Origin of the sequence: Nitrosomonas sp. (assembly GCF_024282095.1) — a bacterium.
In the GTDB taxonomy this organism is placed as follows: Bacteria; Pseudomonadota; Gammaproteobacteria; order Burkholderiales; family Nitrosomonadaceae; genus Nitrosomonas.
On the sequence record NZ_JAMWZS010000006.1, the window covers coordinates 1 to 57,671 of the forward strand.

A 57,671-nucleotide genomic window follows, 5' to 3' on the forward strand; every position below is an offset into this window, starting at 1 on the left:
ATAATGCAACCCCTTATGAAATACTCAACGCTTATTTTAATCAACCTCTCTGTAAACAACCCTGAGATTTCTTACAAATCAAAGCGTAAATTAGTGCCAAATAGCGCGCTTTTTGTTACAGGGACAGTGAGAAAGACTAATAGAAATTTTATGTGCTTAAAAACTGCATCATAAAAATTAGTGGAATCAGTCAAAAGATTAAGTGTGTTATTTAACTATTAAATAAATTTATTTAGATATTAAATTATATTTTACAATATATTAGTACCTAAGCTGCAGGAGATTGAATCATGCTATCAGAAGATGCGATCAGAGATCATCAAACGGTGACTTCGGAAGGTCAACCGACAGAAGCTTTGATGGTTGGTGTAAAGAAAAAAGAAGTGCCCAATATTATTACAGGAAACGGTATCACTACCGAATTGTGGCGACCGGACTGGGATGTGGGACCCGATCAAATACGGCATATGATTCACGTTATATTGCGAGGTAAATCTATCAGCGCTTGGCATATGCATGATTTTCAAGTTGACACTTTCTTTGTGACCAATGGATCAATTAAATTGGCTCTATTTGATGATCGCGCTGATTCAGCGACAAGAGGTCAAATCAATGTCTTTCATCTCAGCCGTATGCGTCCCACATTAATCACTATTCCTCCCGGTATCTGGCATGGTTTGCAAAACTTAGATCATACCGAAAGTAGTTTTATTAATTATTTTAACAATCCTTATATTCACGCTGAACCGGATGAATGGCGATTACCCTTTGACACCGACAAAATCCCCTATCAGTTTAAGTAAATTATTAAAAACCGCATAATCCTTCAAATAGACTGTTCAACCATCACTACGTGAGTCGTCATGCGACTGTTCGCTCCACCGCGATTCTCCCAACGGCAAGAGGTTGAATTTCGTGCCAAAAATATCTATTCTTTCCACCGCCGTTTGAATCACCAAGTCATGTCATAGCTGGAGATGATCATGCAGATCTTCATGGGCAGGTGTCAGCGCATAAATCTGTCGGCGCAAAATACTTGGCCCATCATATCTATCAAAGCGGCCGCATCGATCAAGGTAATCAAGCCGCATAGTCTGGATATGGTCATCGTGGACAGAGCACACCGTGCAGGAGAAAGTTATTGCCTATCCGACTGACAGCAAACTGCTGAATAGAGGGCGGCAACAACTGGTGCAACTGGTAGCAGAAACTGGTTGCAAGGCACAGCACAGGCGATGCCTTTCATGCCATGCTCTGTGGCTGCGGACACAACCTGCGGATGATGCTGAGGAAGCCGCGACTTCTTCTCGCCCTAATTCTCAGTGCGACTGCATCGGCTACCAGTGAATGAATATGGAACCACTCAGTGACTTAGGCTTGCCTTTCCATGAAAATCGAATTGTTCAGGGTAGACTAAGTAGATCGTCTTTTTGTATCTGGAAAATTAAATGATATGTGGGTACACTTTGTCACCGGCGGTACCTTTTTATGTGACCTAGATAACTGAATTATGGAAGATTACAAGGGAATTGCCTCTTTCTTGCATGCATACTAGAGCTGAGGCACTCATTTCATGAGCTATGGCAGCGACTTTGTTCTCACGTTATTTACCAATAATCCAGAGCTGGCTCGGGCCGGCAATGCGGCTGGCATTAATCGCATTGGCCTTGATCTGGAACGAATGGGTAAAGAATATCGTCAGGAGGCCAAGAAAGCATGGATTTCAGATCACCAGATATTCGAACTTGAAGCTGTTCGCGATCAATTGACGCAATCAGCACTATTTGCCCGTACTAATCCCATTTATGCCGGTTCACGCGATGAAATCAATTATTTGATTGACCAAGGGGTAACCGTGTTGATGTTGCCGATGTTTCGCACGGTTAAAGAAGCAGCCACTTTCATTGAATTTGTTGATGGTCGTGCATTTGTTTCTTTATTGGTTGAAACGGCGGCAGCTGCCATACGCCTGCATGAGATTATCAAACTGCCAGGCATTGGTGAAATCCATTTCGGCTTGAACGATATGTATCTGGATATGAAGCTAGCCAATCATTTCGAGGTATTAACCTCGGGTTTTCTGGATAGACTGACCGATATCGCATCGACGGCTGGCGTGCCTTATGGTTTTGCCGGCATTGGCCGACCTAACGACAGCCGTTTGCCGATACCCAGCGATTTAATCTATGCCCAATATCCACGGCTTGGCGCAACACGCGCACTGGTTGCGCGCGTATTCTACACTCCTGATTTTCACGCACTGAATCTCGCACATGAAGTGAATGCCGCACGTGATATGCTGGATCATTGGCATCAAGCCGGAACGGATCAGCAAGCTGCCGCTTTGGAGCTATTACGTACTAAAGTAGCTGAATGGGTTGCTTGAGTCCCCTATATTGTATCTAGCAAACCATCCGTAATGACCGGTGCGCAACTTACTTTCTACGACACCTCGCGTGCCTATTATGCAGGATATTATCTGCAGGGCTTCGATGAGTTAGCAAAAAACGGGAAACTGCAAATCAGAGTTGCCCACGCGCTTCCGGCACGTCTGAAATCAGCCATTCAGGACGCTGATTGGCAGCATTTATTGTTTGCAATGGCGCTTTTTAGATTTCAGCAAGGCGGTTACGAATGGTATTTTTGCATAGATACGCATGATTCCAACTCGGTCGATGTTACCCATCATACCGGTGGGTATCATTTGCCACTGCTGCATAGCGTTGATGTCTACTTTAAGGTTAACTATAACCCGGATCAAATCGAATCCACACCAGTACTTAAAGATTCTAGTGAGAAAATTTTCAGCATCTCACAGTTTTTCCCAATACGACCGAGCGCGTTTCTGTCACTTAGCCGCAGAATGTTGTTGACTCCGAGACTGTTTGGATTTAAACCGGGCATCAATTATAACGCGCCTTATAAGAATCATTTTACAGATGCCAAATTTCGCTTGCGTGATCTGAAAAATTATCAGCCACTTGAGCAAATCCTGGCTTATCGAGCGACTCCAAAGGATATCGACATTTTCTTTGTAACCAGTTTTCGTCATAATTCTCGTCATGTAGAGGTTATGGAGCATCGTGACCAAGTTATCAAGAAGCTTTCTAGTATAGCTTCACTTAAAACAGCTACAGGTTTCTCAAGCGAAAAAGCGTTACCGGAGAAATATGCCAAGGTGATTTATCCACGCCTGAACCAAGTTGACTATCTTGAAACTCTGGCGCGTGCTAAGGTCGTTATTTATACACAAGGTATTGCCGGTTGCTTATCTTCCAAATTCGGCTTAGCTATGGCGCTCGGGGTCGCTGTTATCGGTGAACCCTTAGGAAATAACCCGGACCTGTTAATCGCAAATCCACATTTAAAAGAGCAGTTCTCCTACTCAGACCCGGATGAAATTGTTGGGCGCGCAGTCGATCTGGTAACAAACCCGGAACAAGCTCGCAGACTGGGTGCCCTGAATGCACACATGTTCGACAATCAATTGGCTCCCTGCCCCACTGCGGAATACATACTCCAAGTACTACAAAAATTCCAATTTTCCGATTCTCAATATTCATGTTAGTGAAAATTAGAATAGTTGAGATGAACTGGCGACAATGGCGCACTTGAAAGCTATTGTGTAATAACTAACCGCCCAAAATAGAAAATGACACTGAAAATCGACATTCTGACTTCCCATTATTTCCAAACGATTTTGATTGATTATTTGCTTGAGAAGCTCAGTTCCATGATGTGGCATAGGAATATTGTAGTACTATTTCCATTTGGATATTTATTGCCTATAACAAGGAACATGCCGTGAGAATTACTGCGCTACTTTTAATTATTTTTGGTTTACTGGGTTTACTGACTTCATGCGCTCATACGAATCCTCCTCCGATGGATATGCAGGAAGCTATTCAAAGAGCGACAACGCGTTGTGATCATGAAGCGCTGGCTAAACATTATGAAGAAACTGCCAGAGAATTGCAGTCAAAGGTAAAAAAACATAAGAAAATGCTTGAATCCTATGGATCAGTTACTTTTAACTATGGGAAAGAGGGACTAGCATTGCAGTCCCAGTCTAAAAACTTAATTAACTTATATGAACAAGCTGTAAAAGCTAATATGGATATGGCGAATTCTCATCAAACCATGGCCGCAGAGATTAAATAATCAGCTCAGTTCAGTTTTTCTGTAGATTCCTCTTGTTGCTTCTTCCACTTGTCATAGCATTCAAGACCGCAGTAATACATGATGTAATCAGTAGCCTTCACGCTCGAAGCTTCAGATATCGGTATTTCTTTAAGGCATACCTCACAAGTAACCTTTTCGGGTTCAATGAGCTTATTTTGTTCAATCATTTCAGCACCTCCTTGAGAGTTGAGATCAAGTGTGTTGAATGGGATTATAAGTGACACTCCAGTAAATACAAGTGCTTAAACTGCCAAACGACTGCCCCAGTCCGTGAAGTGAAATATCTGTCCCAATGAGTGTTCGTTGCTTCTAGTCAACGATCTTTGGTCGCTCATCAATGCTGATCCGGTTGCGAATGGCGTTGCGCTATTCTTGTCAATTTCCATAATTAAATCATAAATATCTCATCAATTCTTTTGTTGATGTACATCAAGCGACATCGCAGCAAATTATTTTAGAATTAAGAAAATAACAGATTAATTAAATCGATAATGACACTCAGAATTTTAATCATAAATTAAATGGGCATTCGACATGAAAAACAACGCTGATTTATCCAGTTCTGCAGCAATCCAAGGTGCAGCGCCTTCCGGTTTAGTCTTTTGGAATCGATTTGAAGCTGAAGGTGATGTCCTTCCGAGCGAGGTCGGTCCGGATGTGCAACTTGCAGATCGTTTTATTAATAGCTGGGACTATGCAGAAATCGTTCCCGGCAAGTTTGGCAATGGCCTGTGGGTTGATCGGGATGCCAATGATTATGACAGTATGGTTGGCGGCAATTTTTTTGGAACCAGTCTGCAAGACATGGCTTTAACGCCGCAGCGAGGCGCCATTGAGTTTTGGTTTACGTTTAAGTATGACGCCAGCACGGAGGATGCCGCTTTTTTCTTTATGAATGCCAATCAATTGGCTGGCGACTTTGGCGGCTCGGATATCAACACGAACGTTGTGATTAATGCAGGCTGGAGTGGATGGTCAAGTAATGGCAAATCATTTTACATCTATATGGATAATGTATCTGACAGCCAGCCACTAGCACTAATACAGACACCGGATTTCTCAGCGGCACCGGGAGGCAGTTTGGATTTTGTGGACGGCACAACCTATCACATGGCCTATGTGTGGGATAGCAATGGCATAGATTCCACTTCGGATACCATGAGAATGTATGTCGACGGCGTCAAGGTCGCTTCTGGCAATCCGGTTTTACCGACAGGGAGCTTCGATCCTTATTTATACGTGGGCACTGTTCCAAATCCATTTCCGGATCGAACGGGCTTTTATGATTCGGTGGTTGGCGTTACCGACAATCTCAAGATCTGGAATTATGGCAAATCCGATTTCTCCGATAGATTTGTGGAAGGCGTTGGTCCTCAGGAAGATATTGTTGGCACTGCTGGGGATGATGATCTTACCGGTACAAGCGGACCGGATATTATCAAAGGCTTGGCGGGCTCAGATACGGTTCAAGGACTCGCCGGGGCAGACACTATTTCCGCCGGACTTGGCAATGATCTTGTCAGTGCGGATGATGGTGATGACGAGGTCACAGGGGATAGTGGAGACGACAGCCTCCTGGGCGGCGCGGGCAATGACACGCTTAACGGTGGCATAGGCCAGGATCGCTTGCTTGGACAGGCAGGCAACGACAATCTGTTGGGCGGGAATGGCGCCGACCGGCTCAATGGTGGCGATGGTGATGATTCACTCAAAGGCGGAGTCGGCAATGATATATTGTTCGGCGAAGCGGGCGACGACACGATCAGCGGGGGAGGCGGCAACGATGTCGCTAATGGCGGTACGGGCAATGATAGCCTATCGGGCTATTTGGGGTCCGATACCCTAATTGGCAGCGTTGGCAATGACGTGCTTGCCGGTGGCGCAGGTAACGACACGTTGACCGGTGTTGAGCCATCGGCTGCCGGAAGTGGTGTTGGTTTTGGCGCAGGTGAAGTGGATACCTTGCGCGGTGGTTTGGGTAGCGACACATTTGTGCTTGGCAGCACCAGCCGAGTCTACTACAGCGATGGTGATCCTCTGACCAGCGGTGATTCAGATTATGCGCGGATTAAAGACTTCAACGCCAGCGAAGATGTGATCCGATTGCACGGCTCACAAGCGTTATACAGCCTGGATATCTACACTGTCAGTGCGGGCGCCTTCGAAGCTGCCTTGATTTATGATCCTGGTATTGCGGAGCGAGCCGAAATCATTGGTATCTTGCAGCATGTTCCTTCCGATCTCAGCCTGACCAGCGCTGCTTTCAGCTATGTTTAACAAAGTGTGGGTTGGAGGGCGGTTTATGCGAAGGAACGAATATGTTTCTTGCATTAATCCAAACAACGCCAGCATGCAAACCAGCATTGGCAGCACTTCCCCAATTCCAAAACTCGAGACCTACGCGATGCTGCTCGCAGGGCTTGGTTTGTTGGGTTTTGTAGCGCGTCGTAGAAAAGGCACCGCTGTCGCTGTGTAAATCAGATTTACATTTTTAGCGATAAATTTTTTTGGAGGAAATAAACATGATAGAAAATCTTTCTTTTGGTATGAAACTAAAATTGTTGGTACCTACTTGCATGAGGGCATGGGGTCTCGTTCATACAAGTCACATTGTGCGGCTGTCGATCTTTGGGCTCGCTATGTTGTTGCTGGGTTTTCCGGTGTATGCAACCAATGAGTATTTATTGGCCAGCGATCGCGAGGGTCGTAATATTTTGCGTTATGACGCAGAAACAGGTGCTTTTGTCGATGTTCTGGTAAGTGCCGGATCTGGAAATATGAATGTTCCCTTTGGTATGGCCATTGGTCCAGACGGGGATTTGTATGTTAGCTCTGGTTTCACTGAGATTTTCCCCACACATGATGCGCGTGTGTTGAAGTTTGACAGTGAGACAGGAAAATTTCTCGGGACATTTGGAACTGCCTCGGCAACCTCCTCACTAGGTTTTATGGCCTTCGGACCTGATGGGAACCTCTATGTGGGTGATGTTAGTAACGCCACGGTACTTCGCTTTGATGGAAAGACTGGAGAGTCGATGGGAGTTTTTGCCACCGGTCTTCCAGGAGAAGGTTACTTTGGGCTAGATTGGGGGCCTGACGGCAACCTATACGTGGGATCGTTTCAGGATCACATTGATCGTTTTGATGGTGTGACCGGTGCGTCGTTAGGCATTCTATCAACGCCAGAGGCAAGTTCAGCAGGCTCTGTTACCTTTGGGCCTGATGGTATGTTGTATGTCAGCGACTATTTCGGTAGTCAAGTACTTGTTTATGATATCGTTACTGGGGAATTGGTTAAATCACTTCATCAGGGATTGAGCGGTCCCAATAGTGTGGTATTTACCGAAGATGGCGATCTTTTAGTAGCTAGCTATTTTAATAATCGGATTGTCAAATTTGAGGCTGAATCCAGCACTGGAACAATATTTGCTGGTGGCCATCCTCTTCATGGACCAAGAGGGTTGCTGCTAGTGCCGGCAATACCGGTACCTGAACCTTCAACCTACGCGATGTTACTCGCAGGTCTTGGTTTGCTGGGTTTTGTAGTACGCCGTAGAAAAGAAGAAATGGCCACTTGATTCAAATGTGCATGCCATCAATTGCGGGAGCCGAGGCTCCCGTTTTTGTTGCGCGGAAAGAATCCGGGCAACTGCTGCGAACTTAACATCACCTGTGTGATGTAGTATAGAATTAAAACACAACTTTATTTTATAGAGCGATGTTGCTGTCAAAAATCAAATTAGAAGGAACCGGCATGTCTCGAGCACTTTTTGTTTTTATATTTTTTGTGATTACGCTTCAAGGTTGTGCCACCTCCAGAGAGGTGTTTCTTGCCGATGGGACTAAAGGGCATAACGTCAATTGTAGCGGCTCCGGATTGAACTATAGCAATTGCCTTGAGAAAGCGGGCGAGATCTGTGGTGCGCGCGGGTATCACATACTCAATCAGCAAGGTGATGCGGTTCCTTTGTCCGCAGCAATCCGTGAGTTTAGCGCAAGCGCGCGGACAGCGTCAGTCGGATATTTGGCGCAGTCGGGTTCGATCGTCACGCGTAATCTGTTTATCAAATGCAAGTAGCCGGGTAACGTGAATCTGAGTTAGTACAATCATGGGCATTTTCCCGATTAAGCTTGCATCCGCAAGGAATCCAATGGGGTGGCTGCAATGATTCTTTCTGCTTACGTGCAAGCTGCGAAACCTGATGTCATTCAGGTGTGGGTTGGCTTGTTCGGCACTGTTGATCCGCCGCCTGTGAATTTTCGCATGAATGGCATGCAGGCGATTCCACTCGAAGTACCTGTCATTGCAGCGATTCATGATCAAGAAACCGATGCCGCAGGCAAACCGCTCAATCATCGCGGGATTTTCCGGTTTGCGGTGCCGCAAGCGGATACGTTATATCGGATCGACATTGAAGCCGGCAGTGAGCGGTATGAGTTGTTAACGAGAAGCTTGCCGGATGCGATACCGCCAAAATTGGATGGTAGTTTCAACCTGTTGCTGTGTTCATGCTATTACCAGCCTGAAGATAAGGATGGTTTGCTGGGAACGATCGTTGCGCAGATTAAAATCCAGCCGCATTTGATTGTCATGGCGGGAGATCAAGTGTATCTGGATCTTCCGTCATTTGAGGATTTGCCTGAAACCGATCCGGAAATATCCCAGCGCTTGGGTAAAAAGTACCGGCGCAATTGGTTGTCTACGACACTGAATATTCCCGGCCTTGAACCAGTGCTCGCACGTGCGCCGGTGGTTTGCATTCCGGATGACCATGAATTCTGGAACAATTACCCTTTTTCACAAAGGCAGCTTCCGAATACCTGGAGTGCGGAGGGACGGGATCTGTGGGCCGCTGCTGCAAAGGCACTGTATGAAGACTATCAAGGTTGCCTGGATGCGGCGGGTGTGCTGCGCATCGACATCCAGCCGCTGAAAATGCTGTTTGTTGATATGCGCTGTGGTCGTGACCGTAATCGTGACCGTGATGAATCATTTCATTACTTGGCGCGCAGCGATGACACGCTGGCTGCGATCACCCGCTGGGTGGATGATCTGACTGCCGCCAAAGCGGATCATCAGCCGGCAATCGGCGTATTGTCGTCAGGGCAAGCGCTGTTCGTTGATCAGCCAAATGAATCGGATGGACGCAACATTGATGCCGAGATGAGCAATTACGCCGAGATGGATAAAGTGCACGAGCAGCTCGATCGCCTCGCCGATGCGGGCATTCCGGTACTGTATTTGACCGGTGACGTGCACTGGGGGCGTGTTGCCACGGCGCGAGACCTGCAGAGTGATCGCACGCTGATGTATGAAATCATTTCTTCCCCTGCACGATTGTTTCGCACGCCATTGCTGGATTCAGCGCATGAAGCATTGAATAGCCTTAAAAGTATGTTTGGCAACAGCGATACCTGGCCGCGTCATAGCAAACCGCTGAAAACACCCGATCGTTTCGGCAGAAATCGCCGTTTTGCCTTGAAAAGCGAGTTTGAACAGGCTGGCGATCATGTGGCGGTGGTATCGTTTACGCAAGCCGGAGCTGGTGTGGAGTTTCAAGTCAGCTACTATGCCATTCACAAGGACAAATCAATCGCGCAATCCAGAACGACCGGAAATTACCGGCTGCTATCCATTTAAATAGGAGCATTCCATGCTGAGGCAAATCCGATCCAAAGATAAATCACCCAATTCAAATGTTACCAAGCTCAAACGCTCAAAAAATGAAGGGAATGTTGCGTGGTGTGAACGGGCGATGCAAGCAATACGTGCTGCTGACAAAAAGAATACTTATATCCTGTTACTCGGCGGATCCGATACCATGGCTTTCCGGCTTCGTGCCGCTCAGTCGCATTTGCGTGAAGATATGCTGCCTTCGTTCTGGTCGGAGGCGATGTTGCTTGCGCTGAAGGATGACAATCCGCTTGAATCCGCAGACGCCATTTATGTGCCGCTGATTCAACCCGAGGGGCCGGCTTTTTCTCCGCGGAACAACGGCGTCGTGGCGCGGCCATTGCGAGACTTTGACAATCCTGATCGTTATCCCAATATTGCGTTGATCGCACTGCCGGTAGCACAATCCATCGTCTTGGATTACGTCGAAAAATTCCGCAAATCACGCTCGACGCTGGATGCACTGGAGCATGTCGTGCGCTGGTTGGCGTATGCCTGGGGAGCCGGGAACACTGCAAATCCGTTGTATGAAAATTACGGATTGCCTTCGGCCTGCATGCTGGAAACTGTATTTGCGGCAGTAAACCTGGATATTACGCCAGGCCTCGAGTCGCGCGTTTCCTGTCCGGAAGCCATTTGGGTGGCGGCACGTTTCTGGCAGAGCTACTTCAAGGAATTTAAAAGCGGCAATGAGCTTGCAGGGCGTTATTGGACGCCCCATGAGTATTTGATTGATGAACCGAAGAAAAATATGCAGGGTTGATTGCCGGCGGAAGGCTCTTTGGATTATTCATCGCAAGGAATTCGCTCATCTGAAACTACAAAGAACTTGCTCAATCGATACAAACAATCTTTGCAATATGCCGGAAAATCGAATGGGGCGAAAAACCGAACCAGTCTTGAGATTCTTCATGGTGCGCGCCAACGACGGCACCGGAAGCTTTTTTATCGGGGTACAGCAGCAGGGTGATCGATCGCGCTTTTTCATGAGCGCAATCAAATTCATACAACGATTTAGCTGCATGATATCCACCTTTTTGCCTGTTGTCGTAGCTGGATAATATCCAGATTTTTCTGAATTGCGCGTTTTTTTGCAAAGTCTGCGGATCAAAATAATGAGTCTCACCTGGTTTCGCCGCAGCATCCACCGCAACCCACTCAGCTTGTGCAGCTGTGGCAGCTATTAGCAAAAGAAATACCGATAAATATTTTTGCATCATTCGTCACTATAATAATTGGCTCGGTTAATCTGTTTTTCTTTTCCCGGAATTTCCAAGCGGTTGATAATTGGCATCGGTTTGCTATTTTCCTGCAGAGTGTTACAAAAGTGCATCATTTTGCTATGAAATAGTTCCAACTGCTGGTGTTTTCAACTATTCTTAGCAACCATTCGGTCTAGTGTACGGTTCGCTTTTGAGCGTTCAATGGAACTACACGACGACATGCCTGTTATACATTTATTATATGGGATAGCAGTATATTTTTTACATGCATTTCTTACAATTGTTGATCGCGAGGATTGCCTGTGTTGAAGAAATTTCCAATGGATAGTGGCAGCAATCGATAGCGTTATGAATATCCTTATCTGGAGTTAATTATGGAAGAACTGAATCAAGCCTGGGTCATGTTAAAGCTTGGCGGAGTTATTATCGTGCCGCTGTCTTTGCTGGCAGTGGTCGCTTTGGCAATTATGCTTGAAAAAGCATTTATCTATTGGCGTTACGCGCGTCTTTCCAGCGATTTGTTAAATCTGGTGGAAACCTATGGTTTCAAATGGAATGATCTGGAAAAAATACTTTCCGGGCTGGACAAGCGCCATTATTACAAGCGTTTCTTTGAAGTGGTGATTTCCAACCGGCATAAACCGGCATGGTGGACGGAATCCCGCGCTGCCGATGAAGCGCAGATCATTGAAGAATCCCTGTCGCGCCGACTCTGGGCTTTGGAAACCATCGTCACGGCTGCGCCGCTGCTTGGATTGGTGGGAACCGTGGTCGGTATGATGCGCGCTTTCCAGGTGATTGGCAGCGAAGGTGTTGTTAACCCCACGGCGGTCACAGGCGGTGTTGCAGAGGCATTGATTGCAACCGTGGTAGGCTTGGCGATTGCCCTGGTGGCATTGTTTGGATTCAATTATTTTTCCCGTTTGCAATCGTTGACATTGGATGAAATGGAACGCCTGGGTACGCGGCTGATCGATAACATCCGCCTGGATCAACAGGATAATACCCATGAAGCTCCGTAAATCGCGCACAATCCACAAAGGCAAAATTGAGATCATCCCGATGATCGACGTGATGTTTTTCTTGTTGGCAACATTTATGCTGGCTTCTTTATCGATGCAAAATCTGGATTCATTGCAGGTCAATCTGCCCGAAGGTGAGGCCGAGAAGCTCAGCGCTGAAAAGCCTGTGACACTGACGCTGACCAAGGACAGTAAAATCTATATCAATCAGACGGCTGTCACGCTGGATACGCTGGCGAATACTCTCAAACCGTTACTCGCCGATTCCAAACAGAAATTGATTGTGTCCGCTGATAGCGAAGCACCGCAGGGCGTTGTCGTGCAAGCCATGTTGCGTGCCCGATCTGCTGGTGCGCAGCATTTTCTGATTGCAGTGAAACATAAATAGCGCAGCAAACATGGCGAGCTCCAGATCGACAGAAATTCGCCTATGGTGGCCGTTGCCACTGGCTGCGCTCGTCTGGTTGCTGATTATCTGGGGAGTGGGTTTTTTGTTGTCATCACCGGAAGTAGAGCCACTCACGCCGCCGCCTCCAATTGCCGCCAGCTTCATCGATTTAAACGAGACAGAAAATGCAAAAAACTCACTGCCTGCTGCTTCGCAAAGTGCTCCAACGCCACCTCAGGAGCAACCTAAAGCTGTAGAAGAAGTAAAGCCGGCACCCAAATTACCGCCGCTTCCTGCACAGAGTCCGCCTTCGCGCACGCAACCCAAACCCAAGGCCGTTGAGAAACCGAGTAAACCTACGCCAACCCAGCCCGCCAAAGAAAAAATAGTCACCAAAGTGCCGCCTAAGGCTGCTCCGGATGCGCCGACGGATTTGTCCGAATATATTAATCAGGCCAAGGCGCGCCGTCGCGCGGAAGGTCTTTTTGATAACGAGGACAGCGCCGCCGCAAGCGCCGCTGCGCCACAACCCTCTGCCGATGAGATTCGTATGGCGAATGTCAGAAGGAATCTGCAGACTCCTGGTACCAGCGGTATTTTCCAAATTCTCCGTATCGGCCCGCGCACCGCGGAATTCTCATTCCGCGCCTGGACAACGGGCCAAAGCAACCCCCGATTACAAACGATTCAAGTCGATGCCGGGCCGGATGGCGATGTTGAGCGTGCTATCATTCGCCGCATGATCGAGTTGATTCGTCAATATTACAAAGAGGATTTCAACTGGGAATCCCATCGCCTTCACCGCGTCGTCGTGTTGTCTGCGCGCGAAAAAGACTCTGCGGGACTGGAAGATTTCTTGATGCGTGAGTTTTTTGTTAACCCTGTACGTTAGCAAAACTCCATTCAAGAAATTCTTTCAAAAAGTCGTTAGCGCTATTAGTAGGATAATTCCTGTGACATCTTTTTGCTACACTGTAAGTTATCTGATAAATAATAAATTTCTCAATTTCTCAGTTGATATTTTTTCATGACGGCAAGCAATACAACCATCGAAGTTATTGTAGACGACTTACAATTGGGCATGTATGTCAGCGATCTTGATCGGCCCTGGCTTGGAACACCTTATCTTATTCAGGGTATCCTCATCCAATCCCAGAATGATATTGATGTACTTAAGCGCTATTGCACGCGCGTTTATGTGGACATTGCCAGAAGTGAATCATGTGTTGCTCAGCAATATACCCCGCATGCATCATTGGGTGTTTCACAGGATATTGCGAATCAGCATAAGCCACAGCGATCCAATGAAGCCGAATCTCTTGGCGCACTGCTGCATCGAGTAACAACTTATGCGGATACTTGTACAGCGGAACAAGAGATTCCTGCAGCTACGAAAGCATATAACATTGCATCCACTTTGTTCAGTGACATCAATATCAACATCGAACGCAATACCAAGTTTGATATTCGCGCGGCGCAGGAAGTGGTCGATACATTATGCGAAAGTATTATACGCAACCCTGATGCGGCGCTTTTGCTGGCACAGCTCAAAACCACCGGAAAGGAGCTCTACGACAGTGCCATTAAAAACTCGGTTCACTTGCTGGCTTTCGGTCGTCATCTCGGCCTTCCACATAAGGAATTGTCGCTGCTTGGTCTGGGTGGGCTGTTGATGGATATCGGAAAACAACGTTTGCCGAAAGAAATACAAACAAAGCCAAGCTTATTTCTCAAACCAAATGAACGCAAGCTAATGAAGCAGCATATTTTTTATGGAGAAGAGATTGTCACGCAATTAAGTGATGCACCGGAGGAAGTAGTCAAAATTGTTTTGCAGCATCACGAACGTGAAAATGGCAGCGGGTACCCACATGGACTGCACGCCAATCAGCTACACCCCTATGGACGCATGGCGGCTATTGTTGATTGTTACGAGGAACTGATCTGGGGGCAATCGGGCATGCCGGGTATGAGGCCATTCCATGCATTCAAGGAGCTTCGGGATAATGCGCAGAACGGCCTCAGTTACGCATTGGTAGAGCAGTTCGCGCATTGTATCGGTATGTTCCCGGTAGGCAGTCTGGTGGAACTCAACACAGGCGAAATTGCAATTGTATTGGCACATAACCGTACGCAACGATTTCTCCCGCGCATCATGATCATCTGCGACGCAAAGAAAAAACCGTATGATGCTCCCCTGACATTAGATTTGAGATTAGCTGGCACCAACCCGGCCGGCGTCCAATATGCGATTGTCAATGATCTGCCCCAAGGTGCTTACGGGATTGATGCCAAAAAGTATTATTTATAAATTACCCAGACCGGTTGCTTACCCCTATGACTGTGCTTGCTTATCAGGATTTCTTGCAAACAGCATCACAAAAATTGTGTGATTCGCACAACAACAGTCGGCGCAATGCCTTACTGATAGTGAATTTTGAACGATTAGCAGAGCTTGATGGTGTGCTTGGGTTTGCTATGGTCGACGATATCATTCGGAAAATATCCTGGCAGCTCAAAGATGAACTGAATTCGGAAGACTTGGTTGGGGTAACCGGGCGCTATCAAATCAGCTGTTTGTTAATCGACCTACTCACAGATGCGCACGCAATGCTGGCCGCGCATAAGATTTTGAGAATGCTGGCGCGCCCGTTTGTATTGGGCAGGCGAAGTATAATCCTGGCAGCGCGCATTGGGGTGGCGGTCAGTAATCGAAATGATCACACGCTCAATCAACTGATGAGTAATGCGAGCTTGGCGATACGCCAGGCAAGACTGCAACAAGAGCCTGTCAGGCTTTTCGTTGCAGAAAAGGAAGATCCGCTACTGTTGCAGATAGATCTCTGGTCAGATTTGGGAAATGCGATCGAAACGCGGGAATTATATCTGGGCTATCAACCACAGATTAATACTGTTAGCGGAAAGATTGAATCCACTGAAGCGTTACTACGCTGGAACCATCCAACCCGCGGGCCTATCCGAACCGACAAATTGATCCAGGTTGCTGAAGGCACAGAACTGATGTCTAAACTCACCTTATGGGTTTTTCATACGGCGTTGAGAGAATGCTCCGAATACCGCAAAGCCGGATTGGATGCGGGCGTTTCGATCAATTTCTCTGCGGATGATCTGCGTGATCCGGAGCTGCTCGAACTTGTTTTGCAGGGATTAAGCCTCTGGAGCGTACCGCCCGGCCATGTGACCATTGAATTGACCGAAACGGCCGTCATGGAAGATCATTCAGGTACGCTGGATACCTTGCACAAGCTGAAGGATGCGGGTTTAAGGCTTGCAATGGACGATTTCGGCACAGGCTATTCCTCAATGGCACGAATGCTGGATCTTCCCCTGGATGAAGTCAAAATCGACATGGTATTTGTCAAACACATGACAACCCGGCATACGCATGATCGCATTGTTGACTCCATGATCAATCTTGCGCATCGGCTTAATTTATCGGTAATAGCGGAAGGTGTAGAGGATTTCGCCACTTACGAACGTTTGCGTGCGCTGGGCTGCGACATGATTCAAGGTTACTTTATCGGCAAAGCCATGCCGTTGCCGGAGCTGATTGACGCTGTAGTCAATCAATCTCCCAAATTCTTGAAAATGACACTGCAGGACCCTGCTGATAATTAATGCCATTTATCACTGCCACGTCTTGTGTTGCACGCTGAAAACCACACACTCTGCCTCGTCTAATTGAAGCTTCCAAGTTAAATGATCTGCCAAAGTGCGTTTGCTGTATCCGCTTCCGCACTATAATAATGGTTTTTTAAAGCCGCAGACTTTTATGACCGCGATTAAACCGCTTCCCGAGTTATTGATCAACCAGATCGCCGCTGGCGAGGTGGTCGAACGTCCTGCCTCGGCATTGAAGGAAATTCTGGAAAATAGCGTGGATGCGGGCGCAAGGAAAATTACCGTGCAACTTCAACAAGGTGGCGTCAAACAGATTCGTGTTGCCGATGATGGAACAGGCATTGCCAAAGATGAGTTGCTGTTGGCGCTGACACGTCACAGCACCAGTAAAATCAGCACATTGGAAGATTTGCACAGCATTACCAGCCTGGGTTTCCGGGGCGAAGCATTGGCCAGTATCGCCGCAGTGTCAAAGCTCACATTAACCAGTTGTCAGACCGGGCAAAGCCACGCGTGGCAGATACAAGTGGATGGCAAAGCTGTTTCGCAACCGATGCCTTCGTCACTGACGCTGGGGACGATTCTGGATGTCGATGACTTGTATTTCAACATTCCCGCCAGGCGTAAATTTCTAAAATCGGAAACCACCGAGTTCGCGCACTGTGACGAAGCATTCAAGCGTATTGCGTTATCCCAGCCCGGCGTTGAATTTGTTTTGCAGCATAACGGAAAAGTGCGCCGCCAGTTACGTGCGGGCAACGCAGCACAGCGAATCGCGGCAGTGCTGGGTGAAGAATTCAGCCAAACGGCAGTATCGCTTGACGAGCAGTCGGCAGACATGCGCCTGCATGGCATGGTGGCACTGCCGGCATATGCCCGTTCATCGCGGGATGCACAGTATTTCTTCGTCAATAACCGTTTTGTCAATGACAGGCTGATTGCGCATGCATTGCGTGAAGCCTATCGTGATGTACTGCATTTGGATCGGCATCCGGCGTTTGTGTTATTTCTGGAAATCGATCCGGAAAATGTCGATGTGAATGTGCACCCGACCAAAACGGAAGTCCGTTTCCGTGAATCCCGTGCATTGCATCAATTCATTTTTCATGCGATCAATAAAGCGTTAGCCTTGCCTAATCAGGAAGTAAAAACTGATGAATCGGTGCAAACAACCCGATCATTCCCCGCTTACCCGAGAAGCAATCAAGCAAGACCGGATATTGCGTCGCAACCGGCCAGTTTTTATCGCACCTTGTTTGGTACGCAAGCCAATGCATACCCGGTAGAGCCCGCGAACACAGCGCCTGTGACACAGGTGGCGGTGAAATTTGATCAACCTGTTGCGGTGGAGCAAGAGCAGGATGTTCACCCACTCGGTTTTGCGTTGGGGCAACTGCATGGTGTTTATATTCTGGCGCAAAATGCTCGCGGTTTGGTGGTTGTGGATATGCATGCCGCGCATGAGCGGATTATGTACGAAAAACTCAAGCAGGCGCTTGATCGCCATGAAATACCGATGCAATCGCTATTAATTCCGGTTATTTTTCATGCCGACAGCTTGGAAGTCGCGGTGGTGGAAGAAAATCAGGCAACGTTGGCGCAACTGGGCTTTGAGATTGCCGTACTTTCGCCCGCTGCACTGGCAGTGCGCGCACTGCCGACCGCCCTCCAGGATGCCGATATTGTGCAGCTGGCTCACGATATTCTGCGTGAGATCCGTGAGTATGGTGCGAGTCAGGTGTTAACCGCCAAGCGCAATGAAATACTGGCTACTATGGCTTGTCATGGCGCAATCCGCGCCAATCGCAAACTCACCCTCGAAGAGATGAATGCGCTGCTGCGCGACATGGAAATCACCGAACGGGCGGATCAATGCAACCACGGCAGACCCACTTGGTTTGAAACCAGCCTGGCCGATCTGGACAAATTGTTTATGCGCGGCAAGTAAATTCTGGCCGGAGCATCAGTCTCAAAATGCTATAGTCCCGGGATTTCTTTATTCCTCCGCGCTTATTAGCAAGGTAATTCCAGTCAGCCAAGTTTTTTTGTGGTCTAGCACAATTAACGTTAAGCTATGACAAATGAAATGCGGGAATACCTGAATTCAGTAACAACTTAAATATTTTTTACGCAATTAAAGTAAGAAAGGGTTAATGCGATGAATATGGATAAAGTACCGGGCGATCCTCAGAATGCGGCGAATCAAACTGATCCGTTTCGTGAGGTGGATGCGCATGGTGGGGATGTAAAGTCTGTATCTGATGATCCCGGCTTGCTTGACCGATTGATAGCATTTATTCCCAAGCAGATAAAAACCAACTGGTTCTGGATCGTTGCTTATGGCTTTAATCTTGTGTATTTCATATTTTCCCTGGTCAGAGCCAATCAAGGGGATGATGCCGCATTCACCATTCCCATACTGCCGGGAGTCATTTTTACGTGCATCATTTTCATACAGATCTACGCTGATCCGATCGACCCTATTCCAACGGATGGATTGGATCTGGATAGCAGAAAGAAGGTAGAAGAGAAGAGATCGCAGCAAAGATATAAATGGATGCTATTTGCTTACAGCTTTATGCTGTTGTCACTGATGTTAACTTTTTATCCATTTATTAAACCTTTTCACGACAAATCAACCGAAACGCTCCGTGATCGACCGATTGCTGTATTTATTGGCTGTTCCTTGGATAGTACAAACAAAAACTTAAGTTGTGTGAAATCAAAAACTGATAGCGAAGGGAAAAAACAAGAGAATGAACAAGTCGCTGGAACGTGGGCTATCAATATCGGTGGTTATGTCAACAAATGCGAAGAGGATAAAAATGGCAAGGTAATTGCCTGCCAAGTCAGTGATGGTCTGCTTGTTCCACTTTATTTCATTATTCTTGCGCTGATGGGCGGTAGTATCAGCCTGACCAGGCGGCTACCGGAATTGCAGAAGCAGGTGAGTGCGGAACATATCGCGACAGAACGGCAGCCTAAATTGACGCAGTACGAGTATCGTGAATATCTGATCTTCCAGATCGTACAATTTATTTCAGCGCCTTTCTTAGCCATTCTTGCGTATTATCTGATTGAGCCCAGTAATACGACCAATTCAGTGGCGTTGGCTTTTACAGCCGGATTTGCATCTGAAACGATTTTGTTGATGATTCGATCCATTGCAAACAAGATTACTCCGGAAAACAGTGCCTTGCTGCAATATGGTGCGGTTGTCGGTGTCATTACCCTGAGTGATAAAAGCACAGGTATTGGGAAGCCCGCTGAGAAAGTCGAAGTATCATTATCTGAATCGCCGCAAATTCATTCAATCACGGATGAGCGAGGATTTTATATGCTCGGTAATGTACCGGTTGGCGAGCACAGCATCAGTATTAAATTCACAACCACAGTAAACGAAAAAGAGGAAGAAAGATTGAAAAAAGATACGATAAAAATTGAACGCGCTCAGGCTATTGTCAAAAAAAATGTAACAATCGAATGACCAACGCACAGCCTGTTAACCGAGTCTCAGACAACCGTCTTGCTGACAAGATCGAACATATATCATGAAAAAACTACTGTTTACTTTAACGCTGACCCTTATCAGTACTGGCGCGATGGCGGAATGGACCAAAGTGGGCGAAAGTGATAGTAAGGGTGGCTACACTGCGTATGCGGATCTGGCTTCGATTCGCAAGACAGGCAGTAGAGCTAAGATGTGGGCTTTATTTGACTATCGGACCGTACAGAAAGCTGCAGGCGTTGAATTTTTATCCGAAAAAATCCGGCGCGAATACGAGTGCAAAGAAAAACAGATGCGAAAACTGGCTTTTTCGTTATTCAGTTGGAATATGGAGGATGGTGACCTTATTCGCTCGTACAGCCAACCGCAGAAATGGGAATCCATACAACCAGGCAGCGTGGATGAAGCAGAATGGAAAGTAGCCTGTAATGAATAATTAATCCTTGCAATACTCAAACCTATTTTATTGACGCATGATCGCGGTATTATCAGGCAGGACCAACATGAGTGGAGTCTCATGTTGATCCTGCTTTTCACCGCACAAACATCTCGTTTTGTAGGAAAATAGAAATCAAATTGTATAGCTTGATGTTGTTTGGAACAGCCGCTATATGCGGCCCTCATTGTTTTTATTTGCCGCTGATGGGTTATGGGCTTGTGGCAAATTACTTCTTAATCAATTCAGATCAGCGATTGAGTAATTCTGCCTTTTTATATGACTTACCCAGAAACACATGAACGCCTAATTCCTTGGCGATTTTCTGATGTTTTTCAGCAGTTCATGATGAGATGATGATCGGGGTTTTGGTTGTTCACGGGTTGGCGCGCACCTGTTTGATGAGTTCAGAGCCGTTCATTAAATCGACCAATATCACATCCGGCATGATTCCCTGGCGTATTGGGATGGCTGCGGCACCGTTCTTCGCAATCTGCCAATCAGCACATTGCAGCCTTTGTGTTCCAACAAGCACCGCATTTTCTCCCGAGAATCGCGATTAACTGAGAGCGATTGCTCCCCACGGCGGTGAGCCAGCGGGCGCAACGTTAATCAACTTCTCATTGACGAATTCACCGAAGCCCAACTCCGATAATTCGCGACCGAAGCCTGAATTTTTGACACCGCCGAACGGAAGCTCGGCGGATGTCCATACCGGCTGATTGATGAAGGCCATTCCGCTGTCGATCTTTGCTGCGATCCTGCGACCACGCTCAACATCGGCGCTAAATACCGAGGCACCAAGACCGAATGGCGTTGCGTTCGCCAGGCGAATAGCTTCCTCTTCGTTTTCGACAGCATAGAAAGCGGCAACTGGGCCAAACAGTTCCTGTGTGTAGATTGCATTGCTCTTATTGATGCCGGTGAGTATGGTCGGCTCCAAGTAGAAGCCGGGACGATCAATTCTTCTGCCGCCGAGCACAATCTTTCCTCCGTCCCTTTTGGCCAGTGCAATTTGATTAAGCAGAATATTCAACGTCTTCTCGGAGGACAGAGGACCTAAGGTAGTTCCTGGGTCTTGGGGATCGCCAACTTTCAGAGAGGTCATGCGCTGCACGAAGCCATCAAGGAATATCTTGCCGCGTTTCTTGCCAATGACAATGATGCGCTTCGATCCGACGCAGCATTGGCCAGTGGTGAACATTCGTCCGAATAAGGCGCTATCGAGTGTGGATTCCATCGGCGCGTCCTCGAGTACAATCAGTGGATCACTGCCGCCCATTTCCAGCACCGATTTTTTGAGGTTACGGCCAGCACGTTCTGCAACTGCCGCACCTGCGCGCTCGCTGCCGGTTATGGTGACGCCACGGACGCGCGGATCTTCAATTATTCTCTCAATCTGCTGGATGCTGGCAAAGATGTTGGTGTAAACACCTGTTGGTGCACCGGCTTCTTCAAAAAGGCGGGCAAACGCCAGCGCCGATTGGGGTACGTTCTCTGCATGCTTCAGCAGCAGTACGTTGCCGACCATTAACTGCGGTCCCGCTACCCTTGCAATCTGGTAGTAGGGAAAATTCCACGGTTCGATGCCGAGCAGGACACCGATCGGTTCGATATGCAGTTCCGCGCCGCAAGATTCGGTAAGTATTTTTGGTTTAAGATAGTTCTCAGCTTTTTGGGCATAGTAGTCCAGAATATTGGCGCAGAGATTAACCTCTGCGCGCGCTTCGTTGATGAGTTTGCCCATCTCCAATGTCAGGTAATGAGCGTACTCTTCGCTTTTCTTGCGAAGGATGGCGGCTGCAGTTGAAACGATTCTGGCGCGTTCAGTGATTAGACAATGGCGCCAATCGGTCTTGAAAGCCTTATGTGCATTTGCAAGTGCGCTCTCCAGATCTTGGTCGGATATGTCTGCATAGGTCTTGATCAGCTTACCTGTTGTTGGGTTGATCGTTTGATAAGTCATACTGTTCTCCAAAGTCTGAAAATGAAATTGGCTGGCTCCGACTGGAGTCAGCCAAGCCGTAATCTAACGGTCTGATAATCCCGGCGTGAGCATGAGACTGACAGGAAGTTTTTCCGCCAAGGTATAGGAGCTTGCCTTGTTTTCCTTAACCCATCTCTTCTCAGCTACGGACTCAAAAGGCGGTGGAATTTCCCCTTGAAGCGACCAAAGATCGAAAGGTGTTTCGTCAATAGAAACTTCCCAGTCATATCCTCTATCCTTTACGTAAGGGGCAATGATTTCATCAATTTTTCTCATCCACCATTCTCTGATGACCGGCCCTGGTAATGTCCTGGCAATCTGGTCGATCTTGAAACGAATAAACTTGTTGTGCGGCTCACCACCTACAAAGCAGGAGTCCTTGGCTACTTCTTCAAAAATGGTTACCACATAGAACCTTGGGATGGGGATGCCCGCATACAAACCCGTAATTCGTTCGGATAGAATTTTTTTGTCTTCTGCAGTAAATGATCCAGCAGGATGATAAATTTTCCATAAAGGCATGGTGCTTCTCCTATAAAAACAAACTATTCAAATATATGTACTGAACTGACTTGCAATAAGCAAGTAACATAAGTGTAATCAAGTCAATTGTAAAATGCAAGTAACTATTTTTTGCATCCAAATCCTATTTGGAAAGCGCCGCAAGAATTGCCCAGGAGAGGAAATGACGGTGCTGTACAAAATTCCAAGCTGCTAGGCTGGTGCCTGAACGAGCAGCACATTGGGTTGAAGTCCTGATCGTTATTCATTTCGATTATGCAAAACGTGTCGCGAAATAAGCTCGCGCATGTGGTGCAGTGGTTTAGCAGAACGCTAGGATTTGCAGGTGGTGCAGAAGGAGAAAATGCAATCAATCATTTGTTGATACTTCATGGAGTGGCGGGTTAGTTGAGGAACAGCGCCATCAATTAATTTAAGCTATCGTTTAATCAATCCCGACAAATGCTTTAACAATTCATCCTCTTTATAAGGCTTACCCAGAAACACATTAACGCCTAAATCCTTGGCGATTTTTTGATGTTTTTCTGCGGTTCGTGATGAGATGACGATGATCGGAGTTTTGGCCGTTTGCGCATTGGCGCGCACATTTTTGATGAGTTCAAAGCCGTTCATTTTAGGCATTTCCAAATCGACCAGCATGACGTCCGGAATGGTTTCCTGAAGTATTTCCATCGCTTCCGCACCATTCTTGGCGATCAGCACGTCACAGCCTTCACGTTCCAACAGGCGGCAGGTGACTTTGCGTACCGTCAATGAATCGTCCACCACCATGATGGTGGGTGTTTGCGTCGATCTCTTTTGAGTGGTGGTTGTTAATTGGGCAACAGGTGTGCTGAAAACCTTTTGTACGTCGTTGCGTTGCAGCAGTTTGACCGGATTCAGGATCAGAATGATTTCGCCGTCGCCGGTGATGGTGGCGCCTTCGACACCGGGTGCCTGTGCGAGCTGCGCACCGGTATTTTTGATCACTACTTCGACGTTGCTGATCAATGCATCCACATGGATGGCAAGATATTGGGTGCCGCTATGCAGGAACAGCACTTGGCTGTGTTTGGTGATTTCCGGAATATGATCAGATTCGCCTAGCAGATGGGATAGATGGGAGAATGGATAGGTTTTTCCATTAAATGCAATGCGATGATCTTGATAGGCTTTCTTTAGCGTGCTCGGATCCAGCTCGGAGTGATGCTCGACAATGAAAGCAGGGATTGCATAGACTTGTTTTGCAGCGCGTACCATCAGTGTTTGCGCCACAGACAGCATGAGTGGCAGACAGATCGTAAAGGTTGTGCCTTGGTTGGCAACGGAATTGACACTGATGCGGCCACCCAGCATGGCAATTTCATTCTTGACGATATCCAGACCAATGCCGCGGCCGGCAATTCCCGTGATGGAATCCATCGTTGATAGACCTGGCATGAAGATGCATGACATGACTTTGTCGTCATCAAGCGCTGCATTGTCCTGAATCAAACCGAGCCGTTGCGCTTCTTCGCGGATGCGCGGCAGATTCAGGCCGCCGCCGTCGTCACTGAGGGTGATGATCACTTCATTGTTTTCCTGGCGCAACTGGATGGTTACTTGTCCGGTTTCAGGTTTTCCTGTCTGTTGCCTTTGTGCCGGTTCCTCGATGCCATGAGCGATGGCATTACGTAACAGATGCTCCAACGGCGGATTAATTTTTTCCAACACATTGCGGTCGATTTCAAGGTCCGCGCCTTGGATTTCCAGATTGGCTTTTTTACCCATATCTTCCGCCACTTGCCGGGCGATACGGTAATAGCGTTCGGCATAATTGCTAAAGGGTATGGTGCGGATCTGCAACAGGGATTGCTGGAGCTGGCGATTGATCACGGATTGTTGTGCAGCGGCTTCTTCGGCGGCATGATGCGTGGTACGCAGGTTTTTTTGCACCGTGATGATGTCGTCAACACTTTCAGCCATCAATCGCGTCAATTCCTGGAAGCGCGTGAAACGATCAAACTCAAGCGGATCCAGTGAATGTTCGTCATGCTGTTGCGCGAGATGCGATTGCATGTGTGTTTCCGCCTGAATTTCAACTTCGCGCAACTGGTCGTGCAGGCGGTGGGTGCTTTCAGCAAGATCCTGCAATGATTGCTTGAAATTGTTGAGCTGCGCTTCAATTTTTGAACGCAGGATACTGGCTTCGCCGGAATCGTTGACCAGACGATCAATCAATTCGGCATTAATGCGTACAATGGTTTTGGCCTGCAGCGACTCTGGTTTGTCAGATGTTGGTGCGACTGTATCAACCGCCGTATCCATTGCAGTCTGTTCGGTTGTCGCTGGAAGTGTTGTATTGTCTTGTAGTTGCTCAATCTTGCCACTGATGATGTCAAACTCGGTTTCCAGTTGATCCAGTGCGGAATCGGAAATATCGTGTTCGCGGAAAGCCGATTCGACATGACTTTCCATGCCATGAATCAATTCACCCAATTGCAAGGCGCCTACCATGTGGGCGCTGCCTTTCAACGTATGCAGCAGCCGCAGTAACGCGTGATGGATATCCTCATCGTGTGGCAACATGCGCCAGCCACGCAATTTGCCGCCGATTTGTGGAATGATGTCTTGTGTTTCTTCAAGAAATACCGGGAGTAATTCTTGATTGATCGCATCTTGCGCACCCACGACAGGTTGTACAAGCGGTATGGATTCTGCGGTGACTACAGTTGGCGGTGATTCTGTCGCCGCTGCCGGTTGTTCAGGCAGGGCATCAAATGATGCTGCAATGGCAGTTTCTTGGGCGATCTCTGCTTGCGGTTGCGTGACTGCATGTACAGTTTCTTTCTCAAGAATCAGTTGTCGTGCCAATTGCAACAATTCATCGGCATCAATCTGCGCGGTGCCATGTTCACGCAGGTTTTTGCACCACTGTTCATAGGCCCGGTGTGCATGGGCGATTAGCGCGATGAGTTGTGTGGAAACAGGCCTGTTTTCAGTGAGCCAGTGATCAAGAACCTGCTCCACGCGCCAGGCCACTTCGCTCATGTCATCCAGTCTGACCATGCGGCCACTGCCTTTGAGCGTGTGAAAGGCGCGCCGCAAGTCAGCAAGCGCGTGTGGATCTGCAGGATTGGCTTGATAGCTGTGTAGATTACTGTCGATGTTTGCCAGCACTTCGTCAGCTTCTTCCAGGAAAATATCGAGCAGTTCCGGATCGATTGCCGTATCTGCCACTTCGATGGGTTGTGCAGCGGTTTTTACCGTTTCGGCAGGCTCAGCATAGATTGCTGGTGTCGGTAGCGGCGCGCTTCCGGGGATCATTGCGATTTGGAATAGCGTGATGGCTTCTTCGATAATCTGGTAGCTGTCCGGTTGTCCGCTTCTAAGCGCTTCGATGAAGAAAGCCAGGCTGCTTAACCCATCCACCAGCAGGATTTGTTCGGTTTCGGCAATTTCATAGTCGGGTTCCAGCAGTTTCTCCAACAGACTCCAACAGAGATCCAATAACGTATTGGCGCGTTCCAGATCCAGCATGACCAGTGCGCCGGAAACTTGCTTGTGTAAAGCTGAAAGCGCAGATAGCTCGGAACGTTGGGAAGGCTCAAAAAAGAATTTGTCGAGGATATGTTCAATTTGCTTCAAGTTGGTCAGAATTTCTTGCGCAACTTGTGCCAATAATTCTTTTTCCTGTGTCCTGCTGTCGATTGCGTTGAACGCCGGCGTACTCGATAGCTCACTGCCTTGATGCTCTACCGTGATTTGATGCAGACGGGAAGCGAGCGTGTCGATCTGCTGTGGTAAATCCGACGGTAAATTGTGAAAGTCATCGATGATACTTTCAATCAGCAATAACGCCGTGGCCATTTCCATTGCCAGCTCTTCGCTCGTATCCTGGGGGTGATCATGTAAATAAGCAACGGTATTGCCGATGACATCGATCAATCGTCCTAACGGCGCACATTCGGTTTGCTGCGCCAGATGCCCGAGCCAGTCGGTGTATTCCAGCAATGAAACCAGGCTTTCCTGATGCCCCGCACAAAACTCACGCCAGATATCGTTGGTTTGCATCAGCGTGCTACGCAACCTGTCCAGGACGGGCTGCAAGGTTTCCGCTTGTTCCAGCGTCAGCGTGTCTGTATCTGTTGCCTGCCCCGGCCACACATAGCTATGCTTGATGTCGGTGATGCGTTGGCTGGCTGATTCGCTATGGGCGATGTGGTAGAGCAATTCGCGCATGAGCGTTGCGGTATTGCCAGGCGTTCCGGCGGCAAGATGGCGGATGGTTTGTTCAATTTTTCCGCATAGGCGACGGATGGAAAGATCAATTTGATCGCTTTCCTGTTGCAGCAGATCTTCCAGAAAACCGGCGGCTACCCACCAGAACGCGCGTTCTTCGGTGGCTCCGGGAAATTCTTCAATGCGATTGACCGCATCAGCCATTTGTTGCAGGCCATCTTTATTCGATGGATCACGCAGCCACTTGAGCAAGCCGGCCTGAAATGCAGCACCCATCTGCTTGGCCACAATTTTCGCCGCGACAGCATCGATATGCGTTGCTTCAGCCTTTAATGCCGGGCTGACGGTTAACCGGGGGAAGAATAGATCGCTTTCGGGCGCATTCTCGAATCCATAGACTTGCATCAAGCCGCGATAAGCCGGAAACAGGCGCAGCGGATTTTCTTCTTTACCGTCGATAAGCTCATTCAGATAGTAGAGTAATGCTTTATTGGATTGCTTCAGTGCATCGCAAATCTGCGGATTGGGTGCTATTTTTTTGACAAGAAGCGCATCGACCAATTGCTCCATTTTGTCGCTAACGACGGTAATGCTGTTCAAACCCAGCATTTCAAACAAGCCGTCCATCTGATGAATGTAGTTTTTGCAGTCTTTGACCGGATTCAATTGATCCGGATGCTGGCTATAAGCGTCTAAATTTTGATCAATCAAAGAGAAGACTTGATAAATCCCTTCCTTGATGCCGATAATCGAAGAAATGTTAAGTTTTGGTTGAGCGCTCATTGTTGAATACTATCAATCAATAGTCAGATTGAAAATAGCATCAGACTTTAAAATTAGCTACCGAAGCTTTTAACTCGGATGCGAAGCCTGTGATTTGTTTGACGGATGTTGTGGTTTGCCGGGTTCCTTCGGTGTTTTGCCGGGTAATATGAAGAATTTCTTCCATGTTGGCGACAACCTGATGTGCTGAACGCGTTTGGACGTTAGTGGCATCGAAAATATTGGTAACCAATTGCGCCAGTTGTTTTGACACTCCCTCGATTTCTTCCAAAGCCCGCCCGGCTGCATCGGAGCGTTTGGCGCCCTGCGTCACACCCAGCGTACTTCTTTCCATCGCGGCAATGGCATCTTGTGTATCACCCTGGATGGTAATGATTAGCTCACTGATTTGTTTGCTCGCTTCCGCAGATTTCTCGGCCAGACGCTGCACCTCCTGCGCAATGACAGTAAAGCCGCGTCCTGCTTCACCGGCGGCGGTGGCCTGGAGCGCTGCATTTAACGCCAGTACATTGGTTTGCTCGGTGATATCGGTGATCAACGCAACGATCTCGCCGATTTCCTGTGAGCTTTCGCCCAGGCGTTTGATGCGCTTGGAAGTATCCTGTATGAAGGTGCGGATTTCATTCATGCCGGCGATCGATTCGCGTACGGCAAGCGTGCCTTTTTCCGCGGTCGCCAGCGATTGTTTGGCGACTTTGGCGGATTCTGTCGCCATATCCGATACTTCGGTGATGGATTCGGTCATGCCCAATACGGCGATGGTGGTTTCCTCAATTTTTGCGGATTGTTGTTGTGCGGCGGTTAATAAGCCGGATGACACATGTTGCGCTTGGTTGGATGCGCTGACAACCAGTGCGCTTGCCTGATTCACCTGTTCTACCAGGGTATGTAATTCTTCGATGGTGCAATTGATGGCATCGGCAATAGCGCCGGTCATATGATGGGTGATGTCGGTGCGCACGGTCAGATCGCCATCGGCGATTCTCTTCATGTCATTGAGCAGCGTTTGAATGGCCTTGCGCGCTGCTTCAATTTCATTTCGACTCACTAATTCTTGTTTGCGCACGTTCTGGCGTAATGATCTGGCGAAAAAGATGGCGGCAATGATCAATCCTGCGCTCAAGGTATAAATCAGGCTATTGAGCAAAGATACCGTGTGCGATGCCTGCGCTTGGATTGCATGGTCAAATTCTTTGATCATATCCAGCGTCGCGTCATTGTTGTCTATGATCTGATGAACAGCCGATTGAGCCGCCATGGCCGGCGCAATTTCTTTTTCAATGATATTCAGATGATCATCGAATTTTCTCATCAACGCGTACACGTGCGATAGTAGATCCTGGATGGCCTCATCTTTGTCCGAGGCTGATCCCAGTCCATTACTACCTTGGCTGAGGATTTGCATAATGGTTGAGATTTGTGCGTGATCCTGCGCGAGTTTCGCAGAGATTTCGGCCGGTAATAGTTCGTTAGGAAAAATGGCATGAATATTTCTTGACACGCTGCGTGCATGCATTCTGATGCTTTCCAGCGTTTTTATCTCATGCGACAGATTCCCGATTTCTATCATGCGGTTGATTAATTGTTCGATGCGCCTAGTTAACTGGCTATGAGTAGTACTGATTACTCGCGCACTGTTGGTCAGCTTGATCAGAGATTCTTGATGGCTCAGAATCAAATCGATTTTTTTGGCCGCAAGCTGCCAGTTGTTATGATAGACCTCCAGGTTTGAAGGCAGCGGAAGATCGGATAGCGGTGAAATTTTTTCATGACGATAGATGCCGCCCTGAAATAGCAACGTGAGGTATTGATTCAGCTGGGATTGATTGTCGTGTAATTGTGTAAACGCAATGGTATTGCCGCTGAGCGCCTGTTGCGCGGTTTTCGGCAGCTGCAAATGCTGTATCTGTAATTGTGAAATCAGCGCGGATTGCGCGGCGCTTTGCCTGGTTTCTTGTTCACTGATACTGACCGCGATCAACAGAAACAGCATGAGAAGCATCAGCACGGCGCCTGATATCCAATTATTATCTAGCAGAATGGCGTGTTTTGAGACATTCTTCTTCACCGGTAGCGTCATAACCGGCAAGTTTGTTTTGATTGCGGCGATACCCGTCGTTAGTCTAAATTTAGAAAAATGCTCTTCCATCGGTTTCTCCAGGCACAATAGCGGCTTATCTGAACTTCGAATGCTTTTGACACAATAACTTGAGTGTCGTCAGACCGTAGCATAGCCGCTATGGCTGGTAGTCAAAAACAGAATAAGACCTGGAAACAGATGTCTTTTAGGTGTTGATATTTCTAGCGGACCGCTGAATTTATGCGAGGAATAATTGATACGCGGGATTCTTGGTTTCGTCCCAGTAACGGTAACCCAATTGGTTCAGGAATGCTTTGAAAGCGGATTTTTCCTCGGGAGGAACCTGGATGCCGATCAGCACGCGGCCATAGTCAGCACCGTGATTACGATAATGAAACAGGCTGATATTCCAGTTGTGGCTCATGTTGTTGAGGAAATTCATCAGTGCGCCGGGGCGATCCGGGAATTCAAAGCGATACAGAATTTCATTGTTGACTTCATGGGCGCGTCCGCCGACTAAATGACGGACATGCAGTTTGGCCATTTCATTGTTGCTCAGGTCTTCGGTCGCCAAACCGCTTTGTCTGAGTTCGCTGATCATTTGCTGAGTTTCCTCCTGATTGCGAACCGACACGCCGACAAAAACATGCGCCACTTTCGGATCCGCATAGCGGTAGTTAAACTCAGTGATGCTTTTTGTGCCGAGCAAATTACAGAATTTCTTGAAACTGCCCGGTGCTTCCGGGATCGTCACCGACATCACCGCCTCGCGTTGCTCACCGATTTCCGCGCGCTCGGAAATATGGCGCAAGCGATCAAAATTCATATTCGCGCCGGATGCAATCGCAACCAATGTTTTATGCAGGATTCTTTCGCGTGTCACATAGGCTTTGATGCCGGCGACCGCAAGTGCTCCCGAAGGCTCCAGAATCGTGCGGGTATCCTCAAATACATCCTTGATCGCGGCGCAAATGGCATCGGTATCGACCAGAATCACTTCGTCGACCAGTTCGCGGCAGAGCCGGAAGGTTTCCTTGCCGACATACCGCACCGCCACGCCATCAGCAAATAAGCCGACTTGCGTCAATTTGACACGGCGGCCGCTTTGCAATGAACGGTACATGGCATCCGAATCGACCGGCTCGACACCGATGATCTTGATCTTTGGGTACAACCGTTTCACATAAGCCGCTATGCCGGCGATCAACCCGCCACCGCCAATCGGTACAAAGATGGCGTGAATCTGCCCCGTATGCTGGCGCAAAATTTCCATGCCGACGGTGCCTTGCCCGGCGATCACATCCGGATCATCGTAAGGATGAACAAACGTGACTTGCTCTTCTTTGGCCAGTGTGATCGCGTGCTCGTAAGCATCGTTATACGAATCGCCATGCAATGCGACTGTGGCGCCCAGCGCCATGACCGCGTTCACCTTGATTTGCGGCGTGGTGACCGGCATCACGATGGTGGCGCTACAGTTTAATTTCTTGGCGGACAGCGCAACGCCCTGTGCGTGGTTACCGGCAGAAGCGGCGATGACACCGCGGTTACGCACCGCGGGCGTCAGCTTGATCATCTTGTTATACGCACCGCGCAACTTGAATGAAAAGACCTGCTGCAAATCTTCCCGCTTCAATAACACCTGATTATGGATGCGCTCGGACAAATTGACGACATGATCCAACGGACTCTCGATCGCGACATCATAAACTTGTGCGGTCAGTATTCTTTCAAGGTAATTGTTTTTCATAACGGGAAGTAGGTAAATCCAGGCAATGGTCTCATCCGGAACTGGAAAATGGATTTTATCACGATCAGGGATGATATGAGTTTTGTTGCCAGGAAGTGAGTATTGCTGTTTCGTAGATCTAGCGTAACCGGGAGCTTCAATTAGTTGTTCTCTTTCACCGGAAATAATTGTTTACCGGAACACTGTGCGTTTTGTTTGAGCTTGGCATTGCTCAATCTGTCCCAATGCAGCAGATCCACCTTGAAAACCAGCGGCAAGGCATCGATTTCATTCCATAACCGGGTGAAGGTATTGTCGTTCATGCCGGGGGCGATGACCGCGAGATCGATATCCGATCCATCCTTGTAATTCCCTTTGGCGCGAGAGCCAAAAATCAGTACTTGATGAATATCCGGGTAACGTGCAAAAACCTGCCGGAGATCTTCGATAATCGCGGGTGACAAACCGTAGATCAATGGATTTCCTTGCGCCATGTCGCTACGTCCTGCGCCAGTTCCTTGAAAAGTAATTGTCCTTGGTTAACCAAGAAGTTATACACGGTATCGGCCAATTTCTCGTCGTAGGTGTGGCTGGTGAGGTTACGCATCTTCTGTGCTTCACTCCAGGCATTGCCATCCCTAATCAGACCCTTGCTGAGCGATTCCTGAAACACGTCGCGTGGTGTTAATACCTCAATTCCCACCATTTCCAGGCGAAGCTTGAGGATTTTCCATGCCAGTTCCCAGCAAAACTCGAATCGCTGAATGACAGAATCTCGAATAAATGAGTTAAACGGTTGTTCACAAGCTTCTGTCAAGCGCGCAGCAGCACGCACGAAAGTATCCGCGCGTTCGGTAAACCGTTGGATATCCATAGGGTGTCTCCTGTGTCAATCGGGAACAGTGCAATCGTTGGTTGCAATCAATAGAAGCCTGCGTCAATACGAGTTGCTCCGGATTTCCTCAAGATATTGTTTTCCATAGCGGGAAGTGGGTAAGTCCAAGTCACATTTTAATCCGGAACTGGAAAGGGGATTTTATCATGATCAGGGATGGCACGAGTTTTGTTGCGGCTATGGGTAATGTTTCAATTTGAATTTTTCTTTGTATACTTTACGTTTCTCTCGTCTAATATTTACGTTTATTTGTCATTATCTTTACATTTAAGTGCTGTAAGCTTTACAATTAACAGAAATAACCTTTACGTTTAATATGCCAAATGTTGATTGATGAACCCACTCGCGGCCTCCTGAAGCTTGTTTCCGATAGCGGAGGAAATGTTGCCGCCAGACTGGCCAGTAGTTTAGGTATATCGCGTCAAGCCGCCAGCGCAAGATTGCGAACCGCAATATCAAAAGGATTGATTGCGAAGCATGGTGTTGGGCGAGGTGTTGAGTATGTGCTCACTGAGACGGCTCGTGTTCATAAGGAATACGACAGGGCAGGTTTATCCGAAGATAGGGTTTGGTCTTCTCTATTTGCGCCGGTAGTAAAAGACTTGCCAGAGAATGTCCGCGATGTTTGGCGCTATGGCTTTACCGAAATGATCAACAATGCGATTGATCATTCCGGCTCAGATAAAATTACCGTTTGGGTAATGCGAAATGCCTTATATACGCAAGCTTGGGTTGCTGATGATGGGGAAGGTATCTTCAACAAAATTCAGAAAGCCCTTGACCTTTACGATCCGCGCGAAGCAATTCTGGAACTGGCAAAAGGGAAATTCACAACAGACCCGGTAAACCATTCGGGTGAAGGGATTTTCTTTTCCAGCAAAGTATTCGATCTTTTTGATATTCGATCGGGAAGTCTTCATTTTATGCATGAGGACGGATTGGATGATATGTTGATAGAGCGTCCAAAAAATGCGCCAGGAACATTGGTAGTCATGCGTCTGATGAACGACAGTACCCGCACAACAAAAGAAATTTTCGACAAATTCGCGGTACCTGAGGAGTATACGTTCGCTAAAACAATTGTTCCTGTCCGATTGGGTCAATACGAAGGTGAAAAATTGGTATCCAGATCACAGGCGAAAAGACTGATATTTCGTTTTGAGAAATTCAAAACAGTCATTCTTGATTTTACCGGGATTGAAGAAATTGGACAGGCTTTCTCTGATGAAGTATTCCGAGTATTCCAGAATGTCCATAAAGATACCAAGCTTGTGCCGGTAAATATGACGCCCGCGGTAAGGAATATGGTGTCACGAGCGAAAGCAGGATAATGGTTTGCATGTGCCGCAAATGCACCATGCGATGAACCATGGTTTCCGGATTGTCATGCTTTTATGAGACGTGAGTTTCCATACTGGATGAGATTCTTATTTCAGTCTAAAACACCCAACCAAGTTTCCAGTGCATTCAGTATCTGCTGAGCATTCTCATCGGCTTTATGTGCCTCGCGCAATGATGCAATTTGTGCCGAAAATTCGATCAAAGTAGTGCTCCTGCCGCCAATGCCTTGCGTCAAACGTTGCAAGCGCATCTGTTCCCAATGTTCCATTTCTGCTGACGTCAAGGTTTCCGGCCAATTACGGGCACGGTAGCGGAATAGCAGCTCAGGCAGCCGCTTATCATGAAAATCAATTTGCATCTTCGCCAGTTGTTGCGGTGAAGCGCGTCGTATCTGCGCCAACGACGCGGCATCCGCATTATCCAGAAAGCCGTCATACAAGGCGGCATCCACATCGCCGGACGATTCAAACATCCGACTGGTGTACGCGGTTGCTACGCGCTGAAAAAAATCCGGATGCGCACACAGTGTTTGCCAATGCCGATAACACGCGTCCATATCGAGCGCGATGCGTTCCGCGGCTTCGGCGTCCAGGGTTTTGCGCGGTGCCAGTGCCGGGCATTTGTTGATCTTCACGGATTTTACCGGCAGGCGTTGCATGCCTTCGGGCAACTCGTCGTTGCGAGTAAACAAATATTGACTCAGATCGTCCACACTGAGCGGCAGAAACATCTCTGGATCATGCCGCAGATCGTACACCAGCACGCTGTTGTTGTTTCCCGGTTCGGCGATCAATGGCATGACCAGAGAGGTGCAACCGGTTTTTGCCGGATACATGCGTGTCGTGTGCAGCACCGGATTGTGGCTGGTCAGATCAAGCTGGGCTGCCGCCTTGCGCTTGTCGCGCAGTTGCAGCAGCCAGTCGTACAGGCGTGGTTGTTGTGTGCGCAGCAACCGCGCCAACGCAATAGTGGCGCGCACGTCGGATAACGCATCATGTGCGGATTCATGCAGAATACCGTTGGCGGCGACCAGATCTTCCAGGCGGAAACTGGGCTGGCCTTCTTCATGTTGCGGCCAAACAATACCGGCGGGACGCAGGGCATACGTCATGCGCACCAGATCAATGATGTCCCAACGCGAATTGCCTTGTTGCCATTCGCGTGCATACGGATCATAAAAATTACGGTACAGCGTAAAACGCGTGACTTCATCGTCAAAACGCAGCGAATTGTAGCCGACACCGCAGGTATTCGGCTGCGCAAATTCGGCATGAATACGCGCAATAAATTCCGGTTCGGGTAACCCTTTTTCATCAGCGAGTTGCGGTGTGATGCCGGTGAGTAAGCAGGCTTCCGGGTGCGGCAGGAAATCGCGCGCTGGTTTGCAGTAAATAACCAGCGGTTCGCCGATTTCGTTCAGCGCTTCATCGGTGCGCACGCCCGCAAACTGGGCGGGACGGTCGCGTCTCGGGTCGGCGCCAAAAGTTTCGTAATCATGCCAGTAAAAGGTAATAGGCATCGTGTGTATGGATTTGAGAAATTAAGGAACTGCTGAATACTTGCTCGGCAACTGGCTCATTGCACAATTATAGTGGTATCTTACGCAAAAATTCTTAAACCCATGTAAGGAAAAAACACTATGGCACGTAAACTCATCAGCTCAGGTTCCACTTTTGAACACGAAATCGGCTACTCGCGCGCAGTGGTCGAAGGCAACTGGATTCTGGTTTCCGGCACGACCGGTTTTGATTACAGCAAAATGACCATTTCCGATGATTTATTGGAGCAGACGGAACAATGCTTCAAAAACATCGACGCGGCACTCAATCAAGCCGGATCAAGCATGAAGGATGTGGTGCGCGTCACGTATGTGTTCCCCAAAGCAGAGGATTTTGAAAAATGCTGGCCGATCATGCGCAAATATCTGGGCGATGTCAGACCGTCTGCGATGATGCTTGCGGCGGGTTTGTCCGATCCACGCATGAAGATTGAAATTCAGGTGACGGCTTATCGTGACTGAGACCTGGTGACAAGAAGAATGGGGGGTTCTGCGTTATGGCTAAGTAGAAGGGGTTTTAACATTATTCCAGTGCTGAGTAAAAAGCCTGATTAACAGGATGCCAACCATGCCACCGGCCGAATCGATGAAAAAATCGGTCACCAGGGGAGTTCGGCCATCGATATAGAGTTGTACAATTTCGGTACCGCCGGCCATCATCAGAATGACGACCGTGATCTGAACCACAGGCTGCTTTTTCAGCATTAAACCAAGAATCAACCCCAGCAAGAAAAAGAAGCACACGTGCCAGACCTTGGATAAATCCCATGGAATGATTGTTTTAAACGCAGGACTTTCTGCGTCAATTTGCGTTTCGACTTGATGCGATACCGAATCTTTCATATAACCCGGCAGGCTCGTTCCAATGACGATGGAAATAAAGGCGGAAGCCAGTAATATACGGGCGAGCGTGGATCTTTTATCTGCAAAAAGGCATGAGCCGACCAATAACAGAAAAAAAGCGCCCCATGAAATAAGAATGATGTTTCTGATCCATAGATAGGCTTGGGTTTCGCTCACAGGATAAAGCTGCATATTTCTTACCTGGAGTGAACCTGTGGATTGATTGAGTTCGGCGATCACGCGGACGCTTTGGGTTTCAGGCGTCATGTAAAAAAAATTATGGTAACTTTTCCAATCATGAGTGCCAGTCAGCGAGGTGACAATGAGTGGCAGATCCCAACGGTCCTCTTCCCCATCATTCTGCACCAATATCAGTCTTGCCAGGCTCCATGGCTTCTTGCCTGGTACCACATTGTCGCATTTGACCTCAGCGGAAAACATCAGCACGGCACCCTGTTCGATCGGTGGAAGATACTGGTGAACGCTGGCGCCGGTTCGTGGATCACTGGAAAAAAGCGTCAATTCATTGTCCACGACATCAATCCGGTCGTCTCCGGATACCTTGGCGCTCCAGTTGCCGGTCAAAAGCTCGGGTCCAACCTGTTGATAGCGATCAACCCATATTTGACAGGCAAAGGTTGCAACTACCAGGAGAATAAAGAGAAAACTATTTGTTTTGAGCAAAGGCATACAGTAGGTATTGGAATGTTTTCATGTCAGGGTTGCTATTGAGTTTGGGGGATCAGGAAATGCCGTCATCTCCCCAATGGACCCTGGTTTATCCATGTATGCCGACAGGCAAGGCGGTTCGCAACGCTCTTTAATCTAGAAATACTGAACCATTAAGGCGATATATCCAACAACAAAAATAGCCATGACAATAATGACAAGCTTTTTCATCGAATTAACTCCTTTCCGTTAAGTGCTGATTAATCATTGTTGTGTAATAGCGCATAAGTAAAGCGCATCCTGTGCTTTGCCGTCAAGTGCTATTGTTTGTCTTTGTTTGTTTGCTTGTATCATTCGGGCTCAAGTCACTGCCGCATGAGGTGAATGCGTAGTGACACAGATAGCCGACAACTCATCAATTAAATTGTATTTCTTCAGAAGTGAGGATAAAGACATATCGCATTAGAGATCTGGCAGCATGCCTTCAGAGGGGGCATATCCTGCGCGCCAGTCGGCGGCGGCGACCCTTATCTCGCAATAACCTGACAGGTAATGCTTACAAGGGTTTGAGAATATAAATTTTAAGTCAGGCAGATGGATTCAAGGAATTTATTATTACATCTCGCACCACTTGAGCGCGATAACTTGATCTGGATGGAAAGCGTAACAGTTTAAAACCAGCAGTCATGCATGCTTTTTCCACGAAATTGCTTTTAGCACGCGCTTCGCGCCGAATATTGTTTGTATCATCCAACTCTAAAACAGCAACGATCGTGAGCGTTCGTTTTTCACAAAGTATGTAATCAAAATGCTGAGGCGGAATTCTATAGATTGCGGCGCTACAACTTCGTACATTAAAAATCTCATCCGGTGTAAGCACGTCAGTAATACGCACTTTTGCAAATATCTCATAATCATTTGATAAAGATTCTTTTAGCGCGAGAAAAAAAGAATGCTCGGTGCTGGAAAGTATTCCTTCCTGAGATTCATATTTAAAATGAGAAGATTTTTTACGAAATTTCAACAACGTAAATGTCTTGCTGAAAATTGCAATTATATTCATGATGAAATACTAACCGATCAAAGAATAAGGTTATCGGCAATAAAGAAGGAGCTTAAAGGCGTTCGGAAAAATAGTGTGACCGGAATAAAGAAAGTCTGCGTTAGTTAAGCGTTAAAAACTGTTTTATAAAAAGCACATTAGATGGCTATTGAATATATAATCAATAACTCACCGATCAATTTGATAGTTTATCGATAATTACAAAATGAAAGAAGAAATTAAACAAAGATTGGAAAAGCATGAAACCTGGCAGCGTGTACTCTATATGTTATTTTTCATTTTCATCTATACGATTTCAAAATTTCTAATTATTGGTGTCATGTTATTTCAGTTCATTACTATTATTTTGACCGGTAACATTAATGAGCAATTGCTGAAATTTGGCCAGAATCTTAGTACGTATCTTTATCAAATTACAATATTTTTAACTTATAACAGTGAACAACGTCCATTCCCGTTTAGCGCATGGCCAGATGGCGCACCTAATCAGAAAGCTTATTATCTTGACGAATGAATGCAGTCAAGATTTAACTTAAAATAGGGTTTTTTTACTGTCTTTAAAGTCTTTAAAAATGGGGTACTTTGCTGGAATGTGGGTAACTTTTACTTCACACAAAGTTAGCTATTAGTCGTGTATAAAAGATTGCATGGCTTAATATGAATCCCATCCGCAAGTAGGTACGAGCATAACGCTGTGTGCTTGCTTGCTGTACCTACTTGCCTACCTGCAAAAAGCAGTATATCCGTTTTTTTTACTGGATCGTCAAGTGATAAGTAACATTCTGGGATTGCCCCGCCCGGAAATGCAGAACATGCGTTCCCCGAGGAAGTGGTGGCAACATTACCCAGAAGCCGTCAGAAACAATCGGATATCCCGTGAGAAGATTGGGATCCAATCCAAAGATATTATCCGCTGGGAATTTAACTGAGAAAACCGGGGATTGACTCCGTATGATCGGAGTTTTCGGATTAAAAATAATCGGACTTCCATCCAGAGTGGCTTCAAGATCGCCCCCAATGGATGGCGGAAGAAAGTCATTAGCGAATTGACGGTAATCAGCTTCCGTATTGTTTGGATCGTCCAATGCAGAGTTAATCCAGAAGGCGTTGGCTATTGGAAACAATATGTGCTTTCCGTGTGGGATAGTGCAATTGCGTTCAGTTGTGCCACCCGAAAAAATACCTGCTAGAAACCAAACCGCTCCTGTTTGTTTGACATCACAAAAAGCGCCACTATTATCCAACATGGGATTTGTTGCGGCGGGAATTGCAAGAGCCCACTGCCACCACTTCATTGACCACTCACCCATAGTTTTGCCAAGTACAGCGGGTGTCGCATCGGCATGGGCATGCGAAGGGGAAGTCATGGCGAATGAGATCAGTATAGCGCAGACTGTGTGCGATAGTATTCGTGAATATTTGTTAAACATAAGCATGTTAATCTCCTGTTCTTTAAGAAAAAACTTACTCATCAATTAAATATATTTTTTCAGAACAAAATGCTAAGAATTGGCAATGTCCGGTAAGATATTAACAGAACGTTGTGTGGTGATGATAATGTGTACTACTTCAAATCCACCTCGACGTGATGCTCCTGGTGATCGTCTACCAGGGGAATCATGCCTTGTGGTCGCCCTGATTCATCGACACCCACGCTATCAACCACGGTACCATCCACTGTTACATGGATTTCATGGTTGGGTTTCTCACCGTTGCATTTGATGGTGATGTGATAGAAAGTTTCGCGAAAGCGGTAGTGAATACTGTACGATTTCCAGTGCGCCGGAATACACGGGGTCATGCGCAGATGGTCTACTTCCAGTTGCAGACCGAGCAGCGTTTCCACGGTCAATCGGTACATCCAGCCTGCCGCCCCAGTGTACCAAGTCCAGCCACCCCGGCCCAGATGTGGTGCTGCACCATAAATATCCGCGCACATAACGTACGGCTCAACTTTATAACGTTCGATTTCCGCAGGTGTACGGCCGTGATTGACGGGATTGAGCATGGCGAACAATTCCCATGCACGTTCCCGGTCACCCAGCATGGCAAACGCCATCGTGGACCAAATTGCGGCATGAGTATATTGGCCGCCGTTTTCACGGATGCCGGGCACGTAGCCTTTGATATATCCGGGTTCAAGTTCGGATTTGTCGAAGGGTGGATCGAATAACTGGATCAACTGTGTATCGCGTCGTATCAGACGTTTATCCACCGCGGCCATTGCTTGGCGTGCACGCGCGGAATCACCGCCGGAAATAACCGCCCAGCTCTGACTGATCGAATCAATCTGACACTCATCATTGCTGGACGAGCCCAGAGGTGTGCCGTCATCGAAATAGGCCCTCCGATACCAGTCGCCGTCCCAGGCATTGGCCTCGATATGGTCACGCAACAACGAAGCCTGTCCGGCGCAAATATCAACAAAAATTGCATCCCCCCGACTCCGCGCCAAATCGGTAAATACCTGAAGGTTGGCGTACAAGAACCATGCTAGCCAAACGCTCTCGCCCTTGCCGTCACGACCGACGAGATTCATGCCATCGTTCCAATCGCCGCAGCCCATCAGCGGTAATTGATGCTCGCCAAAGCGCAAACCATGCTTGATGGCGCGTACGCAATGTTCATAAAGGCTTGCCGCTTCCGTCGAACGTTGTGGCTGGTCGTAATAAGCCTCCTCTTCTGGATATAACTCGCGGCCTTCCAAGAAGTGGATCGATTCGTCCAGTATGCCGGTATCGCCGGTCGCCAACACATAGCGGCAGGTTGCATACGGCAACCACAGATAATCATCGGAAAAATGGGTGCGCACGCCCTGCCCATTGGGCGGATGCCACCAGTGTTGCACGTCACCCTGAAGGAATTGCCGCTCGGCGCAACGGATTAATTGTTCGCGGGCAAGCCACGGTGTCGCATGGATCAGCGCCATGGTGTCTTGTAACTGATCGCGAAAGCCGTAGGCGCCGCCCGACTGATAATATCCGCTACGGCCCCATAATCGGCAGGATAGTGTTTGGTAAATCAGCCAGCCGTTAGTCAGAACATCCAAACCAGGATCTGGCGTCTCCACATGTACTGCGCCCAAGGCGTGGTTCCAGTATCCCCATACCCCCTCTAATGCTTGCCGTGCACCTGCGAGTCCTCCATATTGCTGGATCAGTTGTTGCGCTTCTTCAGTATCGTGGGCTGCGCCGAATATAAATACGATTTCCTGCGCTTGTCCTTCAGCCAGTTCGATTTGGGTCTGGATTGCGGCACATGGGTCCAGGCCCGCACCGGTCTTGCCCGACAAGCGTTTGCGGCGCATCGCTGCCGGGCTGGCCAGCGAGCCGTTACGACCAATGAACTCGGTACGATTTCCGGTCACCGAACGTGCCTGTTCGCTGACCTTCGCAAAAACGATCCGTTTGGCATATTCACGACCATATGCATTACGGGCATACAGCGCTCCACTATGCGCATCTATTTCAGTCACAATGTGCATCAGATTGGTGTGCCGCCATTCACCGAGTACCAGCTCCCAGTAGCCGGTGAGCGACAATCGCCGCGGGCGTTTCGAATGATTGTGCAGCTTGATCACCACGAATTTCACTGGCGCATCCATGGCAACGTAGATTTTCAGCTCCGAAGAAATATCAGTTTGATCATGCTCGAACACGCTGTATCCAAATCCATGCCGGCAAACATATCCGGACTGACCTCCGGACGGTAATGGCGTCGGTGACCAGAATTCGCCGGTTTCTTCATCGCGAATGTAGAACGTCTCACCACTGCTGTCGCTAAGCGGATCATTGTGCCAAGGGGTCAATCGGAATTCGTGTGCGTTCTCCACCCAGGTATATGCACTTCCGCACTCACTGACAACGGTGCCGATGTGCGGGCTGGCGATTACATTGACCCACGGTGCGGGCGTGCTTTTACCGGGTTCGAGGGTGATGACGTACTCGCGCCCATCGGGCGTAAAACCTCCCAAACCGTTGTAGAAAATCAGTTCGCGCGTTAACAGCGGGCTGGTTGATTTAGCGACCGGCAGCAGCCGGGGTTCCAGAAGATCCGAAATACGTTCAGCCGATACGCGGCGTTCCAATGGTTCGATTAACGTTTCGGCGGTATCGCTGAATACGATGCGCGCGACAGTCTGCAGCAAGACTCGCTCATCTTCGGTCAGCTCTTCGGTACGTCGCACGAAGACACCACCGGGTTTGTCGATGATTTGCGCTTCAGGTCCCGCGTTGATCAGTCCCATGATCTGATCGTGCAGAACCGCCCGATAGCCCGAAAAATCCTCGTTCACGATTACCAGATCAGCTGCCAATCCCTTCATCCGCCAATAGGCATGCGCTTGCAGCGCTTGTTTGATCAGGTCGATACGGTTGAGACTGCCGATTCTAATCAGTACGATCGGCAGGTCACCCGAAATGGCAAAGCGCCACAGCCCGGATTGCCCCAATTGGTTGCGTGCAATCATGCTAGGGGCAGCGCGCCGCAATGCATTGCTGTATATGACGGAACTCGCAAGGCGACCGTATACTTGGGCATCAGCTTCGGTGGCGTTGAGGTTGCGCAGTACTTCCTGACTCTGGAACCATGCCATTTCAAAAGCCCGTTCCACGAAATGCCGGTCGCAATAATTATCCAACAACCCCAAGGCCGCCTCGCGCGTACTCGCAACACCGGAGATGATCTGTAGCGTGGCCGATTCGTCCGGTAACAAGGTGATGGTGCGGCGGATCGCCACGATCGGATCGAGCACCGAACCATCTGTGTTCGACAAGTTTGACGCGCGATTACTCGCATCCAGTACCACTGGATTGGCCGCTGTTCGTCCCCGTCCGATGAATTGGGTGCGATCCGTCTCATAGGACGGCTCATCAATCACCGTACCCGGAGCCGCCAGTAAATGGAACATCCAGGGTATCTGTTCTCGCGGCGTGCGGCGCCGCCGCGTACAAAGGATCGCCTGTCGATCGCGGACAATTTCGGTTTGCACGAACAGATTGCTGAAAGCACGATGAGCTAAATCGGAATTCAGCGGCGCCAGCACCACCTCCGCATAGCTGGTTACTTCAATATGACGCGTACGGGACGATTGGTTGGTCAGTGTGACGCGGCGAATTTCCACGTTGTCTTCGGGTGAAACGCTGATTTCAGTGTGCGTTTCGATCGCATGATCACGGCGACGATATTCCGCACGTCCTTGCACGAAGATCGCCTCGTAGTGATCGGCTTTGCGCAGAGTGGGTTGATAAGCAGTGGACCAATACCGCCCGGAATCACGGTCGCGCAAGTAAATGAAAGTACCCCAGCCATCGGAGGTCGCATCCTCGCGCCAGCGGGTGACGGCCAGATCGCGCCAGCGGCTGTAACCGCCACCGGCATGTGTCGCCATGACGTGATACTGGCCATTGGATAACAAGTGTACTTCCGGTATCGGTGTGTTCGGGTCGGTAAACACGCGCATAATCGTGCCAGATTCCGGGACTGCCGGGCGCGCAGCGGCACTGACTTCCGCGGCATGGGGGTGTAATGTTGCCCCTTTTTTCGGTATACGCTCCTGCAACAACAATTTTGTCGCCTGGACCAACGGATCCGACATAAAACGGCGCTGCATCGGACAGTTAAGCAATACCTGTTCAAAAGCTAATAGGCTCATGCCTTGGTGATGCGCCATAAAGGTGCGCACAATGGCGCTGGTTTTGCCGCGCGGCACACGGGATGGCGTAAAATCGACCGCTTCGTAGAATCCATAGGCGCCGAGCAAACCGCTGGCTGCCAGCGTCTGCAAATTGCGGCACGCTTCGCGCGGCATCATCGTCAGTGCCAGTGCGCTGGCGTAAGGCGCAATGACCAGGTCATCTCCCAGCCCTCGCTTGAAACCCAATCCTGGCACACCGAATGCCCGATATTGATAGACTTGGTTGATATCGGTGGCGTTATAGCAGGACTCGGAAATGCCCCAGGGCACATCGCGTTGCCGACCGTATTCGACCTGGCGCGACACCGCAGCTTGGCAGGTTTGCTCCAACAACGTGTTGTCGTAGCCCGGCATGATCAGACGCGGCATGAGGTATTCGAACATCGAACCACTCCAGGAAATCAGGCTGACATCTCCGCCATGGCTGGTCAACAGTCGGCCTAGCGCAAACCAATGTTTTTGCGGTATTTGCCCCTGTGCGATGAGTAGAAAACTGGCTAGGCGCGCTTCGGATGCCAGCAGATCATAGCAGGATTGATCGCGGCGACGTTCGCCGACATCGTAGCCGATAGCCAGCAAATCCCGCGATGTATCGTAGAGAAATTCAAAATCCATGACGGCAAGTTTGCGGCAACGATCCGCCAGGGCATTGATGACCCTAATCCGCTCCAATGCACCTTTGGCAGCTCCAGCGGATAGCCGCGTTTGCATATCTGCGGCGTTGCTTCCGGCCAATTCCGCCAGTGTCGGGATGTGGTTGAATGGCTGAGGTTCGGGAACTAGGTATCGCAGATCATCTTGCAGTGATCGAATCTGCTGATCAAATGCCTGCGCCCAGTAATACAGCTCGCCATCGATATCGATATCCGCGGGCAGACAAGCGATCATCTCCTCGCTGATATGATGCATCTCATCCAGCAAGCTATCGATGGTCGCCAATGTGTGCGTCGGTCCGTTCACTGTGAGTGTGCGCAGATGGGCCTCAAGCGCCTCGATTTTCTTCGCAAGATCGGAGATGGGTGATACGGGTACGTGTTCGACAAGCACTCGCAAGGTATCCTGCAACCCATGAAATGCATTGGCTGACAGAATCGGCTGGTGCTTCAACTCGATCAATCCCGCTTGCAAGGTGAGCAAGCTACCGGCGAGGTTTCCGCTGTCCACAGAAGAAACATATTGCGGATGTAACGGTTTCAGTGTGCGCGTGTCGTACCAGTTGTAAAAATGACCAAGGTAGCGTTCCAGTTTTTCCATCGTCTCCAGCGTATTTTGAACCAATCGCAGGAATTCGCCGGCGGCGATGTAACCAAAATCATAGGCGGCCAGATCCGCCAGCAATGACATGCCGATATTCGTGGGTGATGTACGCGTGGCAATGGCGGGTGCCGGATATTCCTGAAAATTGTCGGGTGGCAGCCAGTTGTCCTGTGCACTGACAAATTGTGCGAAGAAGCGCCATGTACGGCGCGCTGATGCGCGCAGGAATATGCGTTGATCGCTCGTCAGCTGAGGTGCCGTGGATAAAAGCGGTTTGCTGATCCACCAGGCGACAACAGGTGATAACAACCAAGCTAACAAAACAGGTGCACAGAACAACAGTTCCGTTGGACGACTGCTTGCCAATGCCAAGCCCAGCGCTATTGCCACAGTAGGCGCAATCCACATTTCTTTCACAAAATCGACCAACGTACGGCACGCATTGCGGCGCGTATAGGATGGTAAATGCCACAGCATCAAGCCGTGTCGCGTGAACAGCATGCGCAGTCCCGAACGTAAGATGGCGCTCAGGCTGATCAGCGTGTCATAGGGCAACAGAATCAACGTCAACAAAGCGAGTGCGATGGGGTGCCCCGCTGACTTGCTGGTCAGGCTCACGTGCACTAGCCAGTCACGTTCTTCCGGTTTACGGATGAATTCGATGAGGCTTCTCAGCAGGATAGGCAAGAACACCACGCCTGCGACCAGCACAATCCACAACCATGCTGGCTCCGGGCCGAATAACCAGCCCCCGATTAGCAAGGCCAGTAATGAAGGTGACACAAGGCTGCGTCGCAGATTGTCGAATATTTTCCACATCGACAGCGCAGTCAATGGATTCGGTTGCCATTTTGCTTTCGATTCATTGGAGCCGGGTGGTCCGGGCACGCGTGGAAGCAACCAGCCGGCAAGCTGCCAATCGCCGCGTATCCACCGGTGCCGTCGGCTAGCCTCCATGGCGTAACTGGCCGGATGCTCTTCAATGAGATCGACATCGGTTACCAGTGCCGAACGCGCGTACCCGCTTTCCAGCAAGTCGTGACTGAGAATGAGATTTTCGGGGAAACGTCCATCAACGGCCTGACGAAAAGCGTCCACATCGTAAATGCCTTTTCCGACAAATGATCCTTCGCCGAAAATATCCTGGTAGACATCGGAGACTTCGCGTGAGTAGGGATCAATGCCTGACTCACCCGCGAACAATTTTGTGAACTGCGACTGGCCTGCACTGGTCAGGCTGATCGAAGCGCGCGGTTGCAGGATTGCGTAGCCTTCGACGATGCGTCCGCAATCAGCGTCGTATACCGGCCGATTGAGCGGATGGGCCATGTTACCGATCAGGGTGCGTGCCGCATCGCGGGGAAGCTGCGTGTCGGTATCCAAGGTGATGACATACTGAATCGATTCGAGTATGGATGTTTCTCCGACGATATCCGAGAACGCCGTTTTTGCGCCACCGCGCAGCAAGGCATTGAACTGCTCCAATTTGCCGCGTTTGCGCTCATACCCCATCCACACCTGTTCGTGTGGATTCCATACCCGTGGCCGGTGAAACAAATAGAAAATACACGGCCGGTCGTCAAGATAGGTGGCATTGAGCGCCTGAACGGCAGCGCGCGCATAGGCGAGTAATGCGTCGTCCTCCGGTTGCGTGCGCTGCCGCGCATCACGGAAATCCGTCAGCAAGGCAAAGAATAGATTGGGATCACGATTACCGAGATAGCGGATTTCCAGTGCTTCAAGAAGATCATCAACTTCTTGTGGTTTACTTAGCAAAGTGGGAACCACGACCATGGTGCGGTGCGCCGCCGGAATACCGTGAGAGAAATCCAGTCGCGGCAACGTACGCGGCGACAGAATGAGCGTGACCAGCATATTTACCAGCGAGACTGCCAGTGCTGAAGCACCGATGACGCCGGTAATTGCAAAAAACCAGAAGCGCCAATCTCCCGGCCCGAGACCATCGAATGAGAAAAACACGGTCGATGCCGCCAATGCGCTGAGCAACAGGATCGGACCAAGATAAAGCAACAGGTTGAAATGCCGGCTCGCACGACTGATCCGTAATTTCCACGGCAATCGGAAACCGACTGCATGTTCCAGTATTGGTCGGCCGTGATCAATCAGGTAGTATCCAACATGCGCGGTACGGTCGTCGACACCCAGCCGTTCTGCCGCAGCTTGCGCCAGCGCAATGACTTTGCGGGTTACCGCCAATTCACTGTGCAAACTGCCTCTCGCGACATCCTCGATAACATGCCGGTAGCGGTCGCGGGTGGAAAAATCCTGGTGCGTGTGCATTTTCGCTGGATCTTCACGCAATGTCTGTTCGACAGCACTGAGCAATTCAACATAGTCCCGCCAATTCATGGTATCGATAAAACGCAGGCTACCGATGCTGTTGGCGATGGAAATCTGATTGGCCGCGGCGGTTCGACCTGCCGATTCTGACAGCTGTGTTGCAGTCACTCCCTGTTCTAACAGTTTTTGTTCGACCCAGGTTTGAACGAACGCCATGGCGGACCCTTGGGCCTGCAGTCGGGCATAAAATTCCTCCACAAACGGCGCGGTCAGCGGTACATCCGCATTGGCAAACTCGGCCAGCAACTGAATCAGCTGTTTGGGCTCCTTTTCAGCCGCGGCAAGCATGCGATCCGCCCAACTGATGGCGGCGTTGAGCTCCTCGCGCCGGCGGGCGATACGCAGTGCAACACGGCGAAGATTTTCCAGTAACGCCAACTGCAGCATGATCGGAAATGCCCATAATTCGCCCAGCTTTAACGGCTCGACAGTCTGGTAGGCGGCGATGAATTGAGTGACGTTTTCCTTGTCGACACGACCATCCATGTGGGAAATCAGTTGTAAAGCCAAATCATAGATGCGGGGGAAACCGGCTGACGGGCCATCCGCTAATCGCGGCAACTGGCGGCTGTAACCGCGCGGCAAATGCCGGCGCGCCTGATTGATCTGTTGTTCGATGAGATAAAAATTATCCAGTAGCCACGCTTCAGCCGAAATAATGCGTTGTCCCGGCGCCGTTGCAACGGTCACGACGTCATATGCGGCGAGCAGAATACGTTCATTGTCCGCTAGCCGTGGCAACAACCGATCTGGCCCCGGATGTGGGTCGATCTTGTACTGCCCGGCCAACATGGCCCCTTGACGCTTCAATTGCTCGATACTGAACAACTCGGAACGCAGTAACTCGGTATCGCGAGCGTTACGAAGCACATTCCGGGTGTGTGCCGAAAATCCGAACTCTTTAATATTGATAATATTCTCCTTGTTCGAATTCATGGTGATCAGCGTAGTCACCGTTTTATGACTGGTGCTTGCGAGAAACTAATGCTGCGTGCTTACAGACTATCAGCAGGCCATTGAAAAACTATCTGCGTTGCCGCTACGGTGTTAAAAACAGGCTCAAAATGCTCATTTATCACATATAAACTGCGCTTTTTCGCCTGTTTTTGCCTCGTATCGACTGTCTCGAAAACGTTTCTCAACGGTCTGTCAGTCATCTATTGATCGCAATTTTTGTTATTTTTTTGGGAAAGGAATAGGGGTTATCAGCAAAAAATGGACAATATGCTGTATGGCTGCACTTACGTTACTCCATTTTAAGTTTTGTGATGCTTTATATCTCCTTGGCATTTCCTTGACCGGTTTTATCATGACGCTGCTTAAATCTTAGTGACAGTATTCGGCAGTGTCTGTTCGGTATCGTACACAATGAGAAAAGTAACTCAGTGCCAATGGACTTGGGATTCGATCAGAAATTTATGAATGGCGGGGAGGTAATAACCTTGGTAGGCAAGTTGTATGTTGTCAAAACAATTTGAACAGACGATCGCCTAATTGGAGTGCATTAACTTAGAACGAAATTAGTACACAGTGGAAGCAATCAGCCGATTTCCCAAGATTTTGTCTGAGACTCGGCTGCATTCGTTGTTTGGATTCCGGCAAGTGTTGCTTCCGTAGCAGCTACGTCATCAATCAAACGCGCAGATCATCCATTTATTGTTGAGTAGTTCCAGTAAGAATGCATTTTTTTATTCCAGGATTTGTCTGCCATATCCGGCCAGTGCTTCTTGTCAAATCCCGGTGCATTTTTGAGACGACTTTTATCTACGTTGAGCACAAAGTGTTTTTTTTCTGTATGGAACTTCAATCTGTACCAGGGTACTGCAAAGAATTTACTTCCTATTCCAAGGACGCCGCCAAAGGACAGTACTGCATAACACACGCTGCCGGTCGCTATATCCAGCATGATTTCTTTAATGTTACCCAGGTCGTCACCGTTTTGGTTGCAGACATTCCTTCCAATCAGCGTATCAATACCCATCGGACGAACTCCAGATGCTTTGTTGTCACCTTTGTCTTGGTGATAAATAGCATAAGTATCGAAAACTTCGTAATTCATGCAAAACTCCTGTTTAAAATGATATTGGTAAAGGATCCTAATGATATTCATTAGATCCTGACGTTACATCGTAATCGGGTCTACTGTTTAGATTAGAAATTAGACTCGCTAAGCTGACTCAGCATTTCTTATATTCAGTCTTTGAAATCAACAAAAACATACTTAATTTTTGCTTCAATCCTGGTGAATAATTCCGATCTAGCGTGCGCCAATGTTGCCGTTGTCATCGGAAAAGATGATTTCCACGCGCCGATTCAATTGGCGGCCCGCTTCAGTGCCGTTGCTGGCAACCGGGAAATCTTCACCATAACCTCGCGAATCAATCCGATTACTGCTGATACCACCATCTATCAAGGCCATTCGCACAGAATTGGCGCGTCGATCAGAAAGCTCCTGGTTATAACTGTGAGTGCCTGTGCTGTCGGTGTGGCCTTCAATTAACACCCTGCGCTGGGAGTATTGTCTGAGAAAATCGGCTACCTTTTGCACGGTGCGCATTCCACCTGATTCCAATTGCGCCATATTGGTACGAAACAACACATCATCCAGGGTAATCACCATGCCTCGTTCCGTTTTCTTAGCATTGAGTTCCTCCAGCTCCTTTTGTTGTTGAGCAATCAGTGCTTGATCAAATGCCACCTGCCGTTTGGATTCATCAGCCTCAGCCGTTCTCGCTTCCAGGAGGATTTGATCGCGTTTTCCGCCAGCATTGGTGACTGCTAGCTCAGCTGTTTTTGCTTTGGCAGTTTCTTGTGCAATTGCCACTTGTTGATTAGCCATATAGGCTAAGTGATTGACTGTGTTATCACTCTCTCTGTTGTTTAAAGCACGGTCTGCTTTTTCCAGAAAGTTGCCCGCTTCTTGCAATTCAAGTGCCGCCATATTGGTGACTTGGGAATTTGCTCGTGCGCTGTTGTAATTGCCATGCGCTTCCATCAACGATGAATTTTGCGGTATCGAACTGCAGCCAGAAACAATAGCCGCGGTAATCAGACTCATAAAAAAGTACCAGTTTTTTTGCATGATAAACTCCACTGAAAATTATTGGGTTTGACGATCTATTTCTTGGCGTAGCACGCGACTATCTTCCTGCAATGCGTCTGCTGCTTTCTGTGCCTTGGTTGAGCGTGCCAGTGTTCCAGCCAGCTTGGCATCAATCTGTGCCTGCTCTGCCAGTTCCCGGGCAAGTACATAATTTTTATCCACCATGGCACGCTCAGCAGCATCCATCTTTTCCATCGCGGACTTGAGCTGTAGCGGTGCAAATTCATTGTCACCAGCGCTGAGAGCATTATTTACTGCAGTTCTCGAAACAGCTATCTGTTCAGTAGGGGCCGGAACGCTTGCGCAGCCAGCCATAAAAATTACAGAGATGACGGTTACGCTAAGCGCTAGCGTCATTTGACGCGATTTTATGTGGTAAAAATTCTTGATCATTTTTTTATCCATTGAATTAGACTCCGAACACAATTGTTGTAATGAACATTGATTGTTCTTGTAACAATTGACTCTTTATAAGAAATTCAGAAGATGAGCCCATTTTGTCAATCAAGCGATGCTAAGGTCATCTCATGTTGATAATTAGATACCCTTCCTCAGTGGAAAACAGTTCGCTAGCGCACATAAAAATATAGGAAGGAATGGGATGGCGGTGCCAAAGCAATCAATTGGTTTTTATGGTAATCGCATGGATGCTTGCTACTCAAGGCAAATGCCGGACACTTAGCACTTCAATCAACAACAAAGATCCTGAGTATTTCCACTAGATCAGATTCATTGCATTGCGCATTGTCCAGAGGACAGATTGGAAGTGATCTGATTGTTTCAAAAATTTTTGTGGGTTTCCGGCAATCTTGGCATCGGTGACAGGTTATCCAAAATAAAAAATCCCGCCTTTTAAGCAGGATTCTACTGAAATACCACATACAGATTCTGTGAAAAGGATGTGCAATAAAACTCACAAGCACATAAACAGGGTTGTCTCAGAAACTTTAGAATTCTTCCGCATTCCTGGAGAAAATCCTTTGCTTGTGCAGAAGATGCATCTGAGGCACTGCCATTTTTCTGTGGTGCAGCGTAAAACCCAACAATCCGATAACAATCAACAACATCGCGTATTTTTCTGGTTCGGGAGCTGGGAATGCACTTATATTTCCGGAATAAGAACCCTCGCGGCCTAGGCTGGTAAGTTGGCTATGCACTACACGTGCAGGGCCATCCGCGGAGTCCGACCCCAAATAAATGAGTTCTGAATCATCACTAGCAACAGGATTATCAAGATGCAATAATGAGGAACTATCGAAAACAATGCTGTTGTTGATGGCGTCCAAACTACTGGGAGAAAGGGGAGAAGGAACCGTTTGCATCAGCGCAGCACTCGTTGCTCCCGTACCCAGACCAAGCCATAGTACTACTGAAATAGCCATTATTTGTGAATTTTTATTCATATTTCCCACCGTTAAAGTTAGTATATTTTTTAAAAATTTTAAAAAATAGTAGTCATAGATTGGATAAAGAAATATAAATTTCGGTTGATTGCTTTAACTAAGGTTTTCTATTCATACGCTTCTTTAAATACAATTAATTAGAGCTTACTCAGAATTCTTACTTGACAGCGCATAACGGATCGCTGAATTTCTGAGTAAGCTCTAATTATGTCTCTCTCATTGCAGGTAAGTCCAACACACACCTAGATAACCACAATATCTGCACTGGTCAAGCTTAACCCAATACCAACTGTAGCAATTTGGATTGCGGCAGCAGCACCATTACCATCTGCATCGTACAGCAACATGCCTGTCAATTTGTTGTAGATGATGAAATCATTAGTATCCAGCGCCTTTGTGCCCATTCTGAATTGGTTGGCAGCTAAAGTACCAGTCGTCGTTAGTGCCTTGAATACCACATTTTCCAACTGGATTGTGTCGTTCACTACACTATAGTCAGTAATCTTGTCAGTATGACCTTTTGTAGTGAATTTGAAGATATCACTACCTGGCCCGCCGGTTAGCACATTATTACCCGCTCCCCCATCAAGTGTATCGTTACCTGCTCTTGCAATGAGTGTATCTTTACCGGCTTCTCCATTTAGCTGATTATCAGCTGCATTTCCAGTGAGGACGTTAGCCTGGATGTTGCCTGTACCATTGACCGCCAATACGCCAGTCAGAGTCAGATTTTCAATACCTTCTATGAGTGAATAAGTCACTTTGCTACTTACATTATCAGTGCCATTATTAAGACTCTCAATGATGACATCGCTCACATTCTCAACAAAATAACTGTCATTACCCAATCCACCGATCAGAGTATCTGCTCCCGACCCTCCTATGAGCACGTCGTCACCAGTCTCTCCAACCAATACGTTATCCTTTGCATTGCCTGTCAATATATCATTGTAGGCACTACCAATCAGATTCTCGATGTTAATCAGAGTATCTAATCCGGCACCACCAGTATTTTGCTGGCTGCTGATAGCCAGTGAGACGGTTACAGGAGCAGTAGCGTAAGTATAGGTTACTGTATCATCACCAGACAATGTGCCGGTCAGAACATCGTTTCCTGTTGTGCTAATCAGCAATGGGGTAGCATAAAACACATTACCATTGGCATCATAGCGTTGACCGTAGACACCAAAGTCAGATCCATCCTGATTCTGAGATTCCCATGTCACCACGAAACCGCCATCAGTGAGCGCGGCTACCGAAGGATTGAGTTGATCATACGCTGTATAGGTATTGACGCGAAATTCTGCCCCTTGTGCAGCGCCACTAGTATCATAACGTTGGCCGTAGATACCATAGTCCGAGGGATAGCCGTCCTGAGACCCGGATGTCCAGGTTACCAAGAAACCACCACCCGTTAAACCAGTTACCGAAGTCAGTAAATGACCGCCTGTTGTATCCGTATTAACGAGGAATTCTGCGCCTTGCGCAATGCCATTCGCATCATAGCGTTGACCGTGGATACCATCAATGGCAAACTCAGCTGACCATATCACCACGAAACCACCATCTGTTAAAGCCGCTACCGATGGCGATTGAGCTCCCACTTTGTTTTGGATATTGGAGTGGAATTCCGCGCCCTGCGCAACACCATTGGCATCATAACGCTGACCGTGAATACCACGATAGTCAGTTATCCATGTTACCACGAACCCACCATCAGCTAATGCGGCGGCTGGGCCCCATAGTTGACTGCCGGCTGTGTCATTGATATTGGCACGGAATTCTACGCCCTGCTTAACACCGTTGGCACCATAACGCTGGCCATAAATACCTTCTTCAGAACCATCTTGACCAAAAGACATCCAGGTCACGACGAAACCACCATCGGTCAGAGCAGTGATTGAAGGGGCGGATTGATCATCAGCAGTATAAGTATTGACTCGAAACTCATTGTCCTGAGCTACACCATTGGCATTATATCGTTGGGCATAAATACCACTGCCATTGCCATCTTGCGGCCAAGAGGACCAAGTCACTATATAACCGCCATTAGTTAACGCCGCTACTGAAGGAGTGCTTTGACTACTTCCGGTATCGGTATTGACGCGGAATTCTGCACCTTGCGCGACGCTGTTGGCATTATAACGTTGCCCGTAGATACCGACAGATCCGTCCTGACCAAAAAACGTCCAAGTTACCACGTAACCGCCCGTAGTTAACGCCGCTACCGAACTATCGAATTGATTACCCACTGTATTAGTATTAATGCGTGCTTCTACAATCATTTGATACTCCTAATATTTTCCTATGGGTACACAAAACTAATCCACTTTGGTTAGTTCAACGCGCATAACCTATTTATCACCAAATTAGCAATTTCTTGATGGATTCCTACCACATTATTGAAGTTAAGATACTGTTTAGAGTTAATATCCCAATGCCAAGCAGCGGGGTATTAACTATGCTCTCCAATCTGCTGGTTTTCAGTCAGCTTTGACCTACAGAGCCTTCCCACGGGTGAATTGAACCCGCTAGCGATCAGATTCCAGAAGAAAATCCAACCATATCCGCAGATAAATCACCTGACTGTAGTCCAACCAAAGTGATAGAGGCGATATCATCAACAAAATGAACGACTACACCTTCATTGGTATCTTCGAAGCTGCTAATCATCAGTACTAATTCCTCAAGGCTATCAATACCGGTCGATTTTGATTCAAAAATCAATAAATCTGCTTGAGCATCGAAATCTTGCACGGTGAAGTGACCAGCAGCATAAAAACTGAATTGATCGTTATCTGCCCCACCAGTTAAGTCATCGTTGCCTTTTCCAGCATGGAGAACGTCATCACCTAGCTCCCCTATTAAAACATCATCTCCAGCGCCACCGTCGAGATGATCATCCCCATCACCGCCGTTGAGATTATCATTGCCATCTCCGCCAATGAGAACGTCATCACCTAAATCACCTGTCAAAACGTCATTGCCAGCACCGCCATCCAATCCGTCATCGCCGCCACCGCCGTTGAGATTGTTATTGCCGTCGCCGGCGTGGAAATGGTCATTATTATCGTCTCCGAGGAAGTCATCTTGACCGATTGATCCATCATCTATACTTATACTCATATCAATTTCTCCTAATAGGTTAGACTAGTAAATCCGATTCTGCAGTTGCAGAAAAAGATCTATCGCTATTAATCGTTGTAATGAAAATATTCTGTTAGCTAAAGCTATTCGTTCAATTTTTATTGGGATCAACAAAATTAATTCTGATCACGATCAGCAGAATTGACAGCACGATAGGGCGGATGAATGAAGTATCATTTTCATCAACGGCAACGTACGATAACTAAAGAAGAGTTCGTACACTGCGATTACCTTGCTTTACGAAAACAAGCGTTGCCTAACGCACATCCACTCTTATACCAAGCATTTCTTAGTAGCCTTTCTTATTCTCATGCGGCGAACCTCTCTTATCATTCTCGTCCCCATGCCGCATCTCTTTCCTGCCTTTTTCATCTTTCATTTTTTCTATTTCACTTTTTTCGATAACACCATCTTTATTAACGTCCATTTTTTCAAACATGACATCGTGGTGCTTGGTCCATTCTTCCTTAGTAACTTTGCCATCTTTATTACTATCTGCCATGAAAGCACCACACTTACTTTCACCACATTTACCTTCACCCGATTTCTTTTCACCGTGCGCGGAAGCATCGGCTACCATATAGCCTTTTTCCAGCACTTGCGCCATGAATGGATTCTCAGCCGCTGAAACTGTCGGCACTGCACTGAGAGAAACAGCGAAAGCAGAACTAATTGCGATAGAGACCACCGTTTTTTTTGATTTCATAATTTTTTACTCCTCAATATTCATATGATTACTACAATGCAGATCACCAGAAAAAAATCCAAATCAAATTTGGCGCTTGCATACGCACTAACGCATTCTTCTAGGTAGATATGTACGAAGTCGCACATAAAACATAAATAACTGATGAATTGTTTCTTGTCGCTAATCTGAGCAATTGCCAATTCAGTTCTTAAAATGGATTGGATATAACATCGACCGGCTTGAAAGACAGCGAAGATTAACTAGCATCTCAGTTAATCTATAGAAGGATTCGGATCTTTACTCGTTCAGCAAATAACAGGACTGTGCAAATTATGTTTAACAAGACAGGTAGCCAAGTTTATTTGGCAAGTACGGGGCGGGAATCGTAATTTCATACTTTCAAAGCTTACGATTCCCCTGGAACCTTTAAAGCTTATCTTTTATTTTGGCGGCACTATCTTGAACAGCTCTACTTAATTTGTTCCAGGCACTCTCCACACCATCTTTAAGATGTTCCCAGGCATCCTCGCCGGCGTCGCTGAGTTCCTTCAGCTTGGTCTTTGTGGTGTGAATTTTCTGTTCAAGCTCTTCAATCTGATTTTCATATTCGATACGAGCGTCAGCTGCAGAATTTTTTGCTGCAGCCTTTAATTCAGCCAATCTTGCTTGCGCCAGCTCTACTTCGGCTTCTATCTTTAGTTTGTATGCTTCTTTCGTACTCATAATATATCTCCTTTGTTAATAGACTCGGGGTCGATTCTTAGACTTCCTGCATCAGGAAAATAAGACCGTGTAGTGCAAAGACTAATTAGTAGCGTCCTTAACTGTTTCTTTTATTTCTTTGCCGGCACCTTTGAGTTCGTCGCCGACATCTTCGGCAGCATCACGTACTTTCTCTCCGGGGCGTCGATCAAGAATATCATTGGCGTTATCCATTACTTTCTCGCTACCTGTTTGATTCTGGTCGCAGGCCGATAACGCCAGAATTGCTACGATAAGGATGAGGGCATAGTATTGTTTCATTTGTATTTCTCCATATTAAACCTGAGTTACTTTTTACAGCTATTCGACATTTGCCATCATCTATTTCCAATATCTGAATCATTGAAACTAAAAACCGCAGTTAATCGCTCGAATAGCGCCTCACTCAGTATTGTCTTGCGGGTACAACGATAACCTTCTCGTCGGTTTTCTCTGGAACCACGATAACTTTCTCACTGGTTCCGGTTGGTCCTTGGGCACCTTGCGGTCCTGGTGGGCCGGGTGTGCTTCCGGAGCCAAACGATAAGCATCCGCTCATTCCTGTGACACTGATTACTATCACTGTAAATAACTTTAAGATTTTCATGAGATTCTCCTTTTCAATATAGATCTATGATCTGTAAAAAGCATAGTTTATTGGCGGAATCGTGTCTGTCTGTTACCGAACATAACTTATTAAGATTCGATTGGGATGTACAGTTTCTCCGTCAGGCAGTCCATATCCGCAAAAATGATAGCTTCTTGTTAGTCGTAGTTCTCTAGCATTTAAACTTGCGATTCCCCGTGGTCTCGCCACGGGGTTGTTTATTCCCACGAATATTTGGTGAGTGGTCGCATCCCTAAGCATGTTGGATATTTCTAGGCCAGTATCCTGGCATCTTGCACAATTTTCTCGAAACCATCGATGGGCAGGGGCTGGCTGAAAAAGTAGCCCTGATAAGCATGACAACCCGAACTGGCCAGAAAATTCCGTTGTGCCTCTGTTTCGACACCTTCTGCAATTATCGCCAATCCAAGGCTCTGGCTCAGTGTCACGATAGTCCTGGCAATTGCAGCATCGTTGGGGTCAGTGAGTATGTCACGCACAAAAGACCGATCAATCTTCAACTGATCCAGCGGCAATCGTTTCAGGTATGACAAGGATGAGTAGCCTGTTCCGAAGTCATCCAGCGAGAAGCGTATTCCCTGAGCCTTGAGTGCAAGCATTTTTTCGATTGTCTCCTCGACGTCATGTATCAGCAGGCTCTCCGTCAACTCAAGCTTTAATCGATGGGGACTGGCGCCCGTGCTTTTGAGTATATTTAGCACCTGGCCGACGAAATCAGGCTGGCGTACTTGTTTGGCGCTGACATTCACTGCAATTGTGAGATTTGCCATCTCAAGTTGGCCAGCCCAAACAACTAAGCGAGTGCAGGCAGCCTCCAGAACCCACTTTCCCAAAAGCAGGATCAGTCCGGTTTCTTCGGCTAACGTAATAAACTCGGCAGGCGGTACCTGGCCGCGCTGAGGA

At 48.0% G+C, this 57,671-nt stretch carries 48 protein-coding genes and 1 pseudogene (1 of these 49 running past the window's edge); 23 read left to right on the forward strand and 26 right to left on the reverse strand.

The window, feature by feature from the left end; all coding sequences use genetic code 11:
• The first annotated feature begins 290 nt into the window (after positions 1-290).
• The 5 genes and pseudogenes from Q0K92_RS02875 (at position 291) to Q0K92_RS02895 (ending at position 4,161) form a co-directional block, all read left to right on the forward strand.
• Complete coding sequence (locus Q0K92_RS02875) at positions 291-803, forward strand: dTDP-4-dehydrorhamnose 3,5-epimerase family protein (protein WP_297324299.1); 513 nt, start codon at positions 291-293, stop codon at positions 801-803.
• A 246-nt stretch (positions 804-1,049) separates the two neighbouring features.
• A pseudogene (locus Q0K92_RS02880) lies at positions 1,050-1,215 on the forward strand (IS5/IS1182 family transposase); the annotation flags it as partial.
• Between the two features lie 358 nt (positions 1,216-1,573).
• Positions 1,574-2,386, forward strand: coding sequence for an aldolase/citrate lyase family protein (locus Q0K92_RS02885; RefSeq protein ID WP_297324300.1), 813 nt, complete (start codon positions 1,574-1,576; stop codon positions 2,384-2,386).
• Between the two features lie 33 nt (positions 2,387-2,419).
• On the forward strand, positions 2,420-3,568 hold the full coding sequence (locus tag Q0K92_RS02890) for a hypothetical protein (protein WP_297324301.1): 1,149 nt from the start codon (positions 2,420-2,422) through the stop codon (positions 3,566-3,568).
• Between the two features lie 236 nt (positions 3,569-3,804).
• Complete coding sequence (locus tag Q0K92_RS02895) at positions 3,805-4,161, forward strand: hypothetical protein (RefSeq protein ID WP_297324302.1); 357 nt, start codon at positions 3,805-3,807, stop codon at positions 4,159-4,161.
• Positions 4,162-4,166: 5 nt separating this feature from the next.
• On the opposite strand, the gene Q0K92_RS02900 is transcribed toward Q0K92_RS02895, so the two are convergent.
• Positions 4,167-4,349, reverse strand: a complete 183-nt coding sequence (locus tag Q0K92_RS02900) for a DUF3330 domain-containing protein (protein WP_297324303.1) — start codon at positions 4,347-4,349, stop codon at positions 4,167-4,169.
• Positions 4,350-4,716: 367 nt separating this feature from the next.
• Here Q0K92_RS02900 and Q0K92_RS02905 point away from each other — a divergent pair, with 367 nt between their 5' ends.
• From Q0K92_RS02905 to Q0K92_RS02930, 6 genes are all read left to right on the forward strand, one after another.
• Entirely contained in the window at positions 4,717-6,459 is a 1,743-nt protein-coding gene (locus Q0K92_RS02905; protein ID WP_297324304.1) for a hypothetical protein, read from the forward strand.
• A 73-nt stretch (positions 6,460-6,532) separates the two neighbouring features.
• A complete protein-coding gene (locus Q0K92_RS02910; RefSeq protein WP_297324305.1) occupies positions 6,533-6,658 on the forward strand; it encodes a PEP-CTERM sorting domain-containing protein in 126 nt (41 codons plus the stop codon).
• A gap of 136 nt (positions 6,659-6,794) precedes the next feature.
• Positions 6,795-7,760 carry an NHL repeat-containing protein gene (locus Q0K92_RS02915; protein ID WP_297324306.1) on the forward strand — a complete coding sequence of 322 codons (966 nt, stop codon included), beginning with the start codon at positions 6,795-6,797 and terminating at the stop codon, positions 7,758-7,760.
• Positions 7,761-7,936: 176 nt separating this feature from the next.
• The gene (locus tag Q0K92_RS02920; protein ID WP_297324307.1) at positions 7,937-8,260 is read left to right on the forward strand and encodes a hypothetical protein; all 324 of its coding nucleotides are present in this window, start codon (positions 7,937-7,939) and stop codon (positions 8,258-8,260) included.
• An 87-nt stretch (positions 8,261-8,347) separates the two neighbouring features.
• Positions 8,348-9,823 carry an alkaline phosphatase D family protein gene (locus tag Q0K92_RS02925; RefSeq protein ID WP_297324377.1) on the forward strand — a complete coding sequence of 492 codons (1,476 nt, stop codon included), beginning with the start codon at positions 8,348-8,350 and terminating at the stop codon, positions 9,821-9,823.
• A 13-nt stretch (positions 9,824-9,836) separates the two neighbouring features.
• Entirely contained in the window at positions 9,837-10,619 is a 783-nt protein-coding gene (locus tag Q0K92_RS02930) for a hypothetical protein (protein WP_297324308.1), read from the forward strand.
• A gap of 70 nt (positions 10,620-10,689) precedes the next feature.
• On the opposite strand, the gene Q0K92_RS02935 is transcribed toward Q0K92_RS02930, so the two are convergent.
• Positions 10,690-11,076: a surface-adhesin E family protein gene (locus Q0K92_RS02935; protein ID WP_297324309.1), complete on the reverse strand. Its 387-nt coding sequence runs from the start codon at positions 11,074-11,076 to the stop codon at positions 10,690-10,692.
• A gap of 377 nt (positions 11,077-11,453) precedes the next feature.
• Between Q0K92_RS02935 and Q0K92_RS02940 the strand changes: the two genes are divergently transcribed.
• The 8 genes from Q0K92_RS02940 to Q0K92_RS02975 all read left to right on the forward strand — a co-directional run bounded on the left by Q0K92_RS02940 (position 11,454) and on the right by Q0K92_RS02975 (position 20,075).
• The gene (locus tag Q0K92_RS02940; protein ID WP_297324310.1) at positions 11,454-12,101 is read left to right on the forward strand and encodes a MotA/TolQ/ExbB proton channel family protein; all 648 of its coding nucleotides are present in this window, start codon (positions 11,454-11,456) and stop codon (positions 12,099-12,101) included.
• Positions 12,088-12,489 (forward strand): biopolymer transporter ExbD, encoded by a 402-nt coding sequence (locus Q0K92_RS02945; RefSeq protein WP_297324311.1) that lies wholly within the window; start codon positions 12,088-12,090, stop codon positions 12,487-12,489. The genes Q0K92_RS02940 and Q0K92_RS02945 overlap by 14 nt, the downstream gene beginning before the upstream one ends.
• 10 nt (positions 12,490-12,499) lie before the next feature.
• Positions 12,500-13,381 carry a hypothetical protein gene (locus Q0K92_RS02950; protein ID WP_297324312.1) on the forward strand — a complete coding sequence of 294 codons (882 nt, stop codon included), beginning with the start codon at positions 12,500-12,502 and terminating at the stop codon, positions 13,379-13,381.
• 135 nt (positions 13,382-13,516) lie between these two features.
• Positions 13,517-14,800 (forward strand): HD-GYP domain-containing protein, encoded by a 1,284-nt coding sequence (locus tag Q0K92_RS02955; protein WP_297324313.1) that lies wholly within the window; start codon positions 13,517-13,519, stop codon positions 14,798-14,800.
• Positions 14,801-14,826: 26 nt separating this feature from the next.
• The gene (locus Q0K92_RS02960; RefSeq protein ID WP_297324314.1) at positions 14,827-16,128 is read left to right on the forward strand and encodes a GGDEF domain-containing phosphodiesterase; all 1,302 of its coding nucleotides are present in this window, start codon (positions 14,827-14,829) and stop codon (positions 16,126-16,128) included.
• A 154-nt stretch (positions 16,129-16,282) separates the two neighbouring features.
• Positions 16,283-18,079 carry a DNA mismatch repair endonuclease MutL gene (mutL, locus tag Q0K92_RS02965; protein ID WP_297324315.1) on the forward strand — a complete coding sequence of 599 codons (1,797 nt, stop codon included), beginning with the start codon at positions 16,283-16,285 and terminating at the stop codon, positions 18,077-18,079.
• 210 nt (positions 18,080-18,289) lie between these two features.
• On the forward strand, positions 18,290-19,618 hold the full coding sequence (locus Q0K92_RS02970; protein WP_297324316.1) for a hypothetical protein: 1,329 nt from the start codon (positions 18,290-18,292) through the stop codon (positions 19,616-19,618).
• A gap of 64 nt (positions 19,619-19,682) precedes the next feature.
• The gene (locus Q0K92_RS02975; RefSeq protein ID WP_297324317.1) at positions 19,683-20,075 is read left to right on the forward strand and encodes a surface-adhesin E family protein; all 393 of its coding nucleotides are present in this window, start codon (positions 19,683-19,685) and stop codon (positions 20,073-20,075) included.
• Positions 20,076-20,451: 376 nt separating this feature from the next.
• Here Q0K92_RS02975 and Q0K92_RS02980 read toward each other — a convergent pair whose 3' ends face one another.
• The 3 genes from Q0K92_RS02980 to Q0K92_RS02990 all read right to left on the reverse strand — a co-directional run bounded on the left by Q0K92_RS02980 (position 20,452) and on the right by Q0K92_RS02990 (position 22,584).
• Positions 20,452-20,610: a hypothetical protein gene (locus Q0K92_RS02980; protein WP_297324318.1), complete on the reverse strand. Its 159-nt coding sequence runs from the start codon at positions 20,608-20,610 to the stop codon at positions 20,452-20,454.
• 24 nt (positions 20,611-20,634) lie between these two features.
• Positions 20,635-22,041, reverse strand: coding sequence for an NAD-dependent succinate-semialdehyde dehydrogenase (locus tag Q0K92_RS02985; RefSeq protein WP_297324319.1), 1,407 nt, complete (start codon positions 22,039-22,041; stop codon positions 20,635-20,637).
• Between the two features lie 63 nt (positions 22,042-22,104).
• On the reverse strand, positions 22,105-22,584 hold the full coding sequence (locus Q0K92_RS02990) for a tautomerase family protein (protein WP_297324320.1): 480 nt from the start codon (positions 22,582-22,584) through the stop codon (positions 22,105-22,107).
• Between the two features lie 255 nt (positions 22,585-22,839).
• Between Q0K92_RS02990 and Q0K92_RS02995 the strand changes: the two genes are divergently transcribed.
• On the forward strand, positions 22,840-22,971 hold the full coding sequence (locus Q0K92_RS02995) for a hypothetical protein (RefSeq protein ID WP_297324321.1): 132 nt from the start codon (positions 22,840-22,842) through the stop codon (positions 22,969-22,971).
• 30 nt (positions 22,972-23,001) lie between these two features.
• Here Q0K92_RS02995 and Q0K92_RS03000 read toward each other — a convergent pair whose 3' ends face one another.
• The 5 genes from Q0K92_RS03000 to Q0K92_RS03020 form a co-directional block, all read right to left on the reverse strand.
• Complete coding sequence (locus tag Q0K92_RS03000) at positions 23,002-27,567, reverse strand: Hpt domain-containing protein (protein WP_297324322.1); 4,566 nt, start codon at positions 27,565-27,567, stop codon at positions 23,002-23,004.
• Positions 27,568-27,607: 40 nt separating this feature from the next.
• Complete coding sequence (locus tag Q0K92_RS03005) at positions 27,608-29,716, reverse strand: methyl-accepting chemotaxis protein (protein ID WP_297324323.1); 2,109 nt, start codon at positions 29,714-29,716, stop codon at positions 27,608-27,610.
• A 169-nt stretch (positions 29,717-29,885) separates the two neighbouring features.
• Positions 29,886-31,397 (reverse strand): threonine ammonia-lyase, biosynthetic, encoded by a 1,512-nt coding sequence (gene ilvA, locus Q0K92_RS03010; RefSeq protein ID WP_297324324.1) that lies wholly within the window; start codon positions 31,395-31,397, stop codon positions 29,886-29,888.
• 140 nt (positions 31,398-31,537) lie between these two features.
• Entirely contained in the window at positions 31,538-31,870 is a 333-nt protein-coding gene (locus tag Q0K92_RS03015) for a nucleotidyltransferase domain-containing protein (protein ID WP_297324325.1), read from the reverse strand.
• The gene (locus tag Q0K92_RS03020) at positions 31,849-32,250 is read right to left on the reverse strand and encodes an HI0074 family nucleotidyltransferase substrate-binding subunit (protein WP_297324326.1); all 402 of its coding nucleotides are present in this window, start codon (positions 32,248-32,250) and stop codon (positions 31,849-31,851) included. The genes Q0K92_RS03015 and Q0K92_RS03020 overlap by 22 nt, the downstream gene beginning before the upstream one ends.
• A 344-nt stretch (positions 32,251-32,594) precedes the next feature.
• Between Q0K92_RS03020 and Q0K92_RS03025 the strand changes: the two genes are divergently transcribed.
• Positions 32,595-33,602, forward strand: coding sequence for a DUF4325 domain-containing protein (locus tag Q0K92_RS03025; protein WP_297324327.1), 1,008 nt, complete (start codon positions 32,595-32,597; stop codon positions 33,600-33,602).
• Positions 33,603-33,703: 101 nt separating this feature from the next.
• On the opposite strand, the gene sbcB is transcribed toward Q0K92_RS03025, so the two are convergent.
• Positions 33,704-35,131 (reverse strand): exodeoxyribonuclease I, encoded by a 1,428-nt coding sequence (gene sbcB / locus Q0K92_RS03030; protein ID WP_297324328.1) that lies wholly within the window; start codon positions 35,129-35,131, stop codon positions 33,704-33,706.
• Positions 35,132-35,251: 120 nt separating this feature from the next.
• On the opposite strand from sbcB, the gene Q0K92_RS03035 reads away from it, so the two are divergent.
• The gene (locus Q0K92_RS03035) at positions 35,252-35,632 is read left to right on the forward strand and encodes a RidA family protein (protein ID WP_297324329.1); all 381 of its coding nucleotides are present in this window, start codon (positions 35,252-35,254) and stop codon (positions 35,630-35,632) included.
• A gap of 39 nt (positions 35,633-35,671) precedes the next feature.
• Here Q0K92_RS03035 and Q0K92_RS03040 read toward each other — a convergent pair whose 3' ends face one another.
• On the reverse strand, positions 35,672-36,703 hold the full coding sequence (locus Q0K92_RS03040; RefSeq protein WP_297324330.1) for a VanZ family protein: 1,032 nt from the start codon (positions 36,701-36,703) through the stop codon (positions 35,672-35,674).
• Between the two features lie 565 nt (positions 36,704-37,268).
• A complete protein-coding gene (locus Q0K92_RS03045) occupies positions 37,269-37,745 on the reverse strand; it encodes a DUF2726 domain-containing protein (protein ID WP_297324331.1) in 477 nt (158 codons plus the stop codon).
• 205 nt (positions 37,746-37,950) lie between these two features.
• Here Q0K92_RS03045 and Q0K92_RS03050 point away from each other — a divergent pair, with 205 nt between their 5' ends.
• A complete protein-coding gene (locus tag Q0K92_RS03050) occupies positions 37,951-38,259 on the forward strand; it encodes a DUF4389 domain-containing protein (protein WP_297324332.1) in 309 nt (102 codons plus the stop codon).
• A 238-nt stretch (positions 38,260-38,497) separates the two neighbouring features.
• Here Q0K92_RS03050 and Q0K92_RS03055 read toward each other — a convergent pair whose 3' ends face one another.
• The 13 genes from Q0K92_RS03055 to Q0K92_RS03115 all read right to left on the reverse strand — a co-directional run.
• On the reverse strand, positions 38,498-39,112 hold the full coding sequence (locus Q0K92_RS03055) for a hypothetical protein (protein WP_297324333.1): 615 nt from the start codon (positions 39,110-39,112) through the stop codon (positions 38,498-38,500).
• 197 nt (positions 39,113-39,309) lie between these two features.
• Entirely contained in the window at positions 39,310-47,994 is an 8,685-nt protein-coding gene (locus tag Q0K92_RS03060) for a glucoamylase family protein (protein WP_297324334.1), read from the reverse strand.
• A 709-nt stretch (positions 47,995-48,703) separates the two neighbouring features.
• A complete protein-coding gene (locus Q0K92_RS03065; protein WP_297324335.1) occupies positions 48,704-49,117 on the reverse strand; it encodes a PRC-barrel domain-containing protein in 414 nt (137 codons plus the stop codon).
• Positions 49,118-49,315: 198 nt separating this feature from the next.
• The gene (locus Q0K92_RS03070) at positions 49,316-50,140 is read right to left on the reverse strand and encodes an OmpA family protein (RefSeq protein WP_297324336.1); all 825 of its coding nucleotides are present in this window, start codon (positions 50,138-50,140) and stop codon (positions 49,316-49,318) included.
• 18 nt (positions 50,141-50,158) lie between these two features.
• Positions 50,159-50,566, reverse strand: coding sequence for a DUF4398 domain-containing protein (locus Q0K92_RS03075; protein WP_297324337.1), 408 nt, complete (start codon positions 50,564-50,566; stop codon positions 50,159-50,161).
• A 542-nt stretch (positions 50,567-51,108) separates the two neighbouring features.
• Complete coding sequence (locus Q0K92_RS03080; RefSeq protein WP_297324338.1) at positions 51,109-51,564, reverse strand: hypothetical protein; 456 nt, start codon at positions 51,562-51,564, stop codon at positions 51,109-51,111.
• A gap of 242 nt (positions 51,565-51,806) precedes the next feature.
• Positions 51,807-53,849, reverse strand: coding sequence for a calcium-binding protein (locus Q0K92_RS03085; RefSeq protein WP_297324339.1), 2,043 nt, complete (start codon positions 53,847-53,849; stop codon positions 51,807-51,809).
• Between the two features lie 253 nt (positions 53,850-54,102).
• Complete coding sequence (locus Q0K92_RS03090) at positions 54,103-54,690, reverse strand: calcium-binding protein (RefSeq protein WP_297324340.1); 588 nt, start codon at positions 54,688-54,690, stop codon at positions 54,103-54,105.
• 310 nt (positions 54,691-55,000) lie between these two features.
• Positions 55,001-55,417 (reverse strand): hypothetical protein, encoded by a 417-nt coding sequence (locus Q0K92_RS03095; protein ID WP_297324341.1) that lies wholly within the window; start codon positions 55,415-55,417, stop codon positions 55,001-55,003.
• Positions 55,418-55,825: 408 nt separating this feature from the next.
• A complete protein-coding gene (locus tag Q0K92_RS03100; protein ID WP_297324342.1) occupies positions 55,826-56,122 on the reverse strand; it encodes a hypothetical protein in 297 nt (98 codons plus the stop codon).
• Between the two features lie 81 nt (positions 56,123-56,203).
• Complete coding sequence (locus Q0K92_RS03105; protein ID WP_297324343.1) at positions 56,204-56,422, reverse strand: hypothetical protein; 219 nt, start codon at positions 56,420-56,422, stop codon at positions 56,204-56,206.
• Positions 56,423-56,546: 124 nt separating this feature from the next.
• Entirely contained in the window at positions 56,547-56,747 is a 201-nt protein-coding gene (locus tag Q0K92_RS03110) for a hypothetical protein (protein ID WP_297324344.1), read from the reverse strand.
• Between the two features lie 272 nt (positions 56,748-57,019).
• Positions 57,020-57,671: the final stretch of an EAL domain-containing protein gene (locus tag Q0K92_RS03115; RefSeq protein ID WP_297324345.1), read on the reverse strand. Its footprint extends 1,136 nt past the window's final position; only the last 652 of its 1,788 coding nucleotides appear in the window; the start codon falls outside the window, past its right edge; the stop codon is at positions 57,020-57,022.

Coding starts and splice junctions, on each gene's coding strand:
- Q0K92_RS03105 (WP_297324343.1), bottom strand. CDS start 56,422: ATGAAACAATACTATGCCCTCATCCTTATCGTAGCAATTCTGGCGTTA.
- Q0K92_RS02935 (WP_297324309.1), bottom strand. CDS start 11,076: ATGATGCAAAAATATTTATCGGTATTTCTTTTGCTAATAGCTGCCACA.
- Q0K92_RS03065 (WP_297324335.1), bottom strand. CDS start 49,117: ATGAATTACGAAGTTTTCGATACTTATGCTATTTATCACCAAGACAAA.
- Q0K92_RS03005 (WP_297324323.1), bottom strand. CDS start 29,716: ATGGAAGAGCATTTTTCTAAATTTAGACTAACGACGGGTATCGCCGCA.
- Q0K92_RS03025 (WP_297324327.1), top strand. CDS start 32,595: ATGTTGATTGATGAACCCACTCGCGGCCTCCTGAAGCTTGTTTCCGAT.
- Q0K92_RS02900 (WP_297324303.1), bottom strand. CDS start 4,349: ATGATTGAACAAAATAAGCTCATTGAACCCGAAAAGGTTACTTGTGAG.
- ilvA (WP_297324324.1), bottom strand. CDS start 31,397: ATGAAAAACAATTACCTTGAAAGAATACTGACCGCACAAGTTTATGAT.
- Q0K92_RS03035 (WP_297324329.1), top strand. CDS start 35,252: ATGGCACGTAAACTCATCAGCTCAGGTTCCACTTTTGAACACGAAATC.
- Q0K92_RS02990 (WP_297324320.1), bottom strand. CDS start 22,584: ATGCCTTTATGGAAAATTTATCATCCTGCTGGATCATTTACTGCAGAA.
- Q0K92_RS02985 (WP_297324319.1), bottom strand. CDS start 22,041: ATGACTTATCAAACGATCAACCCAACAACAGGTAAGCTGATCAAGACC.
- mutL (WP_297324315.1), top strand. CDS start 16,283: ATGACCGCGATTAAACCGCTTCCCGAGTTATTGATCAACCAGATCGCC.
- Q0K92_RS02940 (WP_297324310.1), top strand. CDS start 11,454: ATGGAAGAACTGAATCAAGCCTGGGTCATGTTAAAGCTTGGCGGAGTT.
- Q0K92_RS02905 (WP_297324304.1), top strand. CDS start 4,717: ATGAAAAACAACGCTGATTTATCCAGTTCTGCAGCAATCCAAGGTGCA.
- Q0K92_RS03045 (WP_297324331.1), bottom strand. CDS start 37,745: ATGAATATAATTGCAATTTTCAGCAAGACATTTACGTTGTTGAAATTT.
- Q0K92_RS03080 (WP_297324338.1), bottom strand. CDS start 51,564: ATGAATAAAAATTCACAAATAATGGCTATTTCAGTAGTACTATGGCTT.
- Q0K92_RS03110 (WP_297324344.1), bottom strand. CDS start 56,747: ATGAAAATCTTAAAGTTATTTACAGTGATAGTAATCAGTGTCACAGGA.
- Q0K92_RS03050 (WP_297324332.1), top strand. CDS start 37,951: ATGAAAGAAGAAATTAAACAAAGATTGGAAAAGCATGAAACCTGGCAG.
- Q0K92_RS02875 (WP_297324299.1), top strand. CDS start 291: ATGCTATCAGAAGATGCGATCAGAGATCATCAAACGGTGACTTCGGAA.
- Q0K92_RS02890 (WP_297324301.1), top strand. CDS start 2,420: ATGACCGGTGCGCAACTTACTTTCTACGACACCTCGCGTGCCTATTAT.
- Q0K92_RS02910 (WP_297324305.1), top strand. CDS start 6,533: ATGCAAACCAGCATTGGCAGCACTTCCCCAATTCCAAAACTCGAGACC.
- Q0K92_RS02920 (WP_297324307.1), top strand. CDS start 7,937: ATGTCTCGAGCACTTTTTGTTTTTATATTTTTTGTGATTACGCTTCAA.
- Q0K92_RS03020 (WP_297324326.1), bottom strand. CDS start 32,250: ATGGATATCCAACGGTTTACCGAACGCGCGGATACTTTCGTGCGTGCT.
- Q0K92_RS03085 (WP_297324339.1), bottom strand. CDS start 53,849: ATGATTGTAGAAGCACGCATTAATACTAATACAGTGGGTAATCAATTC.
- Q0K92_RS02885 (WP_297324300.1), top strand. CDS start 1,574: ATGAGCTATGGCAGCGACTTTGTTCTCACGTTATTTACCAATAATCCA.
- sbcB (WP_297324328.1), bottom strand. CDS start 35,131: ATGCCTATTACCTTTTACTGGCATGATTACGAAACTTTTGGCGCCGAC.
- Q0K92_RS02960 (WP_297324314.1), top strand. CDS start 14,827: ATGACTGTGCTTGCTTATCAGGATTTCTTGCAAACAGCATCACAAAAA.
- Q0K92_RS02975 (WP_297324317.1), top strand. CDS start 19,683: ATGAAAAAACTACTGTTTACTTTAACGCTGACCCTTATCAGTACTGGC.
- Q0K92_RS02925 (WP_297324377.1), top strand. CDS start 8,348: ATGATTCTTTCTGCTTACGTGCAAGCTGCGAAACCTGATGTCATTCAG.
- Q0K92_RS03055 (WP_297324333.1), bottom strand. CDS start 39,112: ATGACTTCCCCTTCGCATGCCCATGCCGATGCGACACCCGCTGTACTT.
- Q0K92_RS03060 (WP_297324334.1), bottom strand. CDS start 47,994: ATGAATTCGAACAAGGAGAATATTATCAATATTAAAGAGTTCGGATTT.
- Q0K92_RS03015 (WP_297324325.1), bottom strand. CDS start 31,870: ATGGCGCAAGGAAATCCATTGATCTACGGTTTGTCACCCGCGATTATC.
- Q0K92_RS02930 (WP_297324308.1), top strand. CDS start 9,837: ATGCTGAGGCAAATCCGATCCAAAGATAAATCACCCAATTCAAATGTT.
- Q0K92_RS03040 (WP_297324330.1), bottom strand. CDS start 36,703: ATGCCTTTGCTCAAAACAAATAGTTTTCTCTTTATTCTCCTGGTAGTT.
- Q0K92_RS02970 (WP_297324316.1), top strand. CDS start 18,290: ATGAATATGGATAAAGTACCGGGCGATCCTCAGAATGCGGCGAATCAA.
- Q0K92_RS02945 (WP_297324311.1), top strand. CDS start 12,088: ATGAAGCTCCGTAAATCGCGCACAATCCACAAAGGCAAAATTGAGATC.
- Q0K92_RS03075 (WP_297324337.1), bottom strand. CDS start 50,566: ATGGATAAAAAAATGATCAAGAATTTTTACCACATAAAATCGCGTCAA.
- Q0K92_RS02950 (WP_297324312.1), top strand. CDS start 12,500: ATGGCGAGCTCCAGATCGACAGAAATTCGCCTATGGTGGCCGTTGCCA.
- Q0K92_RS03100 (WP_297324342.1), bottom strand. CDS start 56,122: ATGAGTACGAAAGAAGCATACAAACTAAAGATAGAAGCCGAAGTAGAG.
- Q0K92_RS03000 (WP_297324322.1), bottom strand. CDS start 27,567: ATGAGCGCTCAACCAAAACTTAACATTTCTTCGATTATCGGCATCAAG.
- Q0K92_RS03095 (WP_297324341.1), bottom strand. CDS start 55,417: ATGAAATCAAAAAAAACGGTGGTCTCTATCGCAATTAGTTCTGCTTTC.
- Q0K92_RS03070 (WP_297324336.1), bottom strand. CDS start 50,140: ATGCAAAAAAACTGGTACTTTTTTATGAGTCTGATTACCGCGGCTATT.
- Q0K92_RS02995 (WP_297324321.1), top strand. CDS start 22,840: ATGCAAAACGTGTCGCGAAATAAGCTCGCGCATGTGGTGCAGTGGTTT.
- Q0K92_RS02955 (WP_297324313.1), top strand. CDS start 13,517: ATGACGGCAAGCAATACAACCATCGAAGTTATTGTAGACGACTTACAA.
- Q0K92_RS03090 (WP_297324340.1), bottom strand. CDS start 54,690: ATGAGTATAAGTATAGATGATGGATCAATCGGTCAAGATGACTTCCTC.